This is a genomic window from Dactylosporangium sp. NPDC049525 (genome assembly GCF_040676755.1).
GTDB lineage: Bacteria > Actinomycetota > Actinomycetes > Mycobacteriales > Micromonosporaceae > Dactylosporangium.
On sequence record NZ_JBFAPO010000005.1, the window covers coordinates 273,873 to 321,752 of the forward strand.

Annotated in this window: 43 protein-coding genes, 2 tRNA genes and 1 pseudogene; 22 read left to right on the forward strand and 24 right to left on the reverse strand. The window is 71.6% G+C overall.

Translation table 11 applies throughout. The features are described 5' to 3' along the window. Positions 1-1,970 precede the first annotated feature (1,970 nt). From AB0K00_RS11670 to AB0K00_RS11685, 4 genes are all read right to left on the reverse strand, one after another. Positions 1,971-2,432 carry an STAS domain-containing protein gene (locus AB0K00_RS11670; protein WP_363518861.1) on the reverse strand — a complete coding sequence of 154 codons (462 nt, stop codon included), beginning with the start codon at positions 2,430-2,432 and terminating at the stop codon, positions 1,971-1,973. A gap of 129 nt (positions 2,433-2,561) precedes the next feature. Further along, on the reverse strand, positions 2,562-3,134 hold the full coding sequence (locus AB0K00_RS11675; RefSeq protein ID WP_363518864.1) for an isochorismatase family protein: 573 nt from the start codon (positions 3,132-3,134) through the stop codon (positions 2,562-2,564). Then, complete coding sequence (locus tag AB0K00_RS11680; protein WP_363518867.1) at positions 3,131-4,429, reverse strand: nicotinate phosphoribosyltransferase; 1,299 nt, start codon at positions 4,427-4,429, stop codon at positions 3,131-3,133. The genes AB0K00_RS11675 and AB0K00_RS11680 overlap by 4 nt, the downstream gene beginning before the upstream one ends. 14 nt (positions 4,430-4,443) lie before the next feature. Next, positions 4,444-7,068, reverse strand: coding sequence for a LuxR C-terminal-related transcriptional regulator (locus AB0K00_RS11685; RefSeq protein ID WP_363518870.1), 2,625 nt, complete (start codon positions 7,066-7,068; stop codon positions 4,444-4,446). Between the two features lie 160 nt (positions 7,069-7,228). Here AB0K00_RS11685 and AB0K00_RS11690 point away from each other — a divergent pair, with 160 nt between their 5' ends. The 6 genes from AB0K00_RS11690 to AB0K00_RS11715 all read left to right on the forward strand — a co-directional run bounded on the left by AB0K00_RS11690 (position 7,229) and on the right by AB0K00_RS11715 (position 11,405). Beyond that, on the forward strand, positions 7,229-8,722 hold the full coding sequence (locus tag AB0K00_RS11690; RefSeq protein WP_363518872.1) for a hypothetical protein: 1,494 nt from the start codon (positions 7,229-7,231) through the stop codon (positions 8,720-8,722). A 15-nt stretch (positions 8,723-8,737) separates the two neighbouring features. Beyond that, positions 8,738-9,034, forward strand: a complete 297-nt coding sequence (clpS, locus tag AB0K00_RS11695) for an ATP-dependent Clp protease adapter ClpS (RefSeq protein ID WP_033366007.1) — start codon at positions 8,738-8,740, stop codon at positions 9,032-9,034. Continuing rightward, positions 9,010-9,531: a DUF2017 domain-containing protein gene (locus AB0K00_RS11700; protein ID WP_363518999.1), complete on the forward strand. Its 522-nt coding sequence runs from the start codon at positions 9,010-9,012 to the stop codon at positions 9,529-9,531. The genes clpS and AB0K00_RS11700 overlap by 25 nt, the downstream gene beginning before the upstream one ends. Positions 9,532-9,578: 47 nt before the next feature. Then, a complete protein-coding gene (locus AB0K00_RS11705) occupies positions 9,579-10,070 on the forward strand; it encodes a M67 family metallopeptidase (protein WP_363518876.1) in 492 nt (163 codons plus the stop codon). Positions 10,071-10,137: 67 nt separating this feature from the next. Further along, positions 10,138-10,449: a MoaD family protein gene (locus AB0K00_RS11710; RefSeq protein ID WP_363518879.1), complete on the forward strand. Its 312-nt coding sequence runs from the start codon at positions 10,138-10,140 to the stop codon at positions 10,447-10,449. Between the two features lie 5 nt (positions 10,450-10,454). Continuing rightward, positions 10,455-11,405, forward strand: a complete 951-nt coding sequence (locus AB0K00_RS11715; protein WP_363518881.1) for a cysteine synthase — start codon at positions 10,455-10,457, stop codon at positions 11,403-11,405. 89 nt (positions 11,406-11,494) lie between these two features. Here the strand turns inward: AB0K00_RS11715 and AB0K00_RS11720 are convergent, their stop codons facing one another. Next, positions 11,495-11,845: a hypothetical protein gene (locus tag AB0K00_RS11720; protein ID WP_363518884.1), complete on the reverse strand. Its 351-nt coding sequence runs from the start codon at positions 11,843-11,845 to the stop codon at positions 11,495-11,497. A gap of 344 nt (positions 11,846-12,189) precedes the next feature. Between AB0K00_RS11720 and AB0K00_RS11725 the strand changes: the two genes are divergently transcribed. From AB0K00_RS11725 to rdgB, 6 genes are all read left to right on the forward strand, one after another. Then, a complete protein-coding gene (locus AB0K00_RS11725; RefSeq protein WP_363518887.1) occupies positions 12,190-12,942 on the forward strand; it encodes an MBL fold metallo-hydrolase in 753 nt (250 codons plus the stop codon). Between the two features lie 66 nt (positions 12,943-13,008). Next, positions 13,009-14,157, forward strand: a complete 1,149-nt coding sequence (locus tag AB0K00_RS11730) for a glycosyltransferase family 1 protein (protein WP_363518890.1) — start codon at positions 13,009-13,011, stop codon at positions 14,155-14,157. Further along, positions 14,154-15,305, forward strand: coding sequence for a glycosyltransferase (locus AB0K00_RS11735; RefSeq protein WP_363518893.1), 1,152 nt, complete (start codon positions 14,154-14,156; stop codon positions 15,303-15,305). The genes AB0K00_RS11730 and AB0K00_RS11735 overlap by 4 nt, the downstream gene beginning before the upstream one ends. Continuing rightward, a complete protein-coding gene (locus AB0K00_RS11740; RefSeq protein ID WP_363518895.1) occupies positions 15,302-16,087 on the forward strand; it encodes an SGNH/GDSL hydrolase family protein in 786 nt (261 codons plus the stop codon). Before AB0K00_RS11735 ends, AB0K00_RS11740 begins: the two co-directional genes overlap by 4 nt. 14 nt (positions 16,088-16,101) lie before the next feature. Next, on the forward strand, positions 16,102-16,830 hold the full coding sequence (gene rph / locus AB0K00_RS11745; RefSeq protein ID WP_363518898.1) for a ribonuclease PH: 729 nt from the start codon (positions 16,102-16,104) through the stop codon (positions 16,828-16,830). After that, complete coding sequence (gene rdgB / locus AB0K00_RS11750; protein WP_363518901.1) at positions 16,827-17,423, forward strand: RdgB/HAM1 family non-canonical purine NTP pyrophosphatase; 597 nt, start codon at positions 16,827-16,829, stop codon at positions 17,421-17,423. The genes rph and rdgB overlap by 4 nt, the downstream gene beginning before the upstream one ends. A gap of 116 nt (positions 17,424-17,539) precedes the next feature. Here rdgB and hutH read toward each other — a convergent pair whose 3' ends face one another. The 6 genes and pseudogenes from hutH to AB0K00_RS11780 all read right to left on the reverse strand — a co-directional run bounded on the left by hutH (position 17,540) and on the right by AB0K00_RS11780 (position 26,250). Next, positions 17,540-19,060 carry a histidine ammonia-lyase gene (gene hutH / locus AB0K00_RS11755; RefSeq protein ID WP_363518904.1) on the reverse strand — a complete coding sequence of 507 codons (1,521 nt, stop codon included), beginning with the start codon at positions 19,058-19,060 and terminating at the stop codon, positions 17,540-17,542. Next, positions 19,057-20,226 carry an imidazolonepropionase gene (hutI, locus tag AB0K00_RS11760; RefSeq protein ID WP_363518906.1) on the reverse strand — a complete coding sequence of 390 codons (1,170 nt, stop codon included), beginning with the start codon at positions 20,224-20,226 and terminating at the stop codon, positions 19,057-19,059. Before hutI ends, hutH begins: the two co-directional genes overlap by 4 nt. Positions 20,227-21,110: 884 nt before the next feature. Beyond that, a pseudogene (locus AB0K00_RS11765) lies at positions 21,111-22,415 on the reverse strand (formimidoylglutamate deiminase); the annotation flags it as partial. Beyond that, complete coding sequence (locus tag AB0K00_RS11770) at positions 22,412-23,617, reverse strand: allantoate amidohydrolase (RefSeq protein WP_363519001.1); 1,206 nt, start codon at positions 23,615-23,617, stop codon at positions 22,412-22,414. The pseudogene AB0K00_RS11765 and the gene AB0K00_RS11770, both read right to left, overlap by 4 nt. A gap of 121 nt (positions 23,618-23,738) precedes the next feature. Beyond that, the gene (gene hutU, locus AB0K00_RS11775; RefSeq protein WP_363518909.1) at positions 23,739-25,388 is read right to left on the reverse strand and encodes a urocanate hydratase; all 1,650 of its coding nucleotides are present in this window, start codon (positions 25,386-25,388) and stop codon (positions 23,739-23,741) included. Positions 25,389-25,401: 13 nt separating this feature from the next. Next, complete coding sequence (locus tag AB0K00_RS11780; RefSeq protein ID WP_363519004.1) at positions 25,402-26,250, reverse strand: MurR/RpiR family transcriptional regulator; 849 nt, start codon at positions 26,248-26,250, stop codon at positions 25,402-25,404. A 107-nt stretch (positions 26,251-26,357) separates the two neighbouring features. Between AB0K00_RS11780 and AB0K00_RS11785 the strand changes: the two genes are divergently transcribed. The 3 genes from AB0K00_RS11785 to AB0K00_RS11795 are packed head-to-tail and all read left to right on the forward strand — an operon-like array spanning position 26,358 to position 28,421. After that, positions 26,358-27,164, forward strand: a complete 807-nt coding sequence (locus AB0K00_RS11785; RefSeq protein WP_363518911.1) for an MOSC N-terminal beta barrel domain-containing protein — start codon at positions 26,358-26,360, stop codon at positions 27,162-27,164. Between the two features lie 38 nt (positions 27,165-27,202). Beyond that, the gene (locus AB0K00_RS11790) at positions 27,203-27,919 is read left to right on the forward strand and encodes a hypothetical protein (RefSeq protein ID WP_363518914.1); all 717 of its coding nucleotides are present in this window, start codon (positions 27,203-27,205) and stop codon (positions 27,917-27,919) included. Positions 27,920-27,929: 10 nt separating this feature from the next. Next, on the forward strand, positions 27,930-28,421 hold the full coding sequence (locus AB0K00_RS11795; protein WP_363518917.1) for a hypothetical protein: 492 nt from the start codon (positions 27,930-27,932) through the stop codon (positions 28,419-28,421). Positions 28,422-28,821: 400 nt separating this feature from the next. Here AB0K00_RS11795 and AB0K00_RS11800 read toward each other — a convergent pair whose 3' ends face one another. The 6 genes from AB0K00_RS11800 to bcp all read right to left on the reverse strand — a co-directional run bounded on the left by AB0K00_RS11800 (position 28,822) and on the right by bcp (position 33,597). Then, complete coding sequence (locus tag AB0K00_RS11800) at positions 28,822-29,553, reverse strand: hypothetical protein (RefSeq protein WP_327008493.1); 732 nt, start codon at positions 29,551-29,553, stop codon at positions 28,822-28,824. Positions 29,554-29,602: 49 nt separating this feature from the next. Continuing rightward, positions 29,603-29,675 (reverse strand) — tRNA-Leu (locus tag AB0K00_RS11805). A gap of 25 nt (positions 29,676-29,700) precedes the next feature. Beyond that, a complete protein-coding gene (locus tag AB0K00_RS11810) occupies positions 29,701-30,543 on the reverse strand; it encodes a transglutaminase family protein (protein ID WP_363518920.1) in 843 nt (280 codons plus the stop codon). After that, positions 30,540-31,487 (reverse strand): alpha-E domain-containing protein, encoded by a 948-nt coding sequence (locus AB0K00_RS11815; protein ID WP_327008495.1) that lies wholly within the window; start codon positions 31,485-31,487, stop codon positions 30,540-30,542. Before AB0K00_RS11815 ends, AB0K00_RS11810 begins: the two co-directional genes overlap by 4 nt. An 8-nt stretch (positions 31,488-31,495) precedes the next feature. Then, entirely contained in the window at positions 31,496-33,058 is a 1,563-nt protein-coding gene (locus tag AB0K00_RS11820) for a circularly permuted type 2 ATP-grasp protein (RefSeq protein ID WP_363518923.1), read from the reverse strand. Between the two features lie 65 nt (positions 33,059-33,123). After that, positions 33,124-33,597, reverse strand: coding sequence for a thioredoxin-dependent thiol peroxidase (bcp, locus tag AB0K00_RS11825; protein ID WP_363518926.1), 474 nt, complete (start codon positions 33,595-33,597; stop codon positions 33,124-33,126). 130 nt (positions 33,598-33,727) lie between these two features. Between bcp and AB0K00_RS11830 the strand changes: the two genes are divergently transcribed. Then, positions 33,728-35,497, forward strand: a complete 1,770-nt coding sequence (locus AB0K00_RS11830) for a copper resistance protein CopC (RefSeq protein WP_363518929.1) — start codon at positions 33,728-33,730, stop codon at positions 35,495-35,497. A gap of 637 nt (positions 35,498-36,134) precedes the next feature. Then, positions 36,135-37,793 carry a hypothetical protein gene (locus AB0K00_RS11835; protein WP_363518932.1) on the forward strand — a complete coding sequence of 553 codons (1,659 nt, stop codon included), beginning with the start codon at positions 36,135-36,137 and terminating at the stop codon, positions 37,791-37,793. Here the strand turns inward: AB0K00_RS11835 and AB0K00_RS11840 are convergent. Continuing rightward, the gene (locus tag AB0K00_RS11840) at positions 37,785-38,402 is read right to left on the reverse strand and encodes a copper resistance CopC family protein (RefSeq protein ID WP_363518935.1); all 618 of its coding nucleotides are present in this window, start codon (positions 38,400-38,402) and stop codon (positions 37,785-37,787) included. The genes AB0K00_RS11835 and AB0K00_RS11840 overlap by 9 nt on opposite strands. Positions 38,403-38,453: 51 nt before the next feature. Between AB0K00_RS11840 and orn the strand changes: the two genes are divergently transcribed. Further along, positions 38,454-39,092 (forward strand): oligoribonuclease, encoded by a 639-nt coding sequence (gene orn, locus AB0K00_RS11845; protein ID WP_363518937.1) that lies wholly within the window; start codon positions 38,454-38,456, stop codon positions 39,090-39,092. Positions 39,093-39,145: 53 nt separating this feature from the next. After that, positions 39,146-39,221: transfer RNA gene (locus AB0K00_RS11850), tRNA-His, on the forward strand. Between the two features lie 64 nt (positions 39,222-39,285). Here the strand turns inward: AB0K00_RS11850 and AB0K00_RS11855 are convergent. The 5 genes from AB0K00_RS11855 to AB0K00_RS11875 all read right to left on the reverse strand — a co-directional run bounded on the left by AB0K00_RS11855 (position 39,286) and on the right by AB0K00_RS11875 (position 44,931). Then, positions 39,286-40,233 (reverse strand): hypothetical protein, encoded by a 948-nt coding sequence (locus AB0K00_RS11855; protein ID WP_363518940.1) that lies wholly within the window; start codon positions 40,231-40,233, stop codon positions 39,286-39,288. Between the two features lie 167 nt (positions 40,234-40,400). Next, positions 40,401-41,654, reverse strand: a complete 1,254-nt coding sequence (locus AB0K00_RS11860) for a delta-60 repeat domain-containing protein (protein WP_363518943.1) — start codon at positions 41,652-41,654, stop codon at positions 40,401-40,403. Between the two features lie 76 nt (positions 41,655-41,730). Continuing rightward, positions 41,731-42,150: a globin gene (locus AB0K00_RS11865; protein ID WP_363518946.1), complete on the reverse strand. Its 420-nt coding sequence runs from the start codon at positions 42,148-42,150 to the stop codon at positions 41,731-41,733. Beyond that, a complete protein-coding gene (locus tag AB0K00_RS11870) occupies positions 42,147-43,649 on the reverse strand; it encodes an MFS transporter (protein ID WP_363518949.1) in 1,503 nt (500 codons plus the stop codon). Before AB0K00_RS11870 ends, AB0K00_RS11865 begins: the two co-directional genes overlap by 4 nt. Positions 43,650-43,893: 244 nt before the next feature. After that, positions 43,894-44,931 (reverse strand): mechanosensitive ion channel family protein, encoded by a 1,038-nt coding sequence (locus AB0K00_RS11875; protein WP_363518952.1) that lies wholly within the window; start codon positions 44,929-44,931, stop codon positions 43,894-43,896. Positions 44,932-45,132: 201 nt separating this feature from the next. Here AB0K00_RS11875 and AB0K00_RS11880 point away from each other — a divergent pair, with 201 nt between their 5' ends. Continuing rightward, positions 45,133-45,672, forward strand: coding sequence for an HNH endonuclease (locus AB0K00_RS11880; RefSeq protein ID WP_363518955.1), 540 nt, complete (start codon positions 45,133-45,135; stop codon positions 45,670-45,672). Positions 45,673-45,694: 22 nt separating this feature from the next. Here AB0K00_RS11880 and kynU read toward each other — a convergent pair whose 3' ends face one another. Next, positions 45,695-46,945: a kynureninase gene (gene kynU / locus AB0K00_RS11885; RefSeq protein WP_363518957.1), complete on the reverse strand. Its 1,251-nt coding sequence runs from the start codon at positions 46,943-46,945 to the stop codon at positions 45,695-45,697. A gap of 116 nt (positions 46,946-47,061) precedes the next feature. Between kynU and AB0K00_RS11890 the strand changes: the two genes are divergently transcribed. Both AB0K00_RS11890 and AB0K00_RS11895 read left to right on the forward strand, forming a co-directional pair. After that, positions 47,062-47,364 carry a hypothetical protein gene (locus tag AB0K00_RS11890; RefSeq protein ID WP_363518960.1) on the forward strand — a complete coding sequence of 101 codons (303 nt, stop codon included), beginning with the start codon at positions 47,062-47,064 and terminating at the stop codon, positions 47,362-47,364. After that, on the forward strand, positions 47,351-47,755 hold the full coding sequence (locus AB0K00_RS11895; RefSeq protein ID WP_363518963.1) for a DUF5130 family protein: 405 nt from the start codon (positions 47,351-47,353) through the stop codon (positions 47,753-47,755). Before AB0K00_RS11890 ends, AB0K00_RS11895 begins: the two co-directional genes overlap by 14 nt. Positions 47,756-47,880: the final 125 nt, after the last annotated feature.

Here is a 47,880-nt window from a genome sequence, read left to right on the forward strand (position 1 = left end):
ACTCTGAGCAAGCTCCCGACCATCACAGCCTGTTTCCCGACCGTGGCCTGGTCGGGGCTGCTGCCCTTCGCCGGCCCGGTTCCCTCGCCCGCGTGGCGACGTGCGTCGCCTCACGGTAGCCCCGCTATGCCCGCTGATAGCAGCGTCAGCCGATGGGTTCCATCCCGGCCCTGAGCAATCCGACCATCACGGCCTGTTTCCCGGCCGCGGCCTGGTCGGGGCTGCTGCCTTTCGCCAGCCGAGTTCCCTTGCCCCCGCGGCGACGTGCGTCGTCTCACGGTTGGCCCGCTAGGCAGGTTGAGAGCACCAGTCGCTGGTGCCAGCCCGAGTCTGAGCAGCCCCGACCACCATGGCCCCGTATCCGGGCCGTGCCCGGTCAGGGCTGCTTTCGTTGGCCCGGTCCTCCTCGACCCCAAGCGGCGTGCGCAGGCTCATAGCCGCCCACCATGCCCGCTGAGAGCAGCGCCTGCTCGCTGGTTCCAGTCCGACTCTGAGCAGCCCCGACCATCAAAGCCGGCTTCCCGGCCGCGGCCTGGTCGGGCTGCTGCTTTTCACCACCCCGGGTTCCCCGACCCTGTGGCGGCGTGCGCAGTCTCACAGTTGCCCACCAGGTCCGCTGAGAGCAGCGCCAGCCGCCGGTTTCAGCCCGACCCTGGGCAGCCCCGACCATGGCCCCGTCTCCGGGCCGTGCCCGGTCAGGGTTGCTTTCGTTGGTCCGGTCCTTTCGAGCCCACGCGGCGTGCGCAGCCTCACAGTCGCCCCCGCCATGCCCGCTGGGAGCAGCGCCCGCCTCTGGTTCCAGTCCGACCCTGAGAGCCCCGACCATCACAGTCGGCTTCCCGGCGGCGGCCTGGTTGGGGCTGCTGCTTTTCGCCGCCCGATTCCCCATCCCCACCCGCGGCCAGCTGCCCCCGCCGGGCACGCTGACATCAACACCAGCCGACTGGTTCGAGCTGGCCCCGGACCGCTACGCCTCGCCTTCGGGCCGTGGTGGTCGGGGCTGTTGGCGTGTGCGGCCTCACAGTTGCCTCGCCGGGCCGCTGAGGCCAGCCCTGCTCCTGGCCGCTGCATGCCCTGGCGGTGGCGGCCCTGACCGCGTCTGGTGGCGGTGGCGTCCTCTGGTGGTGGCGCCTGCCAGGTGGGGCGGCATAGCAGCGGTGGTCTGGAGAGTGGTCTGGCGCGGTGTCTTCGGCTGGTCGCCCGGCCGCGCGGTGTCTTGAGGTGGTCCGGCCGTCTGCACCAGAGTGGCTCGGCGCGGGGCGGTGCCTGCGGTGGATCCGGTAATGCCGGTGGCGGTGGTCCACCAGAGGTTCGGTGCTGGATGGGTTGGGCGGCGGTGTTCTCGCTCGCGGCTACTGTCCGTCGTCGTTGGCCGGAGCCGCGACCTGGGCGGAACCGCTTGATCAAAGGACGCAGCGGTCGTCCCAGAAATCAGATCCGCGGCGGCGCCCACATAGACGGTGTGCGATCTGCCCGCTCCGAAGACCATCTCGCGAGATGGAACGCGCGCCTTCGACCTCCACAAAAGCCGCAAAGCAACCCATTGGCCAACGTCTGTCCAGGATCGGCAGGGCTTCGGCCGGGAGCTTCGATGTCGAGCGGCGAGCGGTCACCCGGATCTGTCACCCGATCAGGGGGTGGAGGCATTCACAGCCTTGCGTTCCACGGCCGGTAGTGGATCTCTCCGGCAGATCTCGCAAAGGGGAGAATTCACACCTGAGGGTGAATCACCGCAAGCATGAGTGCCGTGCGGAACGTGACCCCGGAGCCGATCGCACCGTCCAACTGGCACGGGGGAGGCGCGCAGGAAAGGGCCTAGGGAGCGTTCAGTGGACCGCTGCGGGCCGCAACCGGCCTTCTGGTGCTCTGGGGGGGGTGCCGGCGTCGAGCAAGGGCAAGAGCAAGGGCAGAGGCGACGCGGACCTTGGACGTGCGGGGTCCAAGGTCCGGACCGTGTGTCCTCCGATGTGTCAGGCCGGCTGGGTGACGCCGCGCTCGCGGGGCTGCGGGAGCCGGCCGGAGACGGTGCCCGGCGGGATCGGGACCCCGAGGATGTCGCTGACGCCGACCACCGCGAAGAGGCGCGCGATGAACGGGTTCGGGCGGCGGATGTGCAGCTTGACGCCCATGCTGTGGCAGATGCGCTTGGCGACCACGAGGGTGCCGATACCGGTGGAGTCGAGGAACGTGACGCCGGCGAGGTCGACGACGAGCGTGTCGATGTTGCCGTCGAGCACTGAACTCACCGCTGTGCGGAGCTCCTGAGCGGTCTCATAGTCGATTTCGCCGCTCAGGCTCAGCACTGATTCTCGCTGATCTGAAGGGCGGGTTTCGATCGACAACTTCACGTGACCCTCCTGGTGCTGAGTCGCCCACCATGGACGACCCTTCGAGGTCCCGCAAGCGTAGCGAAGTCTTATCTTTTTCGCCACGCTCCGTGTAGGTGGTCCTTACGTTGTGACGTGAGAAGTCCTCACATCGGGTGCGGAACCGCTTGCCGGGATGACGGTACACGTCGGTTGTTACACGGCAAGTCCAGCTATGTGCCATCCACCGGATGGTCAGCTTGACGCCACGACTGGTTCACCCACCAAGGTCACCCCGGCGGCGCGCAGTTCGAGCAGGGCGGACGTGACGGTGGGCTGAGCGACGCCGGCAGTGAGGTCCAGCAGCACAGTTGTAACAAAACCTTCGCGCTGGGAATCGATCGCCGTCGCTCGAACGCAATGGTCGGTGGCGATGCCGACCACGTCCACGTCGGTGACGGATCGGGTGCGCAACCAGGTCGTCAGATCGACGCCGGACGAGGCGCCTTGGAAGCCGGAGTACGCCGCTTCGTACTCACCTTTGGTGAACACCGCCTCGACGTGCGATACGTCCAGTGACGGGTGGAAGTCGACGCCGCCGGTGCCGACGACGCAGTGCACGGGCCACGTCGTCACGTAGTCGGGCGGGTTGCCGAAGTGGCCGCCGGGGTTGATGTGATGGTCCTGGGTGGCGACGACGTGGTCCCACGACCCGGCGGCCACGGCGGCGGAGATCGCGGCGGCGACGGACGCGCCGCCGCCGACGGCCAGGGAGCCGCCCTCGCAGAAGTCGTTCTGGACGTCGACGATGATCAAAGCGCGGGTCATGCGGAGCCCCCAAGCATCTGGACGGGAACCGCCGGGTCGCCGGCGGACAGCTTGAGCCCCTCCCAGGGGATCGAGATGAGGCACTGGCGCAGGTGCTCGCGGGAGGCGGCCAGGTCGGGCAGGTCGGGCACGACCGCGCCACCGCGGACGAAGGCCCGCTGCAGCGCGCGGTCGTTCGTCTCCACGGCAGGGGCGCCCATGGACACGACGATCTCCTCGGTGGCGGTGCCGGTCGGCTTGTGCCGGCGGACGGCGGTCTTGCGGCCGCCGACGGTGCCCTTGTTCTCCGAACGCTTGACCACCGGGCGGCCGTCGACCTCGACGAGCTTGTAGACCAGGCCGGCGGTCGGGGCGCCGGAGCCGATCACGACGGCGGTGCCCGCGCCGTACGCGTCAACGGGCTCGGCGGCCAGGGCGGCGATCGCGTACTCGTCGAGGTCGCCGGAGACGATGATCTGGGTCTCGGTGGCGCCGAGGGAGTCGAGCAGGGCCCGGGAGTGGGCGGCGAGGACGGACAGGTCTCCCGAGTCGATGCGCACGGCGCGCAGGTCGGGGCCGGCGACGGCGATCGCGTTGCGGATGCCCTGGGCGATGTCATAGGTGTCGACGAGCAGCGTGGTCTGCTTGCCCAGCGTGGCGACCTGCGAGGCGAACGCGGCCTGCTCGGTGTCGTGCAGCAGCGTGAAGGCGTGCGCGGCGGTCCCCGTCGTGGGGATGTCGTAGCGCCGGCCGGCCTCCAGATTGGAGGTGTACGCGAAGCCGGCCAGGTAGGCGGCTCGCGCCGCGGCGACGGCGGCCTCCTCGTGGGTGCGCCGCGAGCCCATCTCGATCACCGAGCGGCCGCGGGCGGCGGTGACCATGCGGGCGGCGCCCGCGGCGATCGCGCTGTCGTGGTTGAGGATCGACAGGACCAGCGTCTCCAGGACCACGCACTCGGCGAACGTGCCGCTGACGGTGAGGATCGGCGAGCCGGGGAAGAACAGCTCGCCCTCGGCATAGCCGTCGATGTCGCCGGTGAAGCGGTAGTCCGCCAGCCACTCCGCCGTCTCCGCGTCGACGATCCCGCGGCCGAGCAGGAACTCGACGTCCTCGGCGGCGAAGCGGAACGTCGCCAGGTGCTCCAGCAGGCGTCCGGTGCCGGCGACGACGCCATACCGCCGGCCGGTCGGCAGGCGGCGGGCGAACACCTCGAAGACGCAGCCGCGCGACGCGGTCCCGTCGCGCAGCGCCGCCGACAGCATCGTCAGCTCGTAGTGGTCGGTCAGCAGCGCGCTCCCGGAGGACTGAAAGGTCACGCAGCCAAGACTATTCACTCCTCCGGCGGCAGCGAGCGCAGGGCCGCGGCCAGTTCTGCGCGACCGGTCACACCGAGCTTCGCGTACACCCGCATGAGGTGGTTGTCGACGGTGCGGGAGGACAGGTACAGCTGGTCCGCGATCTCCTTCGAGGGGACGCCGGCGGCGGCGAGCCGGGCGATCTGCCGCTCCCGGCCGGTGAGCATCGGCTGCGGCACGACCAGCGCGGGCGTGACCGCAGTCGGGCAGAGGAGCCGCAGCTCGGCGAGGCGTTGCGCGGCCCGTGGCGTCTGCGGCGAGCGGATGCCCCGCAGCAGGGTGACCGCGCCGGCGGCGGCCTCCGCGGCGTACAGGTTGAGCTCCTGGTCGGCGAGCTCCTCGGCCACGGCCAGGAGGCTGCCGCCGTCCTCGCCGGCGATCGCCCGCACGTGCCAGGCCATGGCGGGGGCCGTGCGCCCCTCGACGCTGTGCGACAGGGCGTCGAGGCGGTCGCAGACCTCGCCGGCGAAGCCCAGCCGGCCCAGGTGGTACAGCGCGAACATCTCGTGCGCGGCGAACCCGTCGCTGCGCGCGCGGGCCGCGAGCAGCCGCAGCACCTCCGCGCCGGTCTGCACGTCACCGGAGGCGACCGCGACCCAGGCCCGGGCCTCCTCCAGCCACGGGTACAGCACCTCCATGGAGGGGTAGTGGGAGGCCTCGGCGATCGCGAAGGCCTCGGCGGCGGCGGCCCCGTCCCCGGTGAGGGCGGCGACGTGGGCGCGTTCGGCGTGGGCGAGCGCGACGAAGACCTTGCCGGTGGCCAGGGCGGCGCAGGCCTGCGAGGCGGCCCGGGCCGCCTCGGTGAGCCGGCCGCGCAGCCGGGCCGCCTGGGCGCGGACGATCTGCAGGTAGCCGGAGCCCATGTTGAAGTTGCCGGCGTCGGCCATGCCGGCGAACTCGGCGGCGACGATCGCGTCCACGGCCTCCAGGTCGGCGGCGAGGATCATCGCGGTGCCGCGGGCGAGCTCGATGCCGAGCTGGATGTAGGGCACCTCGGCCCGCCACTGGGCGGCCTCGGCGTCGATCGCGGCCATCGCCTTGACGGTCTGCACGGGCGTGCCGCGCATCGCCTGGAGCTGGCCCATGTTGCTGCGGGCCAGGGCCCGGGGGCCGGGTGCGCTGGCCGCGCTGTCGAGGACCTGACGGGCGAGGGTCAGCGCCTGGGCGTTGTCGCCGCGGTGCAGCCGCATCGTCGACTCGACGGCCAGGACCAGGGAGCGCTCCCGCAGGTCGTTGAGCTTGTACGCCTGCTGGTTGATGTCCTCGACGGTGCTCGTGTCGCCGAGCCCCCACTGCGCCGTGATGTGCCGGATGGCCAGCCAGCGGCTGCGCTGGGCCTCGTCGACGGTCTGGTCCTCGTTGGCGTCGAGGATCGCCACGGCGTCCACGGGCATGTTGACGAACATCAGGATCGTGGCGAGGGTCTCCGCGGCGTCGAACCCGCCGCCGGCGGCGAGGGCCGCCTTGCCCAGCCGCATCGCCAGGGCCATGTCATAGGTGGCGAACGCGAGCCGGCATGCCATCAGCAGCTGCTGCGGGTCGCGGGCCGTGTCGCTGTCCAGCCGCCACACGGCGACGCGCAGCAGGTCGTCGCGGCGGCGGGCGCCGCTGCTCTCCACGAGCGTGGCCAGGTCCGCGAGCAGCCGGCGGACCCGCGTGACCGGGCAGCGGCGGCGCACGACCTCGCCGTACAGGGGATGCGCGAGGCGGACCGTGGTGCGCCGGTCCTCGACGACGACCCGGATCAGCTGCCGCTCCTCAGCGGTCTCCACGATGTTCAGGTCGGTGGCGCTGACCAGCAGCGGCAGGCCGATCGGCTCGCCGAACGCGACCAGCTCCAGCACGGCCCGCTCCTGCGGGGTGAGCTTGCCGATGCGGGCGTCGACGACCTCGGTCAACGTCGGGGCGAGGTCGACCTTGCCCGTCCAGCGCTGCATCCCGTAGCTCTCGATGATCTCGCCGCTGGCGTGCGCGGCGATGACCAGCTCGCGCAGCAGCAGGGCGTTGCCCTGCGACAGCTGCTGGAGCCGGTCCACGGAGGCCGAGTCGACGGGGCCGCCGAGCACCTGCTGCAGCAGGTCGGAGGTCTCCTGCAGGGTCAGCGGGGTGAGCTCGATCCGCTCGACCAGGTCGTCCTTCCACAGGGCGCTGATCGGGTCGTGCACCGGCTCGCCGGTGCGCACGGTGCCGATCACCGTCGCGTTCTCGGACCGGGCGACGTAGTAGACGAGGGCGGCGGACAGCGGGTCGAGCAGGTGGGCGTCGTCGATCGCCACCACTATCGGCCGGCCGGCGGCCTGGCGGTGCAGCGCGTCGACGGCCCAGCGCAGCAGGCCGGCCGGTGAGCCTCCAGCCGGCTGGTCCGGCGGCAGCACCTGGGCCAGCCCGCCCAGCGGCAGACCCGCCGTGGCGGCGTTCGCCGTCGCGGTCCAGACCGCGATCCGGTCCTGGTCAAGAGCGTTGACGCCCTCTCTCAGCAATCGGCTCTTGCCGATGCCTGGCGGGCCACCCAGAATGAGGCCGCGACCGGTTGAGCCGGTGGCTGCCTCGGAGAGACGGACCAGTTCAGCGTTTCGACCGACAAAGCTCCAGGGGGGCACCGTCGCAGCATATCGATAGGTCGATTACTGCGCGTACCCGCCGAAGCACGAACTTGAGTAGTGCGTTCGGGCTCAGTTGAGTAGCCGGAGTACTGCCTCCGTAAGTGGCTGTTCACGTAGCGTTCCGATGCTTACCCGGCCGTGCACAAGGAGGTCGCACATGGGGTCTGGGATCATGCAGGCGCCGCTGATCGATCTGACAGTCACGACGCCCGGGGGTTCAGTGTCCGCCATGCCGGTCCGCGGCAGCAGGAGTCATCGACAGCCCGAGCCCCACTCCGCGTCGGGTGCCCGCAGCTACGCGGTGATCGCCGGCTCGCCCCGCAGCGGCAAGACCGCACTGCTCAACGCGCTGATCCGGCGCGTTGACCCGGTCCCGGCCGGTGACGCCTGGCTGGTCTACCGGCACGGCGAGAAGCCCGAGACGCACGCGTTCGTCCCCGGTCACCGGGAGCCGCGCACGGTCATCGGCGCCTTCATCCCCACCCAGCGTGACCCGCGCCCCGGACCGACGCGGCCGGCCCGCCGCATCGAGATCACCCACCCCGCGAGCATGCTCAAGCGCGTCGCGTTGGTCGACACGCCCGGCAGCGGGGGGCTGGACGCCGCCAACGCCGAGATCATCCTCGACGCCGCCGAGCGGGGCCTGGGCCTGCTGTTCGTCGTGGACGCCGCCGCGCCCCTGCCGCGGGCCGACCTCGACCTGCTCGCCGCCGCCGTGGACCGGGTCGAGCGGGTCGCGTTCGTGCTGACCCGCATCGACCAGCACGACGGCTGGCCCGAGATGCTGGTCGCGAACCGGGCGCTGCTCGCCTCCCGCGGTCAGGTCCTGGCCTCGGCGCCCTGGTTCCCGGTGTCGCTGGACCCCGACGCGGTCTTCGGCGTCGCCGAGCTGCGCCATGAGCTGGAGACCTGGGCCGAGGCGCGGCCCGCGCCGGCCGGGGTGGCCGCCGCGACCGTCTCCGGCGCCGGTGACGAGTGGCAGGACGTGCTCGAGCGCGAGATCGCCAACCGGCGCGTCGCCGCCGTCCAGCGGGTCTCGATCGACCTGGCGACCATCCACGTGCGGTGCGTGCAGGAGCTCGGCTCCGGCAAGGGCTGCCCGGAGCTGCCGCACGTGCTCGACCGGGAGCTGCACGCGCTGTCCGTGCGCACCACCCGGCAGCTGCACGCCGACACCCGCGAGGCGATCGGCGCGGTCTTCACCGAGCTGCTGGACACCGCGCCCGACGAGGTCGTGCTGGCCAGGGTGGCCGCCGCGGCCCGCCGGACGGTGGACTCGCTGCGCGACGACGACCGCGACCGCAACCACGCGCTGCTGCTCACCGCCACGTCGGCGGTGGCCACGATGGCCGGCGCGACGGCCGTGGACAACCTCTCCGCCGTCGGCGGCGCCGAGCCCGCCGACCAGGTGCTTCCCTCGCTGGGCATCGCGCTGAACGCCAGCTGCTACGCCCTGTGGCAGCCGAAGGTCGCCCCCGGTGGTCCGCCCAAGCACGCCGACAAGAAGGACTGCCGCCGCTGGTTGCAGCACGCGCTGCGCGAGATCGAGGTCGAGGTGGGTCACGAGCTGGGCGAGCGCTACGCCGGACTGCGTCAGGCGCTGCTCATCATCGGTGGGGACGCGGTCGACCATGGCGTGCTGCTCGCTTGATGGCACCATGTTGGTATGGCGGCGCCGCAGGTCGTACCGATCGAAGAGACCCGTCTCGAGGCTGACGAGGTGCCCGAGACCGACCGTCCGTGGGTGACCGTGGTCTGGAACGATCCGGTCAACCTCATGAGCTACGTGACGTGGGTCCTGCAGAAACTGTTCGGATTCAGCAAGGAGAAGGCTGAGCGCCTCATGCTCGACGTGCACCACAAGGGCAAGGCGATCGTCTCCAGCGGTCCCCGGGAGAAGATGGAGTACGACGCCTCGCGGCTGCAGGCGTACGGGCTCTGGGCGACGGTGGACAAATCGTGACGATGTTCGTTCGTAACGGCACGGTCTGTATCGCCCGGTTCGGTCCGGCCGAGGCCGCCGTGCTCAACGAAGTCATGCTCGAGGTCATCACGCTGCTGTCGGAGGGCTTCGACCGCACCGATCCGGTGATCGTCCGGCTCTTCCCGGACGTGTACCGCGACGACGCCGAGACCTCCGCGGAGCTGCGCCGGTACATGGAGGACGACCTACGCTCGGCGAAGCTGGAGCAGGCCGCGCTGCTGCTCGACGTGCTCCCCGTGGAGGGCGGCGAGGTGGCTCTCGACGAGGAGCAGGCCGAGGCGTGGCTGCGGGCACTCACCGACGTGCGCCTCACCCTGGGCTCCCGGCTCGGCATCGACGACGACGACGTCGACATCGAGGAGGAGCTGGACGAGGCGATTCTGAAGGATCCCACCTCGGCACGGGTGGGGCAGCTCTCGGTGTACCAATATCTGACGTATCTGCAGGAGAGCCTCGTCGGCGCGCTCATGGGGTGAGCCTGGTCACGAGCGAGTTGCGTTCGGGTTTCGGTAGGCTGTCTGTCGTGCTGACCATCGACGCCGCGATCCTCGACGCGATCGTTGCGCACGCCCGCCGGGACCACCCCGACGAGGCGTGCGGGATCGTCGCGGGGCCGGCAGGCTCGGACACGCCGACCCGGCACGTGCCGATGGCCAACGCGGCCCGCTCGATGACGTTCTACGAGTTCGACTCGGTGGAGCAGCTGCGGCTGTGGCGCGAGATGGACGACGCGGACGAGGAGCCGGTGATCGTCTACCACTCGCACACCGCCACCGAGGCGTATCCGTCGCGGACCGACGTGTCCTTCGCCGGTGAGCCGAATGCGCACTATGTGCTGGTTTCGACCCGCGACCCGGAGCAGACCGAGATCAGGTCGTTCCGCATCGTGGACGGAGCCGTCACCGAAGAGCCGGTTCAGGTAGTTAATGCAGTCGTGGACTCACACGCCGTCCAGTCATATCTCTTCGGGCAGAGCCCGACGACCGTCGACTACGAGTGTCGCGCAGGCAGCTGACAGCCGCTTGCCGTCGCACCATGTCCAGTCGTCCCGTTCGTTCGCTCGTACACAAGAGGAAATGATCATGGCTATCGAGGTTCGCATCCCGACCATCCTGCGCAGCTACACCGGCGGTGCCAAGACCGTCGAGGGCGCCGGTGACACCATCGCCGACCTGCTCACCGACCTGGACAGCCGGCACTCGGGCATCAAGGCCCGCCTGCTGACCCCCGAGGGCGGCCTGCACCGCTTCGTCAACGTCTACGTCAACGACGAGGACGTCCGCTTCCTGGGCGCCCTGGACGCGAAGCTCAGCGACGGCGACTCGGTGACGATCCTGCCCGCCGTCGCGGGTGGTGCGTTCGCGTTCGCGGCCGCCCACGCACTGCGGGGCTGATCTTCGTGGCGCGCTACGAGTCGGTGCTCGAGGCGTGCGGAAACACGCCGCTTGTCGGGTTGCCCAGGCTGTCACCGAGCCCCGAGGTCCGTTTGTGGGCCAAGCTCGAGGACCGCAACCCGACGGGCAGCGTGAAGGACCGGGTCGCACTGTGGATGGTGAAGGCGGCCGAGGAAGCGGGCCGCCTCCGCCCCGGTGACACGATCATCGAGCCGACCAGCGGCAACACCGGCATCGCCCTGGCGATGGTGGCCAAGCTCCGCGGCTACCGCCTGGTGTGCGTCATGCCCGAGAACGTGTCGGCCGAGCGGACCACGCTGCTGCGGATGTACGGCGCGGAGATCATCTTCTCCGAGGCGGCCGGCGGGTCCAACCGGGCCGTCGTGGTCGCGAAGGAGATCGCCGCGGAGCACCCGGACTGGGTGATGCTTTACCAGTACGGCAACGAGGCCAACGCCAGGGCGCACTACGAGTCGACCGGTCCGGAGATCCTGCGGGACATGCCGACCATCACGCACTTCGTGGCCGGCCTCGGCACCACGGGCACGCTGATGGGCATCGGGCGCTATCTGCGCGAGAAGGTCGAGGACATCGAGATCATCGCCGCCGAGCCGCGGTATGGCGAGCTGGTCTACGGCCTGCGCAACCTCGACGAGGGGTATGTCCCCGAGCTGTATGACGCCAAGGTCCTCACCCGGCGGTTCTCCGTCGGCACCCGCGACTCGGTGCTGCGCACCCGTCAGCTCGTCGAGGTCGAGGGCATGTTCGTGGGCTTCTCCGCCGGCGCGGTGCTGCACGCGGCGCTCGCCGTCGCCCACCAGGCGCTCAAGGCCGGCCAGCGGGCCGACGTGGTGTTCCTGGTCGCCGACGGCGGCTGGAAGTACCTGTCGACCGGCGCCTACGGCGGCACCCTCGCGGACGCTGAGAGTGCCCTCGACGGTCAGCTGTGGGCCTAAGGCGTGTTGGGTAAGTGGATGCCGGGCTGCGGCGGACCCAGACGACGCCTGGACCTCGCCTCGCAGCGACCCCACTTACCAAACACGCCTTAGAGCCCGGTAACTATCCAGCCGAGCACCAGGCTGACCGACGCGGCGCTCAGTAACGCGAACGGCAGCCGGCGCTTGTGCACGCTGGCGAAGGCGGCGATCGTGCACGCCAGCCCGATCAGCCCGATGACGGTGACGGTCGGCGCGTACCAGGCCCGGGACGCGCTGACCAACCCGACGAACGCCCGCAGCGCCACCGCCATCCCGCCCAGGCCGAGCGCCGCCGCCCAGCCGCACACGGCGGCCAGGTGCCGCGGCTCCGGCGCGGGGTCCCGCTCGGTCGGCAACCGGAAGGCGTCGGGGAGGTGCCGGCGTAGCCGTCTGGTCGTCCTGGACACGTCGACGGGCACGTCCACTCCTCGGGGGGGTCGTTTGGTGGCTTACGAAACTCAACGAGCCCGGGCGCCTGCCGTCACGCAACCCTGTCACGTTGGCGACATCTGCCGTCCGATCGTTCAGCCTTGCCTGCCAGTCCGGCGTAGGCTGCGCCACGTGACGGACTTGCCCATCGGCAGCAACCGGCCGGGCAACCCCCGCCGGTGCCGTCCGTCCGTGCCCGGTAACCGTGCAGGTGCCGTCATCCGGCGCGCCGGAACCACGAACTATCCTCACCTGACCGGCGTGATCCACACTGGCGCGCAGACGTGACCAGAGCGATGGGAGACGGCGTCTTGGCGTTGTTGTTAGGGGAAGCATGAGGCTCACCGTTCTCGGCTGCGCCGGCAGCTTCCCGGGTCCCGAGGCGCCCTGCTCGGCGTATCTCGTCGAGGCGGACGGGTTCCGGCTCCTGGTGGACTTCGGCCCCGGGTCGATGTCGACGCTGCAGCGGTTCTCAGGCCTGTACAACGTCGATGCCATCCTGCTGACGCACCTGCACTGCGATCACATGCTCGACGCGTGCTCCTACATCGTGGCCCGGCGTTACGCGCCGTCCGGCCCGCTGCCGCCGCTGCCGGTCTACGCCCCGGTCGCCGCCGCCGAGCGCATCTCCGCCGCGTACGGCGGGGAGAACGAGCCGATGGCGATCAGCGACGTCTACACGTTCTACTCGCTGCAGCCAGGCAGCTTCCCGATCGGGCCGTTCCACGTCACCGTCGACCGGGTCAACCACCCGATAGAGACCTACGGCGTGCGGATCGAGCACGAGGGGCGGGTCCTCACGTACTCCGCCGACACCGCCGCCTGCGACCAGCTGATCAGGCTCGCCCAGGGCGCGGACCTGTTCCTGTGCGAGGCGAGCTACCTCGACGGCGCCGACAACCCGCCCGACCTGCACCTCACCGGGCGCGAGGCGGCCGAGCACGCCACGAAGGCGGAGGTCGGGCGGCTGCTGCTGACCCATCTCGTGCCGGCGTGGGGCAGCGAGGCACTCACCCTGGAGGCCGCGCAGGCCGCCTTCGAGGGGCCGATCGACATCGTCCGGCCCGGCGCGAGGTACGACATTTAGGCAGCGTTTGCCGTTTCGTCAGTCGATGGTGGCCGCCCGCATGGACTCCGCCCCCATGGTGACGGCATGCGGATCGCGATCGTCACCGAATCGTTCCCGCCCGATGTGAACGGCGTCGCCCACTCCGTCGTCCGGGTCGCCGAACACCTCGTCGCGCGTGGCCACGAGCCGCTCGTGATCGCACCTCAGCCCTCCTCAGGGGCGCGGTCGGTCACCGGCGCCTTCCCGTACGAGATCATCAGGGTCCCCTCCGTCGCCACCCCCGGCTACGGGACCTTCCGGTTGGGGCTGCCCAGCCGGCGCCTCGCCGCCGCGTTACGCGCCCACCGCACCGACCTGGTACACCTGGCCAGCCCGTTCGTGCTCGGCGCGCGCGGCATGACGGTCGCGGCGTCCCTCGGGCTGCCGACCGTCGCGGTGTACCAGACCGACGTGCCCGCCTACGCCCGCCTGTACTACCACTCCGGCCTCGGCGAGCAGGCCGCGTGGCGCTGGCTGCGCCGCATCCACAACGCCGCCGACCGGACCCTCGCACCGTCCACGGCCGCCGCCACCGCCCTGCACACGCACGGCATCGAACGGGTCTGGCTGTGGCGCCGCGGCGTCGACGCCGCCCGCTTCGACCCGGGCCGCCGCAGCAACGCCCTCCGCCAGGCGCTGCTCGGCGCCGACCGGTCCGTGCTCGTCGGCTACGTCGGCCGCCTCGCCGTGGAGAAGCGCGTCGACCTCCTCGCCCCCGTGAGCCGCATCCCCGGCGTCCGGGTCGTGATCGTCGGCGACGGGCCGGCCCGCGCGTCCCTGGAGCGCGCCATGCCCGGCGCCGTCTTCCTGGGCGAACGCCGCGGCGACCAGCTGGCCCGCCTCTACGCCAGCCTCGACGTATTCGCGCACACCGGGCCGTTCGAGACGTTCGGCCAGACCGTCCAGGAGGCCCTCGCGTCGGGGGTACCGGTGGTCGCGCCCGCGCAGGGCGGCCCCCTCGACCTGGTCGACGACGGCCGCACCGGGGTGCTCGTGCCGCCCTGCGACGCCGCCGCGCTCCGTGACGCCGTGGCCGCCCTCGCCGCCGACCCCGAGCGCCGCCAGTCGATGGGCCTCGCCGCCCGGGTCGCGGTCGCCTCCCGCACCTGGTCGGCGGTCGGCGACGAACTGATCCGGCACTACGCAGACATCCTCCCCCTGGCCGTGTCGGCCCCGCCGGCGGTGTCCGCGTGAGGATTGTGCGCCTGGCGAACTTCGTCATGCCCCGCTCCGGCGGCCTCCGGACGGCCCTCCGCGCCCTCGGCGAAGGCTACGTCGCCGCCGGTCACGAGTCGATCCTGATCGTGCCCGGCGAGGAGCACTCCGACGTGTCCGACGCGCAGGGCCGGGTGATCACGCTGCCCGGCCCGGTCGTGCCGGGCACCGGCGGCTACCGGGTCCTCATCCACCGGCGCCGCCTCGCCCGGCTCCTCGACCGGCTCCAACCGGACCGGCTCGAGGTCTCCGACCGGTTCACGCTGCGCTGGACCGGCCGGTGGGCCCGCGACCGGGGCATCCCCGCGGTCATGGTGTCCCACGAGAGCCTCGCCGGCCTGCTGAGCTTCGCCGGTCCGGTCGGGGCCGCCTGCGCCAACCTGCTCAACGCCCGCAGCCACCGCGCCTACGACCAGGTCCTGTGCACCACCGCCTGGGCCGCCGCAGAGTTCGACCGCATCGGCGCGGGCAACCTCGTACGGGTACCCCTCGGCGTGGATCTTGAGCTCTTCCACCCCTCGCGGGCGTCGGCGGCGCTGCGGGAGCGCTATGCGACCCCGGACCAGGTGCTGCTGGTGCACTGCGGGCGGCTCTCGACCGAGAAACGCCCCGAACGCTCCGTCGAGGCCCTCATCGCGCTGCGCGCCCGGGGCGTCGACGCGGTCCTCGTCGTCGCCGGCGACGGCCCGCTGCGGCCCCGGCTGCAGGAACAGGCCCGGGGTCACGCGGTGCACTTCACCGAGTTCGTCGCGGACCGCACGGCCGTCGCCACGCTCCTCGCGACCGCCGACGTGGTCCTCGCGCCCGGCCCGATCGAGACGTTCGGCCTGGCCGCCCTCGAAGCCCTCGCCTGCGGGACACCGGTCGTGGTGTCCGCCGCGTCGGCCCTGCCCGAGGTGGTTGGAGAGGCCGGAGCAGCCGTTCACTCGGACTTTGCGGATGGTGTACAGCGGGTGCTCGCGCTGCCGTCCGACGAACGCAGGCGGGCCGCCCGCGACCGCGCGACGCGGTTCTCCTGGCCGGCCGCGGTCGCGGGATTCCTCACCGTGCACGGCGCCGCCCCGGCCGTCGTGGCCGCCGCCCCGGTCGTGGCCGCCACCGCTCCCGCCGTGGCGGGTGTGCCGTGACCGTCTTCGTGGCACTCGGCGACTCCACCACCGTCGGCTTCGGCGACCGGATGCCCGACGGCTCCTGGCGCGGCTGGGCGCAGATCCTCGCCGCCGCGCTCGGCGCCCGCCTGCACAACCTCGCCGACAGCGGCGCGCAGACCTTCGACGTCGTCGCGGAGCAGCTGCCCCGCGCCCTCGACCTGCGCCCCGACGTCGCCGCCGTCCTCGTCGGCACCAACGACACGCTGCGCAGCCCGTTCGACCCGGTGCGGGTCGCGACCAACCTCGAACGCACCGTGTCGCGCCTGCGCGCCGGGGGCGCCGAGGTCCTCACCATCCGGCTGCCCGACCCGGGGCGCATGTTCGGCCTGCCCGGCCCCCTGGCCCGCCCCCTGGCCCGCCGGATGCGCGACCTCAACGCCGCCGCCGACCTCGTCGCCGCCCGGCACAGCACCGTGCACTTCGACGCGGCCGGCCACCCCGACTCCTACGACCGCCGCATGTGGAGCGTCGACCGGCTGCACCCGAGCGAACGCGGGCACCGCTTCCTGGCCTGCTCGTTCTTCGACCTGCTCGCCGAACGCCTCGGCACCGGCATCGGCACCCGGCCCGACCCGTCGCCGAGCAGCCCGCCGCCGACCCGCACCGCGCAGGCCTGGTGGATGGCGACCCAGGGCACCCGCTGGATGATCCGCCGCTCGACCGACCTGCTGCCGGGGCTGCTCCGCCTCGCGTACGCGGAGCTGCGCACCCCCTCCGACCTTGGGCCGGGCCTGCCGCTGCCCGACCGGGTCGCGTGACTAGGCTTGAGCCCATGGCTCGACCGGATGCTCGCGCAGCAGATCAACTTCGACCCGTATCGATCACCCGCCAGTGGAGCATGCACCCGGAGGGGTCCGTGCTCGTCGAGTTCGGCAACACCCGGGTGCTGTGCACGGCCAGCGTCACCGAGGGGGTGCCCCGCTGGCGGAAAGGCTCCGGCCTGGGCTGGCTCACCGCCGAGTATGCGATGCTGCCCCGCGCCACGACCACCCGCAACGACCGGGAGAGCGTCAAGGGCAAGATCGGCGGCCGCACCCACGAGATCTCCCGGCTCATCGGCCGCAGCCTCCGGGCCTGCATCGACCTGAAGGCCCTCGGGGAGAACTCGATCGTCCTGGACTGTGACGTCCTGCAGGCCGACGGCGGCACCCGCACCGCCGCCATTACTGGCGCGTATGTCGCCCTTTTCGACGCCGTCGCGTATCTGGCCGCGCACAAGAAGCTTGCCGGCAAGCCCGCGCAGGTCCTGCACCGCTCCGTCGCCGCCGTCAGCGTCGGCATCATCGCCGGCGAGCCCCGCCTCGACCTCTGCTACGAGGAAGACGTCGTCGCCGACGTCGACATGAACGTCGTCTGCACCGGCACCGGCGACTTCGTCGAGGTCCAGGGCACCGGCGAGCAGGCCGTGTTCTCGCGCGCCGAGCTCGACCTCCTCGTCGACCTGGGCGCCCTCGGCTGCGCCGAGCTCACCGCCCTGCAACAGAAGGCGATCGCCGGATGAGGCTGCTGCTCGCGACCCGCAACACGAAGAAGCTCGTCGAGCTGCGCCGGGTCCTCTCGGAGTCGGCCCCGCACGTGGAGCTGATCGGCCTCGACGACGTCGAGAAGTATCCCGAGGCCCCTGAGACCGGCCTCACCTTCGAGGAGAACGCGCTGCTCAAGGCCCGCGAGGCGGCGTCCATCACCGGCCTGCCGAGCGTCGGGGACGACTCCGGCCTGGCCGTCGACGCCCTCAACGGCATGCCCGGCGTCTTCAGCGCCCGCTGGTCCGGCCTGCCCAGCGGCACCCCGGACCGCGACGGCGCCAACCTCCGGCTGGTCCTCGCCCAGGTCGGCGACGTCCCCGACGAGCACCTCGGCGGCGCCTTCGTCTGCGCCGCCGCCCTCGTCTGGCCCGACGGCCGCGAACAGGTGTTCCGCGGCGAGATGCGCGGCCGCCTGATCAGGACTCCCCGCGGCGACGGCGGGTTCGGCTACGACCCGATCTTCGTCGCCGACGGCTACGAGCTGACCACGGCGGAGCTGCCACCCGCGGAGAAGGACGCCATCAGCCACCGCGGCAAGGCCTTCCGCGCCCTGGCCGCCACTCTCTGACCCACCATCCGGCGGATCCGGCCGTCACGGCCGGATCCGCTGCTTTGTTCAGGCCGGGTGGTGGCCGGATCCGCTGCTGTGGTCGGCCGGGGTGCCGGCCCGGATCTGCTGCTTGGTCAGGCCAGGGTGCCGATCTCGTGTTCGACGGCGGTCAGCAGGTCGCGGCTCGACACGGTCGCGCGCATCGCCTCCAGGACCGGGGCGAGGAACACGTCCGGACCCGGACGGCCCGCGTGCTGCTCGACGGCCGCCATCGCGATCCGGCCCGCCACGGACGGGGTGAGCGGGGCGCGGAGCTGGATGCCCCGGACCGCGGAGAGCAGCTCGACCGCGAGGATGCTGCACAGGTTGTCCAGGACGGTGCGGAGCTTGCGGGTCGCGGCCCAGCCCATCGAGACGTGATCCTCCTGCATGCCCGACGTCGGCAGCGAGTCGACGCTGGCCGGTGACGCGAGGCGCCGGTTCTCCGCGACGATGCCCGCCGCCGTGTACTGCGCGATCATCAGCCCCGAGTTCACCCCGGCGTCTGGGGTGAGGAACGGCGGCAGGTCCCGCGACCGGCACACGTCCAGCATCCGGTCGACCCGGCGCTCCGCGATCGCGCCGACCTCCGCGGCCGCGATCGCCAGGAAGTCGGCGGCGAACCCCAGCGGCGCACCGTGGAAGTTGCCGGTCGACTCGACCCGCCCGTCGGGGAGCACGACCGGGTTGTCGACGATCGAGCGCAGCTCCCGGGCGGCGACGGTCCTCGCGAACTCGAGCGTGTCCCGGGCGGCGCCGGCGACCTGCGGGGCGCAGCGCATCGAGTACGCGTCCTGCACGGCGTGCTCGAGGTCGTCGCGGTGCGAGTCCATGATCGGGGAGCCCTGCAGCAGGCGGTGCAGGTTCGCCGCGGAGGCTGCCTGACCCGGATGCGGCCGGATCGTGTGCAGCTCCGGCATGAACGGCCGGTCGGAGCCCAGCATCGCCTCGATCGACAGCGCGGCGGTCACGTCGGCCATCGTGAACAGGTGCGCCGCGTCGGCGATCGCCAGCAGCAGCATGCCGAGCATGCCGTCGGTGCCGTTGATCAGCGCCAGCCCCTCCTTCGACGACAGTTCGAGCGGGTTGACCCCGGCGTCGGCGGCGCTGATCCGGGTGCCGTCCTTGGCCAGCACCCAGCCCTCGCCGATGAGGACGAGCGCGCAGTGGGCGAGCGGCGCAAGATCCCCGGACGCGCCGAGCGAGCCGTGCTCCGGCACCCACGGCGTGACGTCCGCGTTCAACAGGTCGACGAGGCCGGTGGCGATCTCCGGCCGTACCCCGGACCGCCCCATCGCCAAGGACCTGATGCGCAGCAACATCATCGCCCGCACCACCTCCCGCGGCATGGGTGCGCCGATGCCGGCCGCGTGCGAGCGGATCAGCGCGTGCTGCAGCTCGGCGCGCCGCTCCGGGGCGATGAACGTGTTGGCGAGCGCGCCGAACCCGGTGGACACGCCGTACACCGGGCGACCGTCGCGCTCGATGGCGTCGACGATCGAACGGCTGGTGCGCATCGCGTCGAGCGCGTCCTGCGCGAGGGTCACCCGCGCGTTGCCCCGAGCGACCGCGATGAGGTCGGCGGGGGTGATGCCTGAAGCGGTGACGGTGATCAAACCAGCTCCCCATTGAGCATGACAGTGGATATCAGGGGCACACCCGGCCGGTACGCCAGATGCAGATACGAAGGCGCGTCGAGGATCGCGAGGTCACCCCGCGCACCGACCCGCAGCCGCCCGACGTCGTCGCGGCGCAGCGCGGCGGCGCCCCCGGTCGTGGCCGCGAGCACCGCCTCCGCCGGCGTCATCGCCATCTCGCGGACCGCAAGGGCCACGCAGAACGGCATCGACGTCGTGTACGACGAGCCCGGGTTGCAGTCGGTGGCGATCGCGACCGTGGCGCCGGCGTCCAGCAGCGCCCGCGCCGGCGGATACGGCGAACGGGTCGAGAACTCCGCACCCGGCAGCAGCGTCGCCACGGTCGCCGACCCCGCGAGCGCGTCGATGTCGGCCGGGGCGAGGTGCGTGCAGTGATCCGCCGACGCCGCCCCGAGTTCGACGGCGAGCCGAACCCCCGACCCGGCCGTCAGCTGGTTGGCGTGGACCCGGGTGCCGAGCCCCGCGGCCGCCCCGACGGTCAGGATGGCGCGGGAGTGGTCCGCGTCGAACGCACCCCGTTCGCAGAACACGTCGATCCACCGCGCCCCCGCCGACCTGGCCGCGGTCAGCATCGGACCGCAGACCAGGCTGACGTAGTCGTCGGTGCGCCCCGCGTACTCCGCGGGCACCACGTGCGCCCCGAGAAACGTCGTCTCGGCACTGAACTCCCGCGCGATCCGCAGCGACCGCGCCTCGTCCGCGACCGTCAGCCCGTACCCCGACTTGATCTCCATGGTCGTCGTCCCCTGCCGCAGCGCCTCCCGCCGCAGGCGCGCCACGTTGGTCCGTAGCTGCTCGTCGCCGGCCGCCCTGGTCGCGCCGACCGTCGTGCGGATGCCACCGCCCGTGTACGGCTCACCCGCCATCCTCGCGGCGAACTCCGCGGCCCGGTCCCCGGCGAACACCAGGTGCGCGTGGCTGTCGACGAATCCGGGCAGGACCGAGGCGCCGTCGGCGTCGACCCGCGCGTCGGCCGGCGGCGCGTCCGCGGCCCGGCCGATCCACGCCACCTTGCGGTCGTCGACCACGAGCGCCGCCTGCCGGCGGATGCCCAGCGGCCCCTCACCCTGCCCCGGCACGCAGGTGACCAGCTCGCCGATGTTGGTGACCAGCATCGACCTCATCGCAGCCCCCCGATCCCCGGCAACGCCGCCGCGGGGGCCACCACCGCCGACGGTGCGACGGACTGCACCCGCACGGCGGGCGTTGATGGGAACGGTGGTGGCGCGGCGAGTGCTGGCGCGGCGAGTGGTGGCGCGGCGAGTGGTGGCGCAGCGAGTGGTGGCGCGGCGAGTGGCGGTGGGAACGGTGATGGCACGGCCGCCGGTTGCGCGGTCGACCGTGGTGCGGCGGGCGATGGTGCGGTGGGCGTTGGGAGTGCGGCCGACCGTGGTGCAGCGGTCGATGGTGCGGCGAGCGGTGGCGATGATGGCGCGGCCGACGGTTGCGCTGCCGATCGTGCAGCGGCGGGCCGTGGTGCGGCGAGCGTTGGTGGGAACGGTGGTGGTGCGGCCGACGGTTGCGCTGCCGACCATGGTGCGGCGGGCGGTGGTGGCGATGGTGCGGCCGACGGTTGCGCGGCCGATCGTGGTGCAGCGGGCCGTGATGGTGCGGCTGGCCGTGATGCGGCTGGCGCGGGAGCGGAGGGCGATGGTGGAGCGGGCGGTGGCAGCGGTGGCGCGGCCGGCGGCTGCGCGGTTGACCGTGGCGCGGTGGGCGATGGTGGTGTGGCCGACGGTTGCGCGGTTGACCGTGGCGCGGTGGGCGATGGTGGTGTGGCCGATCGTGCAGCAGCGGTCGGTGGTGCGGTGAGCGGTGGCGGTGATGGCGTGGACGACCGTGGTGCGGCCGACGTTGAAGCGGAGGGCGTTGAAGCGGAGGGCGTTGGTGGAGCGGGCGGTGCTGGCGCGGTCAACGGTTGCGCGGCCGACTGTGGTGCGGCGGGCGGTGGGGGTGCGGCCGACTGCCGTGCGGCGGACGGTGGTGCGGCGGACGGGTTGACGGCGTGCACGGCGGCTGCCAGGGCGGCGCCGACATCGGGCACCGTGGCGTGGACGCCGTCGCGGACGATGACCCGGCCATCGATGACGACGTGCCGGACGTCGGCGGCGGTCGCGGCGAACATGACCGCCTCAGGGGCGCAGGCGGCGGTGCGCGGCGAGGTCAGGCAGACCGTGACGAGGTCCGCGCGGGCGCCGGGGGTGATGGTGCCGGCGTCGGTCCAGCCGAGGGAGGCGTGGCCGGTGGTGGTCGCGGCGGTGAGCAGCTCGACGGCGGTGAAGTGGCCGCGGTGCTCGGTGTGCAGCCGCTCGTGCATCTCGACGCCGCGGGCCTCCTCGAACAGGTCGATCACCGCGTGGCTGTCGCTGCCGAGGGACAGCGGGGTGCCGGCGTCGACCAGGGCCCGCGCGTGGCCGATGCCGTCGGCGAGGTCCCGCTCGGTGGTGGGGCAGAAGCACACGCCGGTGCCGGAGTCGCCGAGCTCGGCGCGGTCGGTGTCGGTGAGGTGGGTCGCGTGCACGGCGGTCACGGTCGGACCGGTCAGCCCGCGGTCGGCGAGCAGCTCCGTCGGGGTGCGGCCGTGCACCGCAAGGCAGGCGTCGTTCTCGGCGCGCTGCTCCGACAGGTGCACGTGCGTCGGCATGCCCTCGGTGTGCCGCGCGAACTCGCCGAGCGCGGCGGCGGGAACGGCCCGCACGCTGTGCGCGGCGGCGCCGATCTTCGCGTGTGGCCGGGCGCCGAGCTGTGCGACGCGATCCGCCCAGCCGTCGACGCCGGCGTCGCCGAAGCGGCGCTGGACCCCTTCGAGTGGCCGGCCGTCAACGGTCGAGGTCAGATACAGCGTGTCGAGCAGCGTGATCCGGAGTCCTGCGTCGGCCGCCGCGGCGATCAGGGCCTCGCCCATCGCGTTGGGTTCGGTGTACGGCGTGCCGCCCGCCCCGTGGTGCAGATAGTGGAACTCGCCGACGCACGTGATGCCCGCGAGGGCCATCTCGGCGTACACGGCCCGGGCCAGGCGGTGGTAGGAGTCAGGGTCTAGGGCGGCGGCCACCGAGTACATCTGCTCGCGCCAGGTCCAGAAGGTGCCCCGCCCGCCCTGGGTCCGCCCGCGCAGTGCCCGGTGGAACGCGTGCGAGTGCGCGTTGGCCAGCCCCGGCAGCGTCATCCCGGGCAGGTGCACCGCGTCGAGCCCGGCGGCGGGCGTGCCGGGCGTGACGGTGGTGAATCTGCCGTCCGCCACCTCGATCAGCACGTCGGCCGCGACGCCGGCCGGCAGCCACGCCCACTCGCAGTGAAACCGGGCAGGTGTCATTGGCACAGCCGGGCCAGTAGGTCGGTGAGCTTCTCGACGCCGACGGCGCAGTCCGCGTCGGAGGCCGACTCCTGCGGCGCGTGCGAGATGCCGGTGGGGTTGCGCACGAACAGCATGCCCGTGTCGACGTGCTTGGACAGGACCCCGGCGTCGTGGCCGGCGCCGGTCGGCAGCACGGGGGCGTCGAGCTCCAGCGCCGCGAGGCGGCTGACGTCGCCGGCGAACGCGACCTCGCCGGTCACCGACTCCGCTTCGAGGGTGACCCGGGTGCCGTCGTGCCGGGCCCGCTCCTCCGCCCGCTGCCGGATCGCGGCGACGAGCCGGTCCAGGGTGTCGCCGTCGGCGGCCCTCGCGTCCAGCCACGCCGAGGCGCGGGCGGCGATCGCGTTGGTGGCGTTGGGTGCGACGTCGACCCGGCCGACGGTGGCGTGCGCCCCGTGCGCCCGTGCGGTCTCGTCGGCGGCGAGGACGGTGTGCGCGAGCGTCAGCATCGGGTCGTGCCGGTCGCTCATCCTGGTCGTGCCGGCGTGGTTGCCCTCGCCGGAGAAGTCCAGCCGATACCGCCCGTGCGGCCAGATCCCGCTCGCCACCCCGACCGGCGCGTCGAGCACGTCGAGGGCGCGGCCCTGCTCGACGTGCAGCTCGACGAAGGCGCCGATGCGGGCCAGCCGTTCAGGGTCGGGGCCGAGCGCGTCGACGTCGAGACCTGCCTTGCCCATGGCCTCGGCCAGGGTGATGCCGTCGCGGTCCCGCAGCCGCAGCGCCCGTGCCGGGTCGAACGCGCCGGTGAGCAGGCGGGAGCCGAGGCACGGCACCCCGAACCGGGCGCCCTCCTCCTCGGTGAAGACCACGACGGCGATCGGCCGGGACGGGGTCACGCCGCGCTCGCGGAGCCGGTCGACGGCGAGCAGCCCGGAGACGACGCCGAGCGGCCCGTCATAGCCGCCGCCGTGCGGCACCGAGTCGAGGTGGCTGCCGGTGACGACCGCCCCTTCGCCCTCGGGGGAGCCCCACCACGCCCACAGGTTGCCGTTGCGGTCGACCTCCACCTCGAGGTCGCGGTCGAGTGCCTCCTCGACGAACCACTCCCGGCAGACCAGGTCGGCGTCGGTCCAGGAGTGCCGCAGGTAGCCGCCGTCGCCGCCGGCCCTGCCGACCGGACTGAGCGACCCCCACAGCGCCGCGAACCGCTCCCCGGTCATCGCCGTGCCGGCAACTCCGCTGCGCTCCGGGCCGGTCATGCCGCCACCTCCGCTGCGCTCCGGCGCCCGCACGACGGCCGGCGCCCCTGATGCCCGGCAACTCCGCCGCGCTCCGGGCCGGTCATGAGTCCTCCCGCATCGGCACTCGGATGCCGGTCTGCTCGGCAACCTCGGCGGCTTCGTCATAGCCGGCGTCGACGTGCCGGAGCACGCCCATCGCCGGGTCGTTGGACAGCACCCTGGCCAGCTTCTGCGCCGCGAGCTCGGTGCCGTCGGCGACGGAGACCTGCCCGGCGTGGATCGAGCGGCCGATGCCGACGCCGCCGCCGTGGTGGATCGACACCCAGGATGCGCCGGAGGCGGTGTTGACCAGCGCGTTGAGCAGGGGCCAGTCGGCGATCGCGTCGGAGCCGTCCCGCATCGCCTCGGTCTCCCGGTAGGGCGAGGCGACAGAGCCGGTGTCCAGGTGGTCGCGGCCGATCACGAGCGGCGCCTCGACGGTGCCGTCGGCGACCATCTCGTTGAACTTGAGGCCCGCCTTGTCCCGCTCGCCCTGCCCGAGCCAGCAGATCCTGGCCGGCAGCCCCTGGAACGCGACCCGCTCGCCGGCCAGGCGGATCCAGCGGTGCAGCGAGTCGTTGTCGGGGAAGAGGTCGAGCACGGCCCGGTCGGTGGCGGCGATGTCGGCCGGGTTGCCCGACAGGGCGGCCCAGCGGAACGGGCCCTTGCCCTCGCAGAACAGCGGCCGGATGTAGGCGGGGACGAACCCGGGGAACGCGAACGCCCGGTCGAACCCGCCCAGCTGCGCCTCGCCGCGGATCGAGTTGCCGTAGTCGAAGACCTCGGCGCCCCGGTCGAGGAACCCGACCATGGCCTCCACGTGCCGGGCCATCGAGTGGCGGGCCCGGTCGGTGAACTCCTCGGGCTTCGCCGCGGCATACTCCGCGGCGTCGCCGGGCTCGACCCCGCTCGGCACATAGGACAGCGGGTCGTGCGCGGAGGTCTGGTCGGTGACGATGTCGACCGGCACGCCCATGCGCAGCAGCTCGGGCAGCAGCAGGGCGGCGTTGCCGACGACGCCGACCGACAGCGCCCGGCGGGCGATCTGCGCCTCGACCGCGAGCCGCACCCCTTCTTCGAGGGAGTCGGCGACGACGTCGAGATAGCGGGTCGCGACCCGCCGCTCCAGGCGGGCCCGGTCGACGTCGATGATCAGGCAGGCCCCGCCGTTCATGGTGACGGCGAGCGGCTGGGCGCCGCCCATGCCGCCGCAGCCGGCGGTGAGCGTCAACGTGCCGGCGAGGGTGCCGCCGAACCGCTTCTCCGCCACCGCGGCGAACGTCTCATAGGTGCCCTGCAGGATGCCCTGCGTGCCGATGTAGATCCACGAGCCGGCGGTCATCTGCCCATACATCGTCAGGCCGAGCGCCTCGAGCCGGCGGAACTCGGGCCAGGTGGCCCAGTCGCCGACGAGGTTGGAGTTGGCGATCAGCACCCGCGGCGCCCACTCGTGGGTCTGCAGCACGCCGACCGGGCGGCCGGACTGCACCAGCATGGTCTCGTCGGGACCCAGCGTGGTGAGGGTGCGCACCAGCGCGCGGAAGGACGGCCAGTCACGCGCCGCCTTGCCCGTGCCGCCATAGACGACCAGGTCCTGCGGTCGCTCGGCGACGTCGGGATCGAGGTTGTTCATCAGCATGCGCAGCGCGGCTTCCTGCTGCCAGCCACGGGCCGTCAGCTTGGTGCCGCGAGGGGCACGGACCGTCTCCATGGAACTCCTCGGGTTAGGGCAGGAAGACCTGGCGGGTGGCGGCGGACCGCTCGAACGACTCGAGGCGGGCCTGGGACTCGGTCGGCGCGGCGTCGCACATGGCCTGCAGCAGCATCGTCACCATCGCCGTCGGGGCGCTGTGGGAGTCGAACACCAGCCGCGACCCGACCGGCGCGGGCAGCACGAGGTCGGACTCGGCGGCGGCCGGGCTGACCGGCGAGTCGGTGACGGTCACGACGGTGAGACCGGCGGCGCGGGCCTCCCGGAGCGCGTCGACCGCCTCGCGCGGATAGCGGGGCAGCACAAACGCCAGCATGGCAACTGCGCCCGCCGCGCGTGCCTGATCCAGCCGATCGGCCAGCAGGCTGCCGTGCTCGTGCAGGAGCCGCACGTCGGGGTGGACCTTCGCCGCGAAGTAGGTGAACGCGGTCGCGAGTGCGCGGGCGGCCCGCATGCCGAACACGGGCAGCGGCCGGCTGCCGATCAGCAGCCGGCCCGCCTCGGCGAGTGGCTTCGGGTCGGCGAGCGCGGCGGCGAGGCGTCGCAGGTTGGCGATCTCGGCGCCCAGCGCTTGCTGGAACTGGTTGGTCTCGGCCTCGGCGGGCTCGTCGTCACGGGGCGGGCGGGGCGTGTGGCCGTCGATGTTGATCCGGATCTCGTCGCGGAGCGAGTGATAGCCGTCGAAGCCGAGCGCGGTCGCGAAACGGGTGACCGACGGCTGGCTCACGCCGGCGAGCGTCGCCAGGTCGCCGCTGGAGAGATAGCCGGCCTGGCCGGCGTTGTCGACCAGGCAGCGGGCGATGCGCCGCTGGGCGGGCGTGAGCCGCTGCCCGTCGAACAGCTCCAGCAGCCGCCGCTCCATCTCCGTCGTCACGCCCCGAATGTATGCCTCCATTCAAAGTCGAGTCAAGCGCATCAACTCATTCATAGTGTTGCCTAACCTGGGGGTCCGCGTGCGACGCTCGCGACGTGCGGTTGACTTATCTGGCCACGTATCCCGTCAAGAGTTGCTACCGCGTGGAGGCCGACGCCGCGCAGGTGGAGCCCTGGGGGCTGGCCGGCGACCGCCGCTGGCTGGTCGTCGACGGCGACGCGAAGCTGATCACCCAGCGGGACACGCCGGCGCTGGGGCGGATCCGGCCGGAGCCCCGGGACGGCGGCCTGCTGCTGCGCGCGCCCGGCGCGCCGGACCTGTGGGTGCCATTTCCGTCCGGCGCCACGACCGACGTCAAGCACTTCTTCCTGTGGATCGCCGCCACCCCCGCCGGGCCGGTCGCCGACCGGTGGGTCTCGGACGTGATCGGCCGCCCCGCCACGCTGGTCTATCTGGACGACCCGACCCGCCGCCCGGTCGAGCCCGGCTTCAGCGAGCCCGGCGACCGGGTCAGCTTCGCCGACGGGTTCCCGCTGCTGCTGGTCAACTCGGCCTCGCTCGACGCCGTCAACGACTGGCTGGTCGAGGCCGGTGACGAGCCGGTCGAGATGACCCGCTTCCGGCCCAACGTCGTCGTCGCCGGCGCGCCGGCCTGGGCGGAGGACGGCTGGATCGGCGGCAGGCTCGTCATCGGCGACGTGTCCTTCCGGGTACCGAAGGCGTGCAGCCGATGCGTCCTGACCACCATCGACCCGGAGACGGGGGAGAAGGGCCGCCAGCCGCTGCGCGTCCTCGGCCAGCACCGCCGGTTCCCCGACGGGCTGCTGTTCGGCGTCAACCTCATCCCCGACCTGGAGGGCCCCGGCAAGATCGCCGTGGGTGACGAGGTGATCGTGGCATAACGGACCCGGCGGGGCGGGTGGCACGTCATGATCAAGGGGTGACACCCCTGCGGGTCCGGCCCCACCTCGCCGAGATCCTCGACCGGACCGTGCACGTGGTGGTGACGTTCAGCGTGCTCGGCAACCTGCTGCCGGAGCCGGCCACGGTCGCCCGGCAGATCCGCGAGATGCTGCTGGACACCGGCCACCAGATGTCGATCATGATCGGCGCGAGTGGCAACCCGTTCGACATGCTGGCCGAGGCGTACGCGGCGGGCGAGGACCTGGGCCGGCGTGCCGAGCAGCTGGTCCACGACGCGGAGCTCGACGCCGCCGGCCGGGCGCCGGTGACGACGGGCGCACCCGCCCTCCTGGAGGCATGCCGGGCCACCGGCCGGGCCATCACCGTCTACGCGCCGCACAGCGAGTCGGCGGTGGGACGGTTCCTGCAGCACCACGGGCTGCGCGCCCTCGTCGGGCCGGCGCTGGGCCGCGGCTTCGCGATGCGGCACCCCGCGGTGCGCACGATGGGCCCCGTCCTCGAGTCGATCGGCGCGCTGCCGGGCGAGACGGCGGTCGTGTGCGCGACGTTCTCCGCCATGTCCGCGACCCAGCGGGCCGGCGCCCACGCCATCGGCGTCGACCGTCTCCGCGAGCCGCGCAAGATGCTGCACGGCGGCGAGGGCAGCAACGCCGTCGTCCAATCCCTGACACACCTCGCCGAGGCGGTCAGAGCGTGTGCACCGTCACAGCATCGGGGCGCGTCACTCTGGTAGAAAAGCCCGCGTGTCATTTCTGCTGTGGTCGGGACAGGCGATCGGGCACCGCCGTGCCGGTGTCGGGTTCGTCGTCGGCGTGGCCTGCGCCGCCGCCGCGGTGACCCTGTTCCCGGAGCACCCACTCGACCGGCCGAACGCCCTGGCGGCCGCCGCGCTGCTGGCCGCGGCCGGGCTCGCCGCGCTGGTCTGGGCCGCCGCGATGGCACACGTCGGCGTCCAGATCAGCATGTACAACGTGCGCATCCGCCACGGGCTGCTGCCGATGCCGCCGATCACAGTGCCGCTGCGGATGGTCACCAGCATGCGCGCCGTGGACGTGGAGTCCAACCTCGCCCAGCGCTGGGGATGGACCTGGGTTCCTGGCCGTGGCCGGGCGGTCATCGTACGGTCCGGGCCGGCCCTGCTCTTCGACTTCGCCGGTCGCCAGTTCACGGTCAGCGTCGATGACCCCGACGAGGCCGAGGCCGCGCTCAACCGGATGCGCAGCCCGGCCCGGTGACAAGGGCAGGGAATTGGTGAAGCCCGGGGAGTGTCCATCCCCGGGCCTCGGTTTGCCGCCCACTTGCACACACCGGCACGTTTAAGGTCACAGGTCAGATTGAAGGCGTCGCGCTCTGCGATTGAGCTATCGGGCCAGGTTTGGAGGCCCGAACGGGAGTTGAACCCGTAGCCTCGACGACAATGCCTGTGATCGGTCGATCCGGTGTTGAGCGGCGAATGCTCAGACTGGAGCGAGAAGTTGAGTTTGTGTTTCGGCTCCCGCGGCCGCCTCTGCCATTGGGCTACGCCGTCACGAATGACGGCGGAAGGAATCGAACCTCCACATTGACACCGCGCGCACCTGTCAAACTGAGCCTCAGGTTCAGCCTGCGCTCCTTGCGCACCACCGATCCTAGCCGTCAGGCGAAGAGGAAGCGAAACACTTTCTCGCCGGCCTCCTGCTGCACGACCTCGGCGGAGTTGGCCTCCTCGCGGGCGAACTTCACCGCCGCCTGCAGCTTCTCGACCCGCTCCACCAGCTCGTTGATCCGCTGCGCGGGCAGCGCGCCGGAGAACTTCACCGTCTTCCAGTAGCCGATGACGACGTCCTCGTAATACACCTCGACCTGCGCGGGGTGCTTCTCCGTCGCCTCGGCCTTGACGTGGTTGCGCGGGATCCGCTTGGTGCGGGTGGTCTGCGTCGGCTCGGTTGCGAAGCAGTCGGCGGACGCGTCATACACCCACGACTCGGCGGCGTCCAGGACCGGCAGCTTCCGCACGAACGTCAGCAGGTCGACCAGCTGCTTCTCCAGGAACAGCAGGTAGGACACGGGCACGTCACGCAGCAGCGGCGTGCCGTCCACGACGACGTCGGCGCGCGCGACGCAGTTGGTCCAGTCCTTCGTCGCGGTCACGTCGAAGAGCCGGGTGAGGATGGTCGCGGTCTGGCGCATGACCTCGTCGGCCTTGACCTGCACGCGGGTCGACTCGGGCGGCAGCTGCTCGCCCTCCTCGTCCTTCGGGCGGTAGGTGCGCGCGATGCCGGCCAGCAGGGCGGGCTTCTGCAGCACGTGGTGCGCGTCGGTGAGTTCCTGGAAGGAGCGCGACTTGACGCCCTTCTCCACCGCGATGATCTGATTGAGCTTCGTCATAATGCGCAGAGTGTACGAGCAGGGTGCGACAGAAATCATCCGAGAAAAGTGGGGCCGGTGAGAGTCGAACTCACACTGGCACGGACCTAAACCGTGTGCCTCTGCCATTGGGCTACGGCCCCACGTCGCGACCGGCCATCACTTTACTCACGCCAGGCGGGTGATCTCCACCGTGACCCCGAGGTGCTTGCTCGGCGCGCCGTGATAGACCCCGCGCAGCGGCGGGACGTCGTCGTAGTCGCGCCCGCGGGCCACCACCACGTGCCGCGGACCGACCGGAACCCCGTTCGTGGGATCGAACCCGGTCCATTCACCGGCCCACCATTCGACCCAGGCGTGGCTCTGTCCGGCGACCGTCTCGCCGATCTCGGCCTCGACCTTCGGGTGCAGGTAGCCGGACACGTACCGGGCCGGGATGCCCCTGGCCCGCAGCAGGCCGACGGTCAGGTGAGCGATGTCCTGGCAGACACCCTTGCGCTGCTTCCACGCCTCCTGCGCGCTTGTCTGCACGCCGGTGGATCCCGGGACGTAGGCGACGTTGTCCCGTACCCAATGCGACAACGCCTCGGCAGAGGCCTGTGGTGACCTGCCGGCGATCGCATCCCATGCCTCGTCGACCAGGGTGGCGTCGACGGCGGTCAAGGGGCTCTCGGTCAGCAACTCCGCGTGCGTGTCGAGCACGGCGCCGCCACCGAGCTCGGACCAGGTGAGCGTGACGACCGGTAGCGGCGGCGGCGACACCTCGACCAGGCTGCTGGACACGACCCGCAGCTGCTGGTGCGGCCGGTGCAGGTCGAACGCGGTGACCTGGGTCGCCCAGTAGTCGTAGTACCGGTAGGTGGTGGCGCCCGGCGTCACCTCGACCTGGCTGAACAGCGTCGTCTGCCACGGCAGCGTGAGCGGGGTCAGCCGGGCCTCGTTGTAGGACGCCGAGACGCTGCCCGCGTACTTGTAGCCCGTGACATGCCTGATCTTGAGACGCCAACTCATGATCCACCCCATGCGACGGTGCCCCAGGTGACGGGCGTGGACTGCGGGAAGTAGCGGGCCGTGATCGCCGCGCTGGCCGTGGCACAGGTCTGCTGCAGCGCCCGCAGGTGCTGCGGCAGTTCGGCGAGGAGGGTGGTGGTGTCGGCGTACTCGAGGCGGGTCCTGATCTGCCCGATCGGCCGGCGGGCGGCGTCGGTCACGCCGGCCCTTTCCATCGTCGGCGCCAGCTCGCGCAGGCACTGCTCGGCGGTGCCCAGCGCGTGCAGCGCCGAGCGCGGGAACAGCCGGTCCAGCAGCAGGAACTCGGTGACCCGCTGCGGCTCGAACGTCCCGCCGTGAGTGCGCAGGAACGCCTCGTCGGCGCCGCAGGACCGCAGCACGGTCCGCCAGCCGGTGATCTCGTCGGTGGTGTTCGTCTGGATGGACAGCAGCCGGGCGGTCATGTCGACGCGCTCGAGGCTGCGGCCCAGCACCAGGAACCGCCACCCGTCGTCACGGCTCATCGTGGATTCCGCCAGCCCGGCCAGTACGGCAGCGCGCTCCCGCACGTAACTCAGGAAGACGGTCGGGCCGAGGCGTTCCGCGGCGACCCTGCGCGACGCGAGGGTGTGCCACGTGACGTTGAGGCATTCCCACATTTCACTGGAGATCGTCTCGCGTACCCCCCGCGCATTGTCACGGGCGGCGACGATCGCACCCGAGATGGCGCTGGGGTCCTCGGCGTCGAACGCCAGCAGCTCCAGCACGTCACCGGTGGTGATCCGCCGGTCCTGCGGCGCCGGCGCACCGAGCACCGACATCAGCGTCCGGCACGCGGCGTCCTCGTCGGCCCACGGGTCCTCCAGGAGCCGGCCGAGGAACGCGTCGAGGATGCGGGCGGTGTCGTCGGCGCGCTCGATGTAGCGCCCGATCCAGAACAGGGACTCTGCGATGCGACTGAGCACGGCCCCTCCTACTGCTGTCCGGCGAGCTGCGCGGCGGCCGGTCCGCTGTCGCGGGGGCTGCCGCCGGCCTCACGCGGCTCCGGCACGATCTTCGACCGCGGGGCCGACGGCGCCGGATCGGTGTGGTGCGCGAGCACCCAGGTGTCCTTCGACCCGCCGCCCTGGCTGGAGTTGACGACGAGCGCCCCCTCCGGCAGCGCCACGCGGGTCAGCCCGCCCGGCACCAGCCAGATCTCGTTGCCGTCGTTGACCGCGAACGGGCGCAGGTCGATGTGGCGCGGCGCGACCCGGTCACCGAGCAGCGTCGGCGACGTCGACAGGGCCACGGGGCGCTGCGCGATCCAGCCCCGCGGGTCCTTCTCGACCAGCTTCCTGAGGCCGATCAGGGTCTCCTCGGATGCCTGCGGGCCGATGACGATGCCCTTGCCGCCCGCGCCGTCGACCGGTTTGAGGACCAGTTGGTCGAGCCGGCCGAGCACGTCGTTCAGGACCTCGGGGTCGCGGTCGTCGAGCCGGTACGTCTCCACGTTGTCGATGAGCGGCTCCTCCGACAGGTAGTACCGGATCAGGTCCGGCACGTACGTGTAGACGAGCTTGTCGTCGGCGACGCCGTTGCCGACCGCGTTGGCAAGGGTGACCTGCCCGGCGCGGGCCGCGTTGACGATGCCGGGGCAGCCGATCACCGAGTCGGGCCGGAAATGCAGCGGGTCGATGAACTCGTCGTCGACCCGCCGGTAGACCACGTGCACCGGGCGCTCGCCCTGCGTGGTGCGCATCCGCACCCGGTTGCCGCTGCAGACCAGGTCGCGGCCCTCGACCAGCTCCACGCCCATGAGCCGGGCGAGCAGCGCGTGCTCGAAATAGGCCGCGTTGTAGACGCCCGGCGTCAGCACGACGACCGTGGGGTCCTCGACGCCCTCCGGCGCGGCGGCGCGCAACGCGGCGAGGAGCCGGGCCGGGTAGTCGTCGACCGGCCTGACCCGCGCCTCCGCGAACAGCGCCGGCATGGTGTGGGTCAGGGCGCGCCGGTTCTCGATCACGTAGGACACCCCGGACGGGATGCGCAGGTTGTCCTCCAGGACGCGGAACCTGCCGTCCTCGTCCCGGATCAGGTCGACGCCGCTGATGTGGACCCGCACCCCGTTGGCCGGCTCGATGCCGTGCGCCTGCCGGTGGAAGTGCGCGCTGGTGGTGATGAGCTTGCGGGGCACGACGCCGTCGGTGAACACCCGACCGGCGCCGTAGATGTCGGCGAGGAACGCCTCGAGTGCCTTGACCCGCTGCTGGACGGCGGCCGTCAGCAGGTCCCACTCGTTGGCGTCGAGGATGCGGGGGATCAGATCCAGCGGGAAGGGTCGCTCCTCGCCCGCGTAGGCGAACGTGACCCCGCGGTCGGTGAAGACCCGCGCCAGCTGGTCGGCACGGAACCGCAGATCGGCCGGGGCGAGCGGCTGCAGCGCGGCGAACAGCGAACGATAGGGCGAGCGCGGCTGACCGGGGCGCTCGAACATCTCGTCCCACGCTTCGAACATGGCCCCGGACATCGAGTAGTCGTCGAAGATGTCCGCCATGACGAGAGCCTAGGCACGAACCGTTTCAGCCGCATTACCAGTGTGTATTCAGGCCGATCTTGCCGTTAGTCCAGGCCAAGGTCCCGCCTGAGCTTCGCCACGTGCCCCGTCGCCTTGACGTTGTAGAGAGCACGCTCGATGTTCCCCTTCTCGTCGATGACGAAGGTCGAGCGGATCACGCCCAGCACGGTGCGCCCGTAGTTCTGCTTCTCGCCGAACGCGCCATAGGCCTTCAGGACCGCCCGGTCGGGGTCCGACACGAGCGGGAACGTGATCGCGTCGCGCTCGCGGAACTGTGCCAGCTTCGCCGGGGAGTCCGGCGAGATGCCGACCACCTCGTAGCCGGCGGACTGCAGCGAGGCGAGATTGTCACGGAAGTCGCACGCCTGCTTGGTGCACCCGGGCGTCATCGCCGCCGGATACGCATAGAGGACGACCTTGCGCCCCCGGAGGTCGGCGAGTGCCAGGGGCTCGTCGCGATCCGTCTGCAACGTGAACTCAGGAGCCGCGTCACCCGGCTCCAGACGTGTCGTGGTCATGGTCCGGACTCTATCGCGCCCCGGTGACATCCACGGCGGCAGATAGCGTTACGTCCCGGTGCCGTGACTCATCGTATAAAGTCGACCCCCGCGGCGGCATCCATGGGAAAAGCGAGAAATCATGGTCCGCATGACCCGCCGCGCATGGTCCATCCCCCTGGCGATGCTCTTCGGAGCGTTGCTGATCCTGGCGCTGCCCGCCGCGCCCGCCAGCGCGCACGCGCTCCTGGAGCGCACCGCTCCGGTCGCCGGCAGCGTCGTGGATCAATTGCCCGGCGAGATCACGCTCACCTTCAGCGAGCCGGTGCGGATCGTCGCCGACAAGATCCGGGTCACGGCGCCCGACGGTAGCCGCGCCGACCTGGGCAAGCCCGTCGCCCGCGACGCCGAGCTCGTCATCCCGCTCAAGCCCGGCAGCCCCAAGGGCACGTATCTGGTCAGCTACCGGGTCATCTCCGCCGACAGCCATCCGGTGAGCGGCGGCTACAGCTTCTCCTACGGTGAGGTCTCCGCCGTGCCCAGCACCGGCGACGCCGGCGCCGACGTCAAGACCGACGCCCTGGTGAAGAACGCGATGTCCGTCGCGCGCTTCATCGGCTTCGTCGGCCTGGTCCTGCTGGTCGGCCCGGCCCTCGTCCTGTTCGCCCTCTGGCCCCGCCGGCTCTCCGCCCGCGACCCGGGCAGGCTGGCGTTGACGGGTGCCGGTCTGCTCGCGTTCAGCGCGGTGCTGGAGTTGTACCTGCAGATTCCGTACACGTCCGGCACGACGCTGTTCGACGCGTCCTCGACCGCCACCCGTGAGGTGCTCGGCACCCCGTTCGGCGCCGCGCACCTGATCCGGCTCGCCGTCGCGATCGCCGTCGCGGTGCTGCTCCGACCCCTGATCGCCGGCCGCGCCGGCAAGATCGACCAGACGCTGCTGATCATCCTCGGCGTGGTCGGGCTCGCCACCTGGCCGATCTCCGGTCATCCGAGCGCCTCACCGGTGCCGACCCTCACCGTCGTCGCCGACGTCGCGCACCTTGCCTCGATGGCGGTGTGGCTCGGCGGTCTGGTGATGCTGTTCGCGTTCCTGCTCCGCCGCGCCAACACCCGCGAGTTGACGGCCATCGTGCCGGTCTGGTCCGGCTGGGCGCTGCTGGCGATCACGGTGCTGGTCCTCGCCGGCACCGCGCAGGCGCTCGTCGAGATCGGCACCATCGACGCGCTGACCGGCACCACGTATGGCCGGCTTGTCATGGTCAAGGTGGCGCTGCTGGCTGTCGTCCTCGGTGTGGCGGCCTACTCCCGCCGCATCACCAACCGGCGCTTCATGCCCGTGCCGGCAGCGCAGGACGACGAACTGTCGGAGGTGCAGGACGACGAGCCGTCGGAGCTGCTGGACGACGAGCCGTCGGAGCTGCTGGACGAGGCTGCCAAGCCGGCCGGGCCGGCCGAGCCTGCCGACCGGGTCCGGTTGCGGCGTGCGGTGCTGATCGAGGTGCTGATCGCTGTCGTGGTGCTGGGCTTCACGTCGGTGCTCGTGCAGACGAGTCCGGCCCGCAGCGTGCAGGCGGGCGAGAACGCGTCCACGGGTCCGTTCACCACGACGATCACGACGAACCTGGTGAAGCTCGAGGTCGACGTGTCGCCGGGCAGGGTCGGGCCGAACACCGTGCACCTGTATGCGCTCAAGCCGGACGGGTCGGGGCCGCTGTCGGTGGTGGAGTGGAAGGCGACGGCGGCGTTGCCGGCCAAGGGCATCGAGCCGATCGTGCTGCCGACGCTGGGCATCACGCCGGATCACGCGTATGGAACGGTGACGCTGACGCCGGCTGGGACGTGGGAGCTGAAGTTCACGGTCCGCGTCGACGATCTCAACCAGACGACGATCCCGGTGCAGGTTCCGATCCGCTCTTGACCTGCCCTGCCCTGCGCTGCGGTGGCTGCCGCTGGGCGCCGGCGAGATCTCCTCGCGGTGCCCGGAGACCGGGGTGGACGCCGGCGGGTTCGCAGTGGTGACCGGGCGGGGTTTGCGGTGGTGGCCGGGCGGGTTGCGGTGGTGTCTGAGCGGTTGCGTCGGGGGCAGCCTGGCCCGGGTGTGGCATCCGGGGGCGGCCGGCTCGCGGGGTGCTCCTTGATCTCGGCTCAGGGGTGGCCGTTTCGGGGTGCGGGCCGGTTGCGAGATGGTGCGGCCGGGCGCTGCATGGATCTGGGTTGCCGCCGACCGGGGCGATGCTGACGCGCACTTCTCCCGCCATCGCTGCCGGCCCGGACGGGTGCTGGTCGATGTCCAGTTCCGTCGATGCGGCCGCGGTGCGTGGCGTGAGATGTCCCCGGCGGCGAAGCGTGCGCCGGCAACCCATCTTCGGCGCGGAACGGGCACGCTGCGGCGGTGCCTTGCCGGCTTGAGTGGCGGCACGCAAAGGGGTCGTGGGGGAGATGGGGCGGGACAGGTAATTCGGTGCTCGTCGGTGGGTTTGGTGGAAAGAAGGTAATTCGCGGGATTTTTGGCGGTATTGTCGGCTTCGGATCGCTGGGGGGAAGGGGCCGCTGCCATGGTCGTGCGTCTGGTTCGGGCAGGTGTCGGCGCGCTGCTGCTGCTCATCGCGGTGCCGTTGGCGCTTGCCGGTGGCGGACTCTGCGTGGCCATGGAGCATCGCGCCGCCGATGACACCTTTACGGCGCGGCTGGAGCGGTTGCGCTCCGGGGGCCGCGCGGTGGTCGTGCCTGACATCGACGCGTTGCTGCGAGCTGATGCGCCGTTCGCGCGGGGTGGGCAGACGACGCTCAACCTGTCGGCGGTCGGCTCCAGCGGCCCCCTGTTCATCGGACTGGCCCCGGATGCGGTGGTGCAGCGGTACCTCGGCGGGCTCGTCCACGCCAGCGTGTCCCGGGTCAGGCTGGCCCGCGGTCCGCTGCCGGTCGAGCTCACCGAGGTCCAGACCCGCGCCGCCGCGGCGAGTGCCGGTGCCACGACCGGGCAGCAGGGCAGCACCGGTGCCGGGGCGCAGACCGCCGGTCCCGCGCAGGGCGGCGTCCCGGCCGTTGCCGGGCCCGGCACCGAGCCGGGGTCCGGCTCGGGGACCACTGGCACCGGCGACCCGAACGCCACGACCGGTGGCGACCCGGGTGCGGCGACCGGCGACCCGAACGCAACCACCGCCGGCCCGAACACCGCGGCCGGCGACCCGAACGTGAACCCGGCCGACCCGGCCGCCCCAACCGACCCGAACGTCGCGGCCGATCCGAACGCGACGGTCGACCCGAACGCGACCGCCGCCGGTCCGAACGCGACGGGGTCGGCTGCCGGGGCGAACGGCGCCGGCGGTGCGATCGCGGTGCCGCTGGCGGTGCCGGCGGGGCAGGAGTTCTGGCTGGCGAAGAGCATCACGGTCGACGGGGCGGCGCAGCTGACCTGGTCGCCGTCGGCGCTGCGGGGGCGGCACCTGGCGCTCGTGGTCATGAACGCGGACGGCACGGCCGGGATCGACGTGACGGTGACGGCCAGGCTCACGCCGGCGTGGATCGGGCCGACCGCCGGTGGGCTGCTCATGCTGGGCACGGCGCTGTTCCTGCTGGCGTTGCTGGTGCTCGCGTGGCCCCAGCGGCGCGCCGAGGAGCGGCTCGTGCTGCCGACGCTGCCGTCCCAGCCGGCGAAGGGCCGGGGGCGGGCGAGCCTGCGGCGCAACCTGTCGACGCTGTCGGACCCGATCGCGGCGCTGCTCAACCCGGTCGTGCCGAAGAACCGTGACGCGGCGCCCGCGGCGGTCACGATCGAAGTGACGAGCCAGACCGAGGTCGAGGAAGACCGCCAGACCACGACGATCGGCGTCGTGGTGACGGAGGAGAGCCCGGCCGGCGAGCCCACCGCCGTGCCGACAAAGGCAACGGCGGAAGCAACGGCGGAACCAGCGCCGGCCGAAGCGGCTACGGCGGGCATGGACGTACCGGCGCCGCAGGAACCGACCGGTCAGACGAGCGCCGACGCTGCGGCCGTGGACGAGGCCGCCCCGCAGGAAGTGACGGTCGCGGACGAGGGCGCCGCGCTCGCCGAGTCAGAGCTGGACCGGCCCGCCCCGGCGGCCGGGACCGACGACGATGGGCCCGGGCCGGTGGTCCTGCCACCGCTGCCGAAGCTGCCGGCGATCGAGCTGCAGTTCACCTGGGCACCGGTCGCCGTCGACGAGCAGGAAGAGGCGACGGCCTCAAGCTGACGTCGCCCGCCGCCGGCGCAGCAGCAGGACGGCGGTGCCGGCGGCGCCGAGCACGACGACGGCGACCGCCGCCCAGAGCAGCCACGTGGCGCCGGTGCCCGACGTGTCGGAGGTCGGCACGGCGAGGGCGGTGGACGAGACGGCAGGCGGCGGCGCCGGGGACGACGACTGGGGCGCCTCGGGTGTCGGGGTCGCGGTGACCACGACCGGTGCGGTCGGCGAGGGCGCGTCGGACGGTGCCGCGGTCACCGTGAATGCGAACGACCCCGATGTCTTGTGCCCGTCGGCGGACGTCAGCTCCCACGTGACCGTGAACTTGCCGCCCTTCGTGCTCTTCACCGGCTGCAGGACCGTGTTGCCGTGCGGCGAGATCGGGCTGCTGTTGACCACCGTGCCGGCCTCGTCGCGGACCGTGACCGTCGGGACGATGGGAAGTGTGTCGCTGAACGTGAGCCGCACCACTTCCGGCAGCGCCTGGACCGTCGAGCCGGCCGCCGGGTCGCTCTGCTTCAGGGTCGTGTGGGCCGCGGCCGGAGCGGCGCCGAGCAGGGCACCGGCGAGCACACCGACGGTGAGGACCAGCAGGCGTGCACACGTGCGATGGGTCACGAGCGAAGGATAAAGGTAACGAGGAGTCATTGAGTGTGAGAAGTCGGCCAGATGAACACTAGGCTGTGGGACGTGGGTGATCTTTTGGTCTGGATCGACTGTGAGATGACAGGGCTTGATCTGGGTAAGGACGCGCTGATCGAAGTGGCGGCGCTGGTCACGGACCCGGATCTCAACGTCCTGGGCGACGGCGTCGACGTGGTGATCCACGCCGAGGACGCGCTGCTGGACGGCATGCTGGACGTGGTGCGTGACATGCACGCCAAGTCCGGGCTGACCGCCGCGGTGCGGGCGTCGGCGGTGACCGTGGCGGAGGCGGAGGACCTCGTCATGTCCTACATCACCACCCACGTGCCGGATCCGCGCACGGCGCCGCTGTGCGGCAACTCGATCGCCACCGACCGGGGGTTCCTGGCGCGGGACATGCCGCGGCTCGACAACCACCTGCACTACCGGATGATCGACGTCTCCTCGATCAAGGAGCTGTGCCGCCGGTGGTATCCGCGGGTCTACTTCGGCCAGCCGCCGAAGGGCCTTGCTCACCGGGCGCTCGCGGACATCCGGGAGAGCATCCGTGAGCTGGAGTATTACCGCCGGACGCTGTTCGTGCCGCTGCCCGGACCGGACGTGGAGGCGGCGAAGGCGATCGGTGCGGAGCTGAGCCGGGAAACCGACACCCACACGCACTAACCCGGTCGACGAATCCCCGTGCTCATGCCCTATTATTGGCGAGCACGTTCATGGTGGCTGTAGCTCAGTTGGCAGAGCACCGGGTTGTGGTCCCGGGTGTCGTGGGTTCAAATCCCATCAGTCACCCCATGCAGTTGCAACAGTTCAGCCCCGGTCCCTCAGGACCGGGGCTGCTGTGTCGCAGGGGGAATGCTCACTCCGCCGTCTGGCTGTCCGGCTGCCGGCCGGAGGTGGCTTCCTTCAGTGCCGCGGCGAGGGCCTGGTTCTGGGCCTCGGCCGCGGCGAGCTGCTCCTGCAGCCGGACGACCTCGGCGTGGGTCTGCGCCCGCACGGCCTCGATCGCGGCGATGATCGGCTCCGCCTCGAGCAGCGCGCCGCCGCCCTGGATCGCGGCGACGAGGCTGTTGATGGCGGCGGTGGCCGCCAGGTCCCGGGTCTCGTCGGCTGCGGCCGCGGCGATGAGCCGGTCGAGCTTCGCGGTCATCTGGTTCAGCGGGTTGGGGAACCCCTGAGCGGCCTGGTCGTTCCACGGGAACTCGAACTGGATCGGGTCTGTGCCGGCGACGAGTGCGGTCACACCGCGCTCGGAGTTGGCGATGAGCTGAGAGTCGGCCACGCTGTAGTCCCTTCCTTGCAGGCGTCCGATCGGGTCGTATTCGTCGGCCCGGTCGTCGTCGTCGACGTCGGACCGGCCGGAGATGTGGACATGTCCCCGGTCCGACGATGACCTGGTGGTCCGCCGCAGCGGGTTGGCGCTGTCGGTCCACCGTTCCTGGTTGCAGTTGCCTTTTTCGTCGGTCCAGTTGAGGTACTTGATCCACATGGCGCCGGGGTGGCCGGCGTCACGGTCCTTGATCAGCTGCCGCGCGATGTCGGCGTTCTCCTTGCGGTGCGCGCTGGAGTCGGACCGCGGCATGATGTCCAGTGCGCGGGCCTTCCACCGTTTGTTCGGACCGGGCCAGCCGGTCACCGAGAACGGTGTGTGGTCCTCCGGCGTGTTGGCCTGCAGGTGCGCGTCGTTCGGATAGTCGTAGACGGTGAGGCCGTAGCCGCGCAACGTGGCCTGCACCGCCTTGGCCGGGCGGATCAGGGTGTACGGACGGCCCGCGTTGAGCCAGTCGCGATATCCCTGAGATGCCATCTGGTCCCCTCCCTCCATCCGCGTTCGTGCATTCAAACTTATTCGCCGTGATCGTGGCGCGCATCGACACCCGCCGTCATTCGGCCGGATGTCGCCGCGAGTTGTCCGCCCAGTCAACGAAAAAAGGCCCCCGTCAGGGTGACGGGGGCCTTTTCTCCGATCGGGTGTTACAGGGGCAGCATCGCCAGGCGGGCGTGCCACTCGCCGCCGATCTTCTCGGTGTCGGAGCCGACGAGCAGGCCGTACGGCGTCGCCAGCAGCGCCCTGGCGCCGACGCCGCGCGGCTCCCGCTTCGGGTTGAACGCGGTGGCCTTGCCGCTCGCCGGGCTGATCGCGGCGATACCGGGCCGGCTGACCGCACCCTTGCCGGCGGTCTCCTTGCCGAACGGGTTGTCCATCCAGCGCTGGTGGCCACCGACGTAGACGGCGGAGCCGGTGTCGGCGACCGAGTACAGCGAGTCGCCACCGGTCCAGTTGATCCAGACGGGCTTGTGCAGGCCGGTGCCGCGCAGGTCGAAGCGGGCCGCCGTGTCGCACATGAGGTGGTCGCCCCACTTGCGGCCGGTGGAGACGATCGTCGCGTACGTGCCGGTCGGGTCGAAGTCGATGCCGCGCAGGTAGGTCTCGAACCCGGCGCGGCAGGGCTTGGTGTAGACGTCGGTGTACCAGTCGGCCAGGCGCGCCGAGTTGGCCGCGTTGTCGATCATGACGACCTGGGCGCGGTACTGGCCGAACGCCTGCTCGACCGCGCCGACGGCGGCGAGCCGGTTGCCGTCCGGGCTGATCGCCAGGTCCTCGAGCTTGACCCGGGTCAGGTTCGGCGCGGAGAGCTTCGCGTCGAACGTGGTGTCGGCCCAGCCGCTGGTGGCGTTGAGGCGGGCCAGGCCGGCGCGCTTCTGCCCGCCGATGCTGGTGAACGAGCCGGCGGCGTACAGCCACGGGCCGAACGTGACGAGGCTGCGCGTGTCGCCCCAGTTGATCTCGCCGGTGAAGGCCGGCACGCGCTTGCCGTCGGCGAGGCTGAGCTGGGCGAGCCCACGCTGCGCGCCGCCGCCGATCTTCTGGAACGCGCCGCCCGCGTAGACGGTGTTGTTGGGCCCGGCAGCGAGCGTGAGGACCACGTCGTCGGCCTCCGGGGCGAACGGCAGGATCTCGCCGGTCGTCGCCCGGTACGCGAAGATGTTCTTGCGCTTGAGCTTGGCCTTCTTGCCGGCGGGCACGACGGTGGTGAAGTCGCCGCCGACCACGACCACGTCGCCGACGAGCGCGAACGCGCGCACCTCGCCGTCCAGGACGTTCGGGGTGTAGTCGACGGGGTTCGTCGACACGGTCGAGGCGTGGTTCAGCGCGGCGGAAGCGGGCATGGCGACCGCGATCGCGGCCAGTGCGGTTGCGGCGGCAGCGAGCAATCGTCGGCGCATACGTGCGGCTCCTTCGTTAGTACAGGGGGGAAGCGCCCAACATGGGGCGCATACACCGCTAACGAAGGAAAGTTACTTAAGACACGATCTGTCCGATTCCGCCGGCAGGTTCGTCCTCCGGGGCGTTGACCATGAAGTGGGCGGCCCGCTCCAGGTACTCCCACAGCACGGCCTCGGCCTCGGGTTCGAGGGCGATCGCGTCGACGGCCCGGCGCATCTGCCGCAGCCACGCGTCGCGTTCGGCCGGTCCGACCGTGAACGGCGCGTGCCGCATGCGCAGCCGCGGGTGGCCGCGGGTCTCCGAGTAGGTGCTGGGGCCGCCCCAGTACTGGATCAGGAAGAGGCGGAACCGCTCATTGGCCGGCCCGAGGTCCTCCTCCGGATACAGGGGCCGCAGGATCGGGTCGTCGGCAACGCCGGCATAGAACTCGTCGACCAGCTTGCGGAACGTCGGCTCGCCGCCGACGAGCTCGTAGAAGTTCGGGGAGGACGTCACCCGTCAACTATGCCGCGACCGCGGCTGAGGGATCGCGGCGGGAGCGCACCGAGCTCCGCGGTGCGCTCGCTGAGGTCGACCGTGCGTTCCGCCGGGTCGGCGACCGGCACCCGGCGCGGTGCCGGGCCCGGCGACGGCCGGGGGCGGCGGGTGGGCAGCGGCGCGCGGCCGAGGTCGATGGTGACCTCGCCGAACTCCTCGTTGGCGCCGTGGGTGGGGGAGTGCTCGTCGGCGGCGACCTGCACCTTGTTGGCGGCGACCGCGTCGGCGATCGTGGCGTGCGCCGGCCAGGTGACGACGATGACCGCCATGATGACCACGCCGGCGATCGCGAAATACCCGACGACCTGCGGCAGCGGGTGGTTGCTGGCGAGCCAGCCGGTGAAGAGGATCGAGCCGCCCTGCACGAGGTGGACGCCGCTCTGCATCACGCCGAACGCCCGTGCCCGGTACGCCGGCGGCAGCACCTGCACGAACAGCGCATTGGTGGCGGGCAGGGTGCCGGACAGCGCCGCGCCGGAGACCAGGGTCATCGCCACGACGCCGTAGATGTTCAGGTCGAACAGGGCGGGCACCAGCGCCAGGGGCGTGATGAGCGCGAACGGGCGGATGTAGGCGTTGCGCCGCTGCGGCTTGACCAGCCAGGTCATCACGATGCTGCCGGCGACGAAGCCGACGGCGGCGGCGACCATGATCGTGCCGAGGTAGATGGCGCTGGAGCGGCCGGCGAGATCGGCGGACCAGGCCGCGGCGAGCCCCTCCGGGACCACGCCGAAGCAGACCCCGCAGAACACGACGAGGGCGATCGAGCGCATCACCGGGGAGCGGAACACCACGGTGTAGCCCTCGGCGGTCTCCCGCAGCAGGTTGCTGCGCTTGTCGGCGGTGAGGCTCGGGGTGCGCTCCTTGACCCGCACCGCCACCAGCAGCGCGGAGATGCCGAAGCTGGCGGCGTTGAGCAGCAGTGCATACCGGGCGTCGACCGCGGTCAGCGCCGCGCCCACCGCATACCCCGCGATGAGGGCGAACTGGCCGGCCGTGCGCTGCAGGGTCAGCGCGGTGACATACCGCTCGCCCCGCAGCACCCGTGGCAGCAGAGCCGAGCGGGCGCTGTCGAACGGCGGGCTCAGCAGCGCGCTGATGAACAGCAGCCCGATCAGCGCGCCGATCGGCAGGCCGCCGAAGACCGCGAGCGCGGTCATGATGGCCATGCGGATCAGGTCCGACAGAATCATGATCTTGCGGTAGGAGTGGCGTTCGGTGATCGCCGACAGCACCGCGCCGATGCCGAGCCACGGCAGGTAGCTGATCGCGAACGCCGCCGCCGACGCGATCGGTGACCCGGTGCGCATGTAGACCAGGGCGATGACGGCCGCCCGGGCGGCGCTGTCGCCGAACCATGACAGCGCGCTGGCGCTGAACAGCGCCAGGTATTCGCGGTCGGTGAGGACCTCTCGCGCGCTGGCCGGCCGGTCAGCGGACTCGTCGGGATCGGACACCGGCGGAGCCCCCTTTCCCTCGGTCACGACAGCGGCGTCGAACGTTCGCGGGCGCGGCCGAACCGGTGTGCTCCGGCGCCGGGAGGGGTCGAACGGCGCCGGACCGGGACATCGTGCAGCGATGCACCTGAACGAACGGACGATAACCGACTAGCCACCCGATGCGCGACCCTACCCGGTGGGCTGGCCGCAACTGACCGCAAGATCGGACAAAAGAGTCGCGGGGACGTCCCCCGAAGGAACCTCAGGTCGGGCCGCCCTGGCCGGTGTCGGCTCCGGCGTTGGTGTCGGCGGGTGGCCGGATGAACATCCGCGACGCGCTGATCTGTGCGGCGATCCCCGCCTTCTCCAAGGCGTCCGTCAGCCGCCGCCGCAACTCGCGGCCGACCCGCCACTGCGCCTCGGTCGACGTCTTGACCGTCGTGCGCAGGACGGCACCCTCGTTGGTGAGCTGCTCGACGCCCAGCACGGTCGGCGGGTCGATGAAGTCGTTGACGAAGTCGGGGTCCTCGGCGACGGCGGCGGCGGCCTCGCGCAGCACTGCGGCGGCCTGGTCGACCGCGACGAAGCCGACCGGCACGTCGATGTTGACCACGGCCCAGCCCTGGCTCTTGTTGCCGACCCGGACGATCTCGCCGTTGCGCACGTACCAGACCACGCCGGAGGCGTCGCGGATGGTGGTGATCCGCAGGCCGACCGCCTCGACGGTGCCGACGGTCTCGCCGATGTCGATCACGTCGCCGATGCCGTACTGGTCCTCCAGCAGCATGAACAGCCCGGCGATGAAGTCCTTGACCAGGTTCTGCGCGCCGAAGCCGATCGCCAGGCCGGCGATGCCCGCGCTGGCCAGCAGCGGGGCGAGGTCGAGGCCGATCTCACCGAGCACCAGCATGGCGGAGATGCTGAACACGACCGCGGAGGCGATGCTGCGCAGCACCGAGCCGAGCGCCCGGGCCCGCTGGTTGCGCCGCTCCGACGGCTGGGTGAGCGAGTTGGGCAGCCGCCGGCGCAGGGGCCGCAGCAGCGAGCCGCCGGTCTCGTGGTCCGACACCGTGTGCCGGATCAGGCGGTCGATCGCCCGGTGGATGATCGCCCGGATCAGGAACGCCAGGATGATGATCATCACGATCGTCAGCGGTTTGACCAGCACCCAGTAGCTGCTCTCGGCCAGCCAGGGGATCTTCGTCTGCTCGTAGACGAACTCGCAGAACCCGTTGTCGGAGCAGCTCGGGCTGGGTTCGGGCGCCGGCGTAGGCGACAGGGCGAGCACGCTGCTCAACAAGCACTCCTTGACAAACCGGTGCGAACGGGGGGAAGTCCGCACAAACACTCGGGCGAGCCCGCGAAGGTTCACCCGCCGGCCGCAAATAGTACGTGCAATCCGAGGATCTATCAGGGACGATTAGCCCACGGACCGCCGCTTCGGTGGCCCGTTACACAGACCTTCTCCAGGGAGTTTCCTTCACGCTTTAGGGGGACGGCGATGCCTGACATACGACCCGCACGAGTATCGGGTGCGCTGGTTCTGAATGCCACCTACGAGCCGCTGTGTGTCGTGTCTGTCAGACGTGCCACCATCCTGGTCCTCACTTCGAAGGCGGTCTGTGTCGCCGACGGTGAGGGCATCCTGCACAGTGCGATGAACGAGCTTCCGGTCCCATCTGTCGTCCGGCTCACGCGTTACGTCCGCGTTCCGTACCGCACCCACATAGGCCTGTCCCGCCGGGGTATCTTCGCCCGCGACGGCTGGCGGTGCGCCTACTGCCGGGGCCCCGCGGAGACCATCGACCACGTGATGCCACGCAGCCGCGGTGGGCGGCACGCATGGGAGAACGTCGTCGCCGCCTGCGCTCGCTGCAACCACACCAAAGGCGACAAAACGCCAGCCGAACTCGGCTGGCGTTTGCTTGCGACCCCTCATGCGCCGAAGGGCGTCGCGTGGCGGGTCCTCGGCCACCGCACCCCGGACCCGCGCTGGGCGGACTGGCTCGACGTCCCGATGGACAGCCAGCTCGCAGCCTGATCCGCAGCGCCGGGCGGGTGACTCAGGTCACCCGTCCGGGCGCCGCCTCGAACTCGCGGTAGGACCCGCTGGTCACGATGTCGCGCAGCCGCGCCATGCCCTCCCACACGTCCACGAACCGGGTGTACAGCGGCGCCAGCCCGATCCGCAGCCGCTGCGGGGTCCGGAAGTCCGGGATGACCTTGGCCGCCTTCAGCGCCTGGCAGATCTGCCACGCCTGCGGGTGCTGGAACGTCACATGTGACCCTCGCCGCCCGGGGTCGCCGGGCGTGGCCAGCGTGAGCGCATCGCCGAGCCAGGCGTCGCCGAGTTGGATGGTGTACGAGGTGAGCTCCGCACTCTTGGCGAACAAGTTCGCCACGCCGGCCTCGGCCGTGATCGTGGCCCCTTCCAGCACCGCATAGCCGCCCAGGACCGGCGGCGTGCCGACCTGGAAGCGCTCGATCGACTCGACCGGGTCGTATCCGGCGTCCATCGCGAACTGGTCGCGCTGGCCGAACCAGCCCCAGATCGGCTGGCGCAGCCTCGCCTGCAGGTCACGCCGGACGAACAGGAACGCCGGCGCACCGGGCCCTGCGTTGAGGTACTTGTACGTGCACCCGACCGCCAGGTCCGCCCCCGACTCGCGCAGCGGCACCGGCACCGAGCCCGCGGAGTGGCACAGATCCCACAGTGTGAGGGCCCCCACCCGGTGCGCGGCAGTGGTGATCGCCACCATGTCGGCGAGCGCGCCGGACCGGTACGCCACGTGCGACAGGGACACCAGGGCGACGTCGTCGTCGAGCGCGGCCGCGACCCGCGCCGGGTCGATGCCCGCGTCGATGTCGGTCGCCACCACCCGCAGCTCCAGCCCCCTCGCGCGGGCCAGGCCCTCCAGGACGTAACGGTCGGTAGGAAAGTTGTCGTCGTCGGTCACGATGACGCGCCGCCGCGGGCTCGCGTCCAGCGCCGCCGACGCCAGCTTGAACAGGTTGACGCTGGAGGAGTCCGACAGGATCACCTCGCCGCGCGCGACGCCCAGCACCCCCTCGGCGATCACGTCACCGGCGCGTCCGGCCAGGTCGATCCACGTGTCCCAGCCGCGGATGAGCTCGCCGCCCCACTCCCGGTCGATGGCGTCGTGCAGCCGGTCACGCGTGGTGAGCGGCAGCCGGCCGAGCGAGTTGCCGTCGAAGTACACGAGGCGTTCGTCCGGGATGTGGAAACGCGTGCGGAAGTGACCGATCGGGTCCTGTGCGTCACGCGTTTCGGCATACTGGCGGCTGAGGTCCATGGAACTGACGGTACTTCCGCGAAGATCGGCAATACCCCCCGGCAACGCGCTGGTCATCATGGCCCGCTAACGTGAAGCCGGTCTTTTAGTCCCTTCGACGCCTGGGGGCGTTGAGCTTGTCCATCATCGAGACGACGCTGATCTTCGCCGGCATTCCGGCAGCGGTCATCGTGCTCATCGCGGGCGCCGCCTATGCCGGGGGTGCCCGGCGTAGCAAGCGTTACCGGCCCGGCCGGCCCTTCGACTTCACGCCGGTCTGGTTCCTGTCCGTGCCTGAGCAGGTGACCCAGGCGGCGAAAGCCCGCGAGCTCACCGGTGCGCGGCGGGCCGAACTGACCGCCGGCGCGCCGGCCGTGACCGAGTGGTCCGGCGACAGGGCGCAGCCGCACGTCATGGGAGGCGCAAGTGACCGGTGGTAGCGGAGCTGGCCTGGTAGGCCAGCCTGACGTCCTCAACGGGCCGTTCACCACGCGCCAGCTGCTGCGCCTCGACGAGGCGCTGCGCCTGGCCGACTCCTCGACCGGCCTCACCTTCAGCATCTATGTCGGCGCTCTTGAAGAGCCGATGCGCGGTTATGCCGAGCAGCTGCACGGGCAGCTCGCCGACCCGCCGCACTCGGTGCTCATCGCGGTCTCGCCCAACCAGCGGACCCTTGAGATCGTCACCGGCGGCGAAGCCCGCCGCCGGCTCCCCGACCGCGCGGCGAAGCTGGCCGCCCTGTCGATGGCGGCGGCCTTCGGCGGTGGCGACCTCGCCGGCGGCATCGTCGCCGGGCTGTCCCAGCTCGCCGACCACGCCGGCCGCCACTGACCGCACAACCCCGCACGCGTTTGCCGACGGCGCGCCGTCTCCCCGTCGACCGTGCCCTCGGTGACGATCTCACCGTGGTCCATGATCGCGATCCGGTCGCAGAGGGCGTCGGCCTCGTCGAGGTA

What these genes read in the sequence shown, in the direction of transcription:
- AB0K00_RS11690 (WP_363518872.1), top strand. Translation starts at nt 7,229, where the DNA reads ATGGGGTCTGGGATCATGCAGGCGCCGCTGATCGATCTGACAGTCACG.
- orn (WP_363518937.1), top strand. Translation starts at nt 38,454, where the DNA reads ATGAACACTAGGCTGTGGGACGTGGGTGATCTTTTGGTCTGGATCGAC.
- AB0K00_RS11860 (WP_363518943.1), bottom strand. Translation starts at nt 41,654, where the DNA reads ATGCGCCGACGATTGCTCGCTGCCGCCGCAACCGCACTGGCCGCGATC.
- AB0K00_RS11855 (WP_363518940.1), bottom strand. Translation starts at nt 40,233, where the DNA reads ATGGCATCTCAGGGATATCGCGACTGGCTCAACGCGGGCCGTCCGTAC.
- AB0K00_RS11830 (WP_363518929.1), top strand. Translation starts at nt 33,728, where the DNA reads ATGACCCGCCGCGCATGGTCCATCCCCCTGGCGATGCTCTTCGGAGCG.
- hutU (WP_363518909.1), bottom strand. Translation starts at nt 25,388, where the DNA reads ATGGAGACGGTCCGTGCCCCTCGCGGCACCAAGCTGACGGCCCGTGGC.
- AB0K00_RS11780 (WP_363519004.1), bottom strand. Translation starts at nt 26,250, where the DNA reads ATGGAGCGGCGGCTGCTGGAGCTGTTCGACGGGCAGCGGCTCACGCCC.
- clpS (WP_033366007.1), top strand. Translation starts at nt 8,738, where the DNA reads ATGGCGGCGCCGCAGGTCGTACCGATCGAAGAGACCCGTCTCGAGGCT.
- AB0K00_RS11725 (WP_363518887.1), top strand. Translation starts at nt 12,190, where the DNA reads ATGAGGCTCACCGTTCTCGGCTGCGCCGGCAGCTTCCCGGGTCCCGAG.
- rdgB (WP_363518901.1), top strand. Translation starts at nt 16,827, where the DNA reads ATGAGGCTGCTGCTCGCGACCCGCAACACGAAGAAGCTCGTCGAGCTG.
- AB0K00_RS11800 (WP_327008493.1), bottom strand. Translation starts at nt 29,553, where the DNA reads ATGACGAAGCTCAATCAGATCATCGCGGTGGAGAAGGGCGTCAAGTCG.
- AB0K00_RS11820 (WP_363518923.1), bottom strand. Translation starts at nt 33,058, where the DNA reads ATGGCGGACATCTTCGACGACTACTCGATGTCCGGGGCCATGTTCGAA.
- AB0K00_RS11880 (WP_363518955.1), top strand. Translation starts at nt 45,133, where the DNA reads ATGCCTGACATACGACCCGCACGAGTATCGGGTGCGCTGGTTCTGAAT.
- AB0K00_RS11810 (WP_363518920.1), bottom strand. Translation starts at nt 30,543, where the DNA reads ATGAGTTGGCGTCTCAAGATCAGGCATGTCACGGGCTACAAGTACGCG.
- AB0K00_RS11835 (WP_363518932.1), top strand. Translation starts at nt 36,135, where the DNA reads ATGGTCGTGCGTCTGGTTCGGGCAGGTGTCGGCGCGCTGCTGCTGCTC.
- hutI (WP_363518906.1), bottom strand. Translation starts at nt 20,226, where the DNA reads ATGAGGTCGATGCTGGTCACCAACATCGGCGAGCTGGTCACCTGCGTG.
- bcp (WP_363518926.1), bottom strand. Translation starts at nt 33,597, where the DNA reads ATGACCACGACACGTCTGGAGCCGGGTGACGCGGCTCCTGAGTTCACG.
- AB0K00_RS11710 (WP_363518879.1), top strand. Translation starts at nt 10,138, where the DNA reads ATGGCTATCGAGGTTCGCATCCCGACCATCCTGCGCAGCTACACCGGC.
- kynU (WP_363518957.1), bottom strand. Translation starts at nt 46,945, where the DNA reads ATGGACCTCAGCCGCCAGTATGCCGAAACGCGTGACGCACAGGACCCG.
- AB0K00_RS11730 (WP_363518890.1), top strand. Translation starts at nt 13,009, where the DNA reads ATGCGGATCGCGATCGTCACCGAATCGTTCCCGCCCGATGTGAACGGC.
- AB0K00_RS11770 (WP_363519001.1), bottom strand. Translation starts at nt 23,617, where the DNA reads ATGACCGGGGAGCGGTTCGCGGCGCTGTGGGGGTCGCTCAGTCCGGTC.
- rph (WP_363518898.1), top strand. Translation starts at nt 16,102, where the DNA reads ATGGCTCGACCGGATGCTCGCGCAGCAGATCAACTTCGACCCGTATCG.
- AB0K00_RS11675 (WP_363518864.1), bottom strand. Translation starts at nt 3,134, where the DNA reads ATGACCCGCGCTTTGATCATCGTCGACGTCCAGAACGACTTCTGCGAG.